Below are 57,671 nucleotides of genomic sequence, written 5' to 3' on the forward strand. Positions count from 1 at the left end.
TATTTAAATCAAGGCCAGTTGATTGATGATGGACTTGCACCTGGTGCGCGTGATTTCTTAAATGTATTTGATCAAAACAATCGTAGTGCAAAAGCGATTGGTGAAAACATTCAAAGCCGAATAGATGAAATTGAATCTATGGGGGATCCGCGACAAGGTTCATTGTTTGGTGATGGTCCAGAAGAATCAGCCGCTTTAGATATCATCATGCAAAATCCTGATCAGGAAATTTCAGTCAGTCGTATGCGTCCAGATGGTGAAATGGAAGAAATAACCATGACCTTGCGTGAACGTCTGGATGAACTGGAAGCCGAAGTAAAACAAGCAGAACAAGACACAATTGCAACTCAAGCAGCAATTAGCTGTGCGCTACAGTTTGGAGAATAACCAATGAAAGACCAATGCAAGCAAGCCGTAGCCAAAGCACTCGGAAAGCAATCATTAAACCAACAAGAAGCCACGGACATTGAAAATCGTATCAAAGATGCCATGAGAAGCCTTGCCAAAAAAGACATTCAGACTTGGCGCAATTTATCCGATGCAGACAAGTTAGTGAAAGCCGGTGAATTTGTTGCAACTGATATTCAAGAACAATTAAAACGAAAGCATAAAATAGCTGCACAGGACATTCTAACTCAATCTAAAAACCTTGCTGCTTTAGATCATCCGACATTATCAGCCAGTGAGGTTGTAGATCGCATGGTTGCACCGCATGGTGATATGTCAGGGGTTCAATCCTTAGACTCTAAATCACGTGCCATTGCTTCAATTTACCGTGGTCAGCTTGTCGATTTCTATACCAAAATTAAAGGCGGCATGGGTGTATTCACTGATGCAGAATTAGTTCAAAAAATTGTACGTGAACGTTTTGGACAAGATACTGGTGATGCTACTGCCAAGAAAATATCTGACAAGATGGGTGATGTATTTGAAGGCATGCGTCAACGCTTCAATAGATCCGGTGGTGATATTGGCAAGCTGGATGATTGGGGCTTACCTCAAACGCACAGTCTCGAGAAAATTGCAGTAGCTGGGAAAGAAGCCTGGGTAAAAAAAGCGGAACAGCTCATTGATACATCAAAGTATGTGCATGAGGATGGTTCATTTTATTCTCAACAACAGATTCGTGAATTGCTTGAATACTCATTCGATACGCTCACCAGTAACGGTGCCAATAAAACAGAGATTGGTCGTCAGTCCTTTGGTGGTAATTCAAAAGTTACTTCACGCCATAGCGAAAGCCGGGTGTTGCATTTTAAAGATGCTGATGCATGGATGGAGTACCAGGCTGATTTCGGCGGCATGCCTTTTGTTGATCTTGTTGAGGCGCACATAAATGGCCTATCTAAAGACATCGCACTGGTTGAAAACTTGGGCAGTAATCCACGTAATGCAATGCGAATTTTGATGGATGCAGCAGAGAAAAAAGACTGGGCAAAAGGACTGGATCAAGACACCGTAGGAAAATCACGTAAACGCGCACAAACCATGTTTGATGAGTTTTCCGGGCAAAATACACCACAATCAGAAGTACTTGCCAATTTAGGTCTGGCATATCGTTCAATGAATGTTGCAGCCATGCTTGGTGGTACAACACTTTCATCCGTAACCGATCAGGCAATGATTGCTAAAACTGCATCTATTCACAATATTGCATTCCGTAAAACCTTTGGTGAATTACTCACACAGCTAAATCCTAAAAATACAGAAGATCGGATACAGGCACACAGCTTAGGTTTAGCCACAGAAGAAATGCTCGGCTCTATTAATCGTTGGGCAGATGATGGCTTAACTTCCGTGCATGGTAAATCTCAAAAATTAGCACGTGTGTCCAGTGGCATAGCATCTCAAGTCATGCGTATTTCTGGTCTAAACGCTTTAACCGCAGCTTCAAAGGTCGGCTTTACTAAAATGCTTATGGAGAAATACGGACGATTAAGCCGTGATAAAGCATGGTCGGATTTGCATGCTTCTGATCGTGAGCTCATGGAAGGAACAGGATTGAGTGAACGTGCATGGGAAGTAATGCGTTTAGCGGAACCAGTGCTGGATCGTAAAGGCAATCAGCTTATGTCTGCACGTTCTATTTATGAGATACCGAACGATAAATTGCTTGCTGCAATGGATGGCGATGTAAAACGTGTAGTGGGTGAAATTGATGCACAGATCAAAGAATTAAATGATCGCAATACATTGGATGATCAGCGCATTGTAAATAAATCACAGAGGATTGATGATATTAAGCAGCAGCTATCTACTCGCTTACAAGATTATGCTAATCGAAAAGATGCTAAAGCTAATGAGGAGAAACAGGCATTACAGGATCGCATTGATCTACTGGATGCTCAAAAAGAAGCAGTTGCAGCACAGTCAGATATGAATGCATATTTACGAACAGTTAAGAATAGTGAAAACCTAAAAGGCTTTATGGATGGGATTACACAAGGTAAGTCGATTGACCGTATTGCTAGTGGTGCTCAAAAACTAGGGCGTGAACTTGAGTCACTTGATAATAAAATTTCTCAAAAGTCTAAAAAGATTGCAGACAACATCCACACCTACGACAAAGAAATTCAGCAAAAATTTAAAGATTTAACTGACTTGTTATCAACTAAAAAAAAGCTAAAACCCGAGAAACTCAAGGAGTATGAAAACACACTAGCTGAGCGTCTAAACAAATATGCAAGTCGTCGTGATGTAAATTCGATGCGTCAAGTTGAAGGCTTAAACAACCTAAAAGATTTGGTTGCACTAAAGCAAGAGCAGTTTAGCAAGCAATTTGAAATCAACAAAGCAGTCGAGCAAACCAGATTAAAGGCTAAAGCTGATAATAAGATTGATACTTCAGTTAGTTCGCATGCTCGTCAAAATTATGCAAGCGGTGAAAATCTAGGGAAACGTATTGGTAATGCTGAGCGTCGAATAACTGAATTACGTGCACGTACCAAGAAAGCAGATAGTGAAGCAAATAGAGCGATTACAAAGAAATATCAGAGTTTAGATAAACGTGTTCAAGAACTTGATAATGAATTTTCTGAATATTCTGATCGAGTGACTGATCGACAAATCAAACGTCAACACGTAATGGATCGACTCAATAAAAGCATCGATGGTGAAAAACAAACACTAGCACAAAAAGTAAAAGATGAGATTGCATCACAGTTTCAGGCCCATTTACTAGATGAGCAAGGCATGGCAGTTGTTGAAGCCGGACTGCGTGAACGTACCTTTATGACACCTGGTCTGAGAAAAGGAACAGCTATGGGCGAGATTGTAAAATCCATGCTGCAATTTAAATCTTTCTCTGCATCATTCTTAATGCGTCACGGTTCACGTGCAATGGCTCAGAAAACCTTGCAGGGTAGAGCTTATTATGCTGCTTCGCTGATTGCTATGACCACAGTTTTAGGTGGTTTGGTTGTTGAGCTTAAAGAGTTAGTAAACGGTAATGATCCTCTCACTGCTTGGGATGGTGAGAATCCATATTTGCTAGGTTTTAATAGTGATTTCCTTAAACGCTCATTTGTTGCCGGTGGTGGTTTACCAGTACTTGGCGATATTTTAGTTGCAGGTATGGATACCAGTGGTCGTGATGCAACTGACTTTTTAGGTGGTCCATTCAGTTCAGACTTTAAAACCCTATTAAATTTAACAGTAGGCAATGCAACTCAAATGTCTAATGGCACTGAAACCAATGCAGGCAATGAGGCATTCAAGTATTTAAAAGGCAAGGTTCCTGCACAGAACTTGTGGTACACCAAGGCTGCAACCAATCGCATGATTTTTGATGAAATGCAGGACATGATTGCACCTGGTTATCGTGAAAAATTAATCCGTAAAGCTGAACGTGAACAGGATCGTACACGTTGGCTAGGTGATGATATTGGCGATATTCAGGCACCAGATTTTGAGCGAGTAGTTCAATAATTACTTACCCAACAAACCCTTATTCAATCCCTCGTATAAGTAATTTATACGGGGGATTTTTATATGTCAGACGAAAAGAAAACTGGAAAGTTAAAGCCTGAAACCAAAGAGAAATTGGAGCTTTGTTTAGAGATGGCTTCAACCGATGCAATTGATTTACTCACAGAGGCATATGGTAAAGACATTTTTGATAAAGAAGGTCGAGGTGACAAAGTTTGGCTGTACAAAGGCGCAAAAGAAGCCCTGACATGCTTGGAAAAGTTAAAGCGCGTATTGATTGATGATGAGCAAACCACTGGTAGTACAGATGGTCGTAACGTTTCAGCAGAGGCACAGGCAGCTAAATTGCTTGAAAGCGTGGCTAAAAAGTTAGAAGAACGCAAACAGCGTCCGAGCTAATTCATGATTAAGGTCAGCTTTGCTGCGTTCTTTCTGATTTATGCGGAAGCCATGAATTGGGAAGTGCCGGATTTCCATTTAGATGTCTGTGATTTCTTGGAGGATTACGGGCCGCTTGGCTTATTGATGATGCCGCGTGGTCACGGTAAATCAACGATTCTGGATATCTATAACGCATGGAAGCTGTACTGCAATAATGAGCATTTAATTCTACACCAGGCTGCTACAGACAAAGATGCAGCAAAAGCCAGTCGAGGTACTGAACAGGTCGTTGAGAAGCATCCGTTATGCCAATTGTTCGGTGTGCATAAAGCACGTGGTGAATTGCAAAAGTGGTGGATCAGCGGCTCAAGTGATGTACGTCACGGTTCAATCCATGCACGCGGTGTTCTGTCAAACGTCACTGGTGCACGTGCCAATGAGATCCAAAACGATGACGTGGAAATGCCTTCCAACATCGGCACACCCGAAGCACGTGAAAAACTGCGCTATCGCCTATCTGAACAAACTCACATTCTTATACCTGGTGGGCAAAAGCTATTTGTCGGCACACCGCATACGCACGATTCCCTATACACACAGATTCAAAAGCTCGGAGCAAAATGTATGATTTTGCGTATGTTTGAAAAAGAAAAACGATTCGAAAATATCACTGAATGCTTAAGTGATTTTGATCCGGTTTATATTTTTAGCGGTATCAGTAACACTGCAAAACTACTCAAAAGGGATCAAGACTACTTTGTTCATAAACTTGGTGTTGCTTTCAAGATCATGTTCAAGGAAACCCATTATCTGATTGACCTATACAGTGAATCGCTATGGCCTGAACGTTTTACTGATACTGAAATGGATAAGCGTCGCAAGGAATGCCGAACGCTGAATGAATGGGATTCACAGTATCAGATGCATGCAAAACCTATCGGTGATGTGCGTCTTGATCCTGACAAGATGATTCCTTATGACTGTGAGCCAGTTTTAAGACGTGCCAATGGCAAATACATCATGATGCTGGGTGATCGTCAGATTGTTGGCCTTACCATGCGATGGGACCCATCATCCGGCAAGCTTAAATCGGATATTTCATCCGTGGCTTTGGTTTTACATGACGATTTTGGCGCGAAGTACTGGCACAGATCTATTGCACTGACTGGTGAAGTCGTCACACATGATGCACACGGAAATATCACTGGCGGTCAGGTATGGCAGCTTTGTGACCTGATTGAGAAATTCAATGTTCCAAGTCTAACGATTGAAACCAATGGGATTGGTAATTTTGCACCGGCAGCCTTGAAAGGCGCATTAAAAGCACGTCGTATCCGTTGTGGTGTGAAAGAACAACATAACACTGGCAATAAAAATAAACGCATTTTAGAAGCACTGGAAGGGCCTTTAATGTCAGGTCTTTTATGGGTTCATACATCAGTGATTGATACACCAGAAGAAGGCGAGAACAGCTCAAGACAATATAAAAATATGCGCATGTTTAATCCTGCAATTATTGAACAGCCAGATGATGATCTCGATTCTTTAGCGGGTGCGGTCACTGATTCACCTGAACGCATCGGTAAAATACACAGACAAAATGAATCTAATGAATCGCCTAATTGGAGAACAAACGGTGGCGAAGTTGAAGCTGCCTTAGATTTCGATTAGGGGAAAAATCATGGCAGTACAACCGCAAACGCCATACAAAGAGTACACAGCAAACGGTAGCACTAAGAGCTTCGCCTTAGAGTTTGATTGTGATAATCAGGACCATTTAATTGTACTTGTAGATGATATAGAACCGGTCATTGGAACATGGTCATTAAGTGGTGGTGCTGTAGTTTTCGGTATTGCACCAAGTGCCGGAAGTGTAATAAAAATTACACGTAAAACGCCACTCGCAAGAGCAATAAATTATCAAAGTTACGATAATTCATTCAGTTATGCGGCATTAAATAAGGATCTTGATCGGGCTTGGTATGCACTTCAAGACCTTGGGTATAAATTAGGGCAGTACGATTTTGATTATACATATGCGGTAGATACAGCAAATCAAGCAAATACAAAATCAAATCAAGCTCTACAAACAGCAAATTCCGCTTTAGTAAATTCTGAGAACGCTTTAGCTGAAACTCAACCCATCCTTCGTGGTGGTACTGGTGCAACAACAGCAGAAGGAGCACGCAGCAATCTTGATGTTTATGGTAAATCAGAGGTTGTTGCCTTAATTCAAACAGGCGGTCAAGGCAACATTGTACCCATTGAGGGTGGCGGTACTGGTGCGGATAATGCAGGAGATGCTAGAGGTAACTTAAGTGTTTACTCTATACAGGAGGTTGATTCTGAAATATCGGATGCTATTAATGCAATCCCCAACGCCACCGAAACAGTAGCAGGGAAGGCTAAAATAGCCACTACTGCAATTGCTAAATCGGGTATTAATGATACTGATATCATTACAGCTAAAAAACTTCGCGATGCTTTAAATGCGAAAGGTGATGCTCCCGTGTACGGTTTTAGGGGATTTGTCAGAGTTTTGGGAAATGGCACTGTATTCTCATCAAAAGGGGCAATTGCTTCTGTCTCCAAAGTATCTGTGGGTGTTTACTTAATCACGGTAGATAACCCGAACGGTTCAACGCTTTTCCCTTTGTTGACAACAGGGTCTACATCTTTCGAATTTGGAATTATAGCAGTAGCAGAAAGCACAACAACTATCAGAGTTTATTGTAAGAATACATATGATGGTAGTAGTGCAGATCAGAACTTTACATTGGGGGTGCATTTCTAGTGATTATAGTTTACGAACATGATGGAGTGGTTGTAGTTTCAACAATATTACTTGGTGAAGTAAACATAGATAACTACATCACTCTTGCCGAGATCCCTAGAGAGCCTATCGAATCTTGGTATATTGAAGATGGTGAAATTAAAATTGATCAACAAAAATTGATTGAATTTAATCGTCAAAACATGCCCACACTTAGCCCGATTCAATTTGACCAAAAACTTGATCAAAGTGGTTTATATGATGCGGTGCAAGATTTAATTAAAACCGATAGGCAATTAAGTATTGCATACAATCGAGCAATCTTCTTTTCACGAACAGACCCTTTTATCGAACAAGCTCGAATTGCACTAAGCCTAACTGACGAGCAAGTTGATGAGATGTGGACAAGCTAGACTCACTTAATACTCAAATAATCCACAGCAACCCTGACCTTTAATTAGATCAGGGTTTTTTATTACCAAAAATTAGGGGGTATCGTGCAAGAGCATGAAAAAAATTTACTTTTACTTATCGTAATCGGGGCGTGTATTGGTTTTGCCAAACTGCTTGTTTCAGATGAAAAACTGACTTGGCGCTTGACGATTGGCAGAACGATTTTGGGCGCAGCAACATCAACGATTGCAGGCGCCATCATTCTGCAAATTCCTGATATTAGCCCACTAGCCTTGATTGCGATTGCATCAGCTCTGGGGATTTTGGGAAGTACATTTATTGAAAACTGGCTTAAATCACAATCATCAAAATGGAGTATTAAATGAAACTAATCGATAACTGGAAACAGGCTTGGAAACTCAAGTCGGTACAAGTGGGCGCAATTAGCACCTTTTTTTACGCCCTGATTTTATTCTCTGAGCAGTTTGTTCAGGTCTGGAATATCATCCCTCAAGACTTAAAAAACAAGATTCCTGAAAATATCGCTGAATGGGTAGGTTGTTTTGTTGGTGTGGCTATGATTCTTGCTCGACTTAAAAAGCAACCTGAATTACATAACGTAAATCAATTTGTCACAGTCACAGCAGGGCATTCAAATACCGATCCGGGTGCCGTAAACGGTAAATTTAAAGAGGCTGAACTGGTTTCTCAATTCCGTAATGCAGTCTCTTATTATCTACGTGAAGCAGGTATCCAATACAAAACGGATGGGGTCGGTACACTCAATCAGGATTTAAATGCTGCCATTAAGCTCATTAAAGGCTCATCTGTAGCAGTTGAATTCCATATGAATGCTGCAGGATCCAAACAAGCGAATGGCATTGAAACCATCGCATTACCGAAAGACAAGAAACTGGCACAGGATTTATCAAAAGCTGTAGCAGATGTTTTTGGTAGTCGCTTACGTGGTGATAATGGCTGGATTGATCAAAGCCAGTCAGCACGTGGAAAGCTTGGCTTTATCAGCAATGGTGGATTGATTGTAGAACTTGGCTTTATTTCAAACGAAGCTGAATTAGCACAATTTAATGCAAAATACTGGACTGCTGCAAAAGCCGTGGCGATGGTTTTGATTAAGCATTCAAAGTGATTTGAGAGGCCCTCAAGTGAGCTGATAGGAAGGTATTTCAATTAATATGAGATACCTTCCTTTTTATTATTTAGATTTGTTTTCAACATCAGTTTTTTTGAATTCATCATTACTGTCTTTGGAATTTTCAGCCTTTATATTTGTTGATTCCGCTGGAAACTCCAGAGTTGGGATAATCGGCATTGCTAATGCTGAAACAGATGCAAGTGGAGATAGTGTGATTAAGATTGCGAGAAAACTGCGTTTTGAACCGAACATAATATTTCCTTAAAAGTAAAATAAAGAATATTTAATCAAACCAATTAAATAATTATTTGATTTAACAGAGAATATTATGATTTGAGTATCACCAAAACTTGGTATTTTATATCATGTAGAGCAGTTCTTATGTCTAATAGAAAATGTATTGACATTAATTCTGAAGCTAGATCGGTTAGGATTAAAGATCTGTATTGATGTTATTAAAGCCCTCTAAGTGAGGGCTATTCCTTCCACCCATCAACCATATCAGCCCAGTCCTGCATCATTTTTCTACGGTCATTCAGCCATTTTGCATGATCATAAGTAGCTTTAACTTTATCACCTTTCACATGTGCAAGCTGAAGCTCAATCCAGTTTGAATTATAGTTTGCTTCGTTTAGATCCGTTGAGGCAGTAGCCCTAAAGTCATGCATAGTGATATGACCCAAACCCATATTGCGAAACGCCTGATTCAGTGTGGTAGGCCCAATCATCGTATTATTATTAACACCTGGGAAAATATAAGGGCTATCAGGGTAAGCAGCAAACTGTGCCTTCAGGATACCCATAACCTGATCTGATAACGGCACGATATGAATCCGGTTTTTCTTCATGTTGCGTTTGCCTGCGAGAATATCAGACTTGGAAGCAATTGGAATCGTCCAGGTGCGAGCGTCAAAATTAATATATTCCTTCAATCCTCTACGAATCTCAACTGTACGCAACATTGTATAGATAAGGGCTTTAAGTGCATTCTTGGTGCTAATGGAGCCTGTATATCTATCTATGCTCAGCATAATCAGTTTTCGATCCTTGGAATTAACTGGTTGAGCATTCTCAGTTTCTGGACTATGAATGTATCCGCGTAATGCATAGGTTGGGTCATTGATCAATCTGTCAGAGATGATGGCATATTGCATAACTTCAGCAATGATCTGCCTGATTGAAATTGCCTTGTTTTCCCCGGTACCTTTTCCTGATTTCAAAACACGTTTAATCGCATTGTCCATAATGTTTTTAACATCTACTGAACTCACATCCTTGATCGGCTTATCCCCAATCATAGGAAAGATATCGACTTCATATGCAAGGTTTCGGACATAAAGCCAATTTTCTGATTTTGCCTTCTTTTTATGGTCGCAATATTCTTTAGCAATCGCTCGGAATGTTTCTTCTTGAGCCTGCATCGCCTCCAAACGTTCAGCTTTCTTGAGTGCAATTGGATCAATATTTTTGGCAAGCTGTTCCCGAAACTCATTTGTCTTAGTCCGGGCATAAGACAAGCTTATTTCTGGATACTGTCCAATGGTTAGCATTTGAGGTTTATTTAGAAAGCGATAGCGATACCGCCAGAACTTTTTACCTGTAGGTCGAACTTCAATGCACAATCCTGAGTGATCAGCAACACGGTATACTTTTTCTTTAGCTTTTAATTGCTTGATTTTTAAGTCATTTAACATGATGTGAGTAACAACCATTATGGTTTAAAAAGATTTACTCACGATATTACTCACAAATAAAAGTAATGTCATGTCATGCTAGGTTATATGTAGTAAGAATAGGAATATAATAAAATCATATAGATAGGATTTAAGGAAAGAGAAGGTAAGTCATAGTAAGATTAATGTTTGATATGGATGCAATAGATCATCCCATGATGAAAGAATTTCATGAGCCTGGAAATGTTAAACGCTCAGTGATTGTTATTCCTCACGAGCGTTTAAATGAATGGCTAAGTTGGAAATCTCCAGATATCCGATCTTTTGTAGAGGGGTTTCCTGAGGATGAATTTGAGTGTTCACATGTACCTAAAGCAAAAATCAAAAAAATAACGCCTCAACTGAATTTTTTCGATTAAGCCTTAACGTGCTAAATTTTTGAAAATATGCTTCAGGCTTTCCATCATTTTGTCTATTTGTAATGGGGTCAAGCCATCAAAAGATTGTTCCAAAACCACATTGGTGAGGTCATTAATCTTTTGGGTCATTTGTTGCCCTTTCTCTGTTAATAAAACACGGGTGATTCGGGCATCATCTTCACATGAGTAAGTATCAACTAATCCTTCATCTTTTAGGCGGTAGACAATTTTAGTGGTTGTCGACATTTTAGAAATAATCATTTCAGATAAGTCTGAGACGCTTGCGTGCGATTTCGCTTTCAATGCAAGTAAAATACGGCGACGAGAATTATCTAAACCATATTTTTTCAACGCATGATCTACGTTTTGTACATGTTGAGCGTGTACTTGGGTAACCCAATAAAATGGAAAATTATCTAAACTAAAATCTTCGACACAAGGTAAAAATTTACTATATTTTTTTGTCATGGATTTTTCTCCTGTTTTTTAATTGTTGTAATTGTATTTTATTATTGTAACGATTTTGTGAAAAATTGAATAAAACTTATTGAATAACATGTTTATAGCTAAAGCAAAAAAGTAACTCCTGATTAAATTTTTTAAATTAAACTTAAATTAGTGCGCTAGATTTTTGAAAATATGTTTAAGGCTTTCCATCATCTTTTCAATTTGTAAGGGGGTTAAACCTTCAAAAGATTGTTCCAGGACCACATTGGTGAGGTCATTAATCTTCTGGGTCATTTGTTGTCCTTTTTCCGTTAAGACTACACGGGTAATTCGGGCATCATCTTCACATGAGTAAGTATCAACTAATCCTTCATCTTTTAAACGATAAACAATTTTAGTGGTCGTTGACATCTTGGATACCACCATTTCGGAAAGATCAGACACACTTGCATTCGGTTTTGATTTTAAAGCGAGTAAAATCCGGCGACGAGAATTATCTAAACCATATTTTTTTAATACGTGATCGACATTCTGAACGTATTGAGCATGGACTTGGGTAACCCAATAATATGGAAAATTTTCTAAGCTAAAATTTTCCATAGAAGGTAAAAATTTACTATATTTTTTAGTCATGGTAGACAACCACCTAATTCATTGTTGTAATTGTAATTTTTCATCGAAAGCATTCTAATCTAAAGCTATTTTGCTTCGCAATACATATTAAATTATTTTTATTGCTTATTAATATATATTAAGTTTTTTATAATGCAATAAGTAAACTTATCTTTATAAGTCCCCTTATACGAATCAAAATTAAGCATGATCGTTTAGAAGAGACAGGGTGTAACTGTCTTTATCTTGATGAAATCCCACAATACTCTGGGCAAACTTCAACACTTCTTCTTGGACTTCAGAATATTGATAAGGCTCTGAAGCTAACATTGCCGTAGGAGTACCATGTTGTAAAATGACAGGCATAAGCATTTCAAACTTTTGGTTATTATGCGTGACCATAACCTTAACTTGATGCTGATCAAATGATGAATCTAGATTTAGATATGTACCTTCATAACTAGTATTAGCAATCGTTTTCGACGTTTTATTGAAGGTTAATGCTTTTTCATTTGTCATAGTAAATAATCCCTGTAAATTTTTTTGATTGGATTAGAGACTTGCGCATCTAAGTTTAGTTATCGATTATTGAGTTAAAAAATCTTGGCTGTATTTTATTCTAGTGAAAAAAACAGCTTTGGGAACTGATCTTTTTAACAAAAAATTTCTGATATTTGGATCATATGCCTAATAAATTGCTGTATTTGTCAAGTAAGTATTGTAATAAAATTCATAAAAACAATAACTTATATTGTTATCTTTTGGGTTTTTTAAAATTTTTAGTGGTTGTAACTGTTAGATCCATTCTATTCCCAAAGAAAAAAATCAGACGAATAGATGAAATAAGTCACAAAAATGAGTATGTATTTTATACAGGTTGGCATTTTTATGATTGAAAATGAAAAAATCTAATTACAAATTTTATAGTTTGTGCATAATTAATTTATCTATTGTTGAACAGGTCACCTCTATGGATCCGTCGCCGTGCAGGTCTACATTTAATTTTAACCAAATTCATAAGATCGGAGATTTAAACTAATGGAGTTTTTATTAGATCCGGGAATTTGGATTGGTTTACTTACCCTTATTGTTTTAGAAATTGTCTTAGGTATTGATAACCTGGTTTTTATTGCCATTTTGGCAGAAAAACTCCCTCCAGAACAGCGTGATAAAGCGCGTGTAGTGGGTCTTTCCCTGGCTTTATTTATGCGCTTGGGCTTATTGTTTGCCATCTCTTGGTTAGTCACTTTGACCAAACCGCTTATTATGGTCTTTGATTGGACCTTCTCAGGTCGAGATCTGATTCTTTTATTTGGTGGTTTATTCTTGGTCTATAAAGCTGTGACCGAACTGCATGAAAAGATTGAAGGCAAACCTGAAGTTAATGTGACTACCAATATTGTGTATGCGAGTTTTGCTGCAGTTGTTGCGCAAATTGTGGTGTTGGATGCCGTATTCTCTTTAGATTCGGTGATTACCGCAGTTGGTATGGTCGACAACATTTATGTGATGATGGCAGCAATGATAGTTGCCATGGCGGTAATGTTACTGGCCTCCAAATCATTAACTGCTTTTGTAAACCGACATCCGACCGTTGTGATTTTGTGCTTAAGCTTCTTATTGTTAATTGGGATTAGCTTGATTGCAGAAGGTTTTGGTTTCCATATTCCGAAAGGTTATATCTATTCAGGTATTGGTGTTGCGATTGCAATTGAAGCATTTAACCAATTTGGTCAGCGCAATATAGCCAAACATGAATCTAAAATTCCACTGCGTCATCGTACAGCGGATTCCATCTTGAAATTGATGGGTGGCAAAATGGAGACGGTGGCGAATAGCGCGCAACACTTCGAAGCTCAAGAAGCATTTGCTGATGAAGAACGTTATATGATTGGCGGGGTATTAACCCTGGCAGAAAGATCTGTTGCCTCGATCATGACACCGCGTAGCCAGATTTCTTGGGTGGATATTGAAGATAGTCCTGAACAGATTCGTGAACAGGTGTTATCTGTGCCGCATAGCTTGTTTCCAGTGTGTCGTGGAAGTCTGGATAAGGTGATCAGTGTTGTTCGTGCTAAAGAATTGCTTGATGTCATTGATGATGACGAACAACTTAAAGCTTTAATCAAACGCCATCGTCCAATCTATATTTTCGCGAAAATGAAAGTGATTGATGCTATTAATACTTTGCGCACATCGAAAGGTTCATTGGTTCTGGTGAGTGATGAATTTGGTAATGTACAAGGTTTAATTTCTCCACTCGATGTGTTTGAAGCCATTGCCGGAGAATTTCCTGATGCGGATGAGCAGCTTGATTTAGTGAAAATTGATGATAACACCTGGAAAGCATCGGGCATGCTGGATGTGTACCAGCTTGAATTAGAGTTGGGCATGATGGATCTGGTCGAAGAAGATGCCGGCTATATCAGTGTTGCAGGTCTAATTTTAGAAAAAACTCACGGAGAAGTGACCTTAGGTACTCATCTAGAGTATCACGGCGTTCACTTTGAGGTGACGGAACTGGATGATAATCGAATTAAATCTGTTTTAATTACGCATCGCTAAAAGGTAATTACGGACACTAGCAAAAGATAATGAATATCTCTAATTAGTTTCCTTTTCAATCGCTTTAAAAACCCAATAGACAGGTGCTATTGGGTTTTTGTCATTTTGATTTATCTTTAAATGATTAGAAAATAGATGAATTTTGACCTGCTGCTTTAAAATGGAGAGAGTAAACAGGTTAATCAGTCCTAAAATAGCTATTTCTAGGGATGTTGAATGTGAATAAAGTGATGAATAATAAAAATATAAAAACAAGGGTTAAATGGGTCTAATGCGTATTACAGAAAGGATTATAGATTTTACAAAACTTGCATCTGAACAAAAACATCGTTTTTTTGAAATGATATGTGAATTTGATCAGCAAATTTTTCCAAATTCGACTGCAAATGAAATTTATGATTTTGTATATGATCAGGACGCCGTTTCAGTTCTGGTGGTTCATTATTATCATAAAGATACACTGGTTGGACAAAATATTATTCCTGTGCTTAAGCTTTCTCTAGAGGGTCATCCTGTCTTTGTGGTGAGTTCCCGGGCGAGTATTTTACCAGCTTATCGCAAAGGCAACAGGACACTTAAAACTGCAATCCGGGTTGCGATTAATCACCGGATTCGACATCCTACTATTCCCTTATGGTATGTACCTACCGTCATACAGCCTAAAATTTATACCTATTTTGCATCTCGTTCACAAAATTTCTTCCCACGTACAGGTAAAGAAATTCCTCAAGAATATTTAAAGGTTCTGGAGATGATGCAGCAGCGTAAGCAGGATATATGCAAGCGCCGAGAAGACATTTTTGTTTATCCTTATGTGATGCCGCAAACCACACCTGAACACATTCAACGTTTAAGAACTCAGGCAACGCCACATATCAACTTTTTTATGCAGCATGTGCCTGACTATTTTGATGGCATGGGGTTGCTTTGTATCTGTAAATTGGATTTAAAAACGATTTTTGAAACTATATTGAATTTATTTTTAGACCGCAAAGTGTATTAAATTTTATTCTCTAGAGATTGGCTGAATTATCTACTTTAAATTTCTCAGTTTGTATAAAGAAAGCCTAAGCAAAAAATGCTCATCATGCTTAAAAATATCAAAATGCTTTGAGTTTCTATAGCTCAGATGCATATCGCTATAGTTAGTTTTGATAGTTTTTAAATAGTTTCAATATTTTCCTTATAGTTCAATAAAAGTAAATCCAAGCATTTGGATGAGTACATTGAAGTGAATTGAATAAGGAAACGGGATGTCAAATCAGCCTTTCGATACGGATGTTGTAGTGATTGGAACCGGTCCAGCGGGAGCAACCACTGCTTTAGCCTTGGCCACTTATGGTATTTCAGTTCGTTTTTATACCCAGTTTAATGGTTTGGCAAATTCTCCACGTGCGCACATTACAAATCAGCGTGCAGTAGAAGTATTGCGTGAATTTGGGTTGGAAGAAGAAGCTAAAAGTAGGGCAACCCCATGGCAACACATGGGGGAAAGCATGATTACCACCAGCTTGATTGGTGAGGAGATTGCACGTATCCAGGCTTGGGGAACGAGTGATTTACGCCATGGTGATTATGTAAAGGGAAGTCCTTCACCTTTATTCGATTTAGTGCAACCAGAAATGGAAGCACTACTGGTTAAACATGCGGTTGCGCGTGGTGCAAATCTATTTTACAACACCGAATATCTAGATCATGAACAAGATGATGATGGCGTTACAGTCTGGTTTTTAGACCGATTGGAAAATCGAAAATATTCGGTTCGTGCCAAGTATCTGGTGGGTATGGATGGGGCGCGCTCTAAAATCGTTGAAAAAATTGGTCTTCCGATTGAAGGTCATATGGCGCGTGCGGGTACGACCTATGTCCGTTTCAAAGCCGACTTGACTAAGTATGTGCAACATCGTCCAAGCATTTTGCATTGGATTGTTAATCCTGCCGCAGGTTTTGGGGAAATTGGTATGGGCCTGCTGCGTGCCATTTCTCCATGGAATGACTGGATTGCAGGTTGGGGCTTCGATATTGCACAAGGTGAGCCGCAATATACCCAAGAACAGATCATCCAACGTATTCATACCTTTATTGGTACCGATGATGTCGATATTGAAGTTCAAAATGTATCGGCATGGTATGTGAATCAGGCTTTTGCCAAGCATTATTCTGTCGGTCGGGTTTTCTGCGGCGGGGATGCCGTACATCGTCATCCGCCATCGAGTGGTTTAGGGTCAAATACCTGTATTCAAGATGCATTTAACTTGGCATGGAAATTGGCTTTTGTCATTAAAGATTGGGCGAAAGCAGATTTATTGAGCTCTTATAGTGATGAGCGTGTGCCGGTTGGACAGCAAATTGTGGCACGTGCCAATCAATCTCGCATGGACTACAAGCACCTGAAAGATGTTTTCGGTTTTGATCAAGGCATTGAAACCACCCAGCAATTGTTGGATCGATTGAATGCACCGACAGCAGATGCGGCTGAATTACGTCTTCAGTTGAATCATGCTTTGGAAATTAAAAACTTTGAGTTCAATGCTCAAGGTGTGGAGCTGAATCAGCGTTATCAATCCGTTGCGGTGGTTTTGGAGGATGAAGATGAGGAACATTGGCAAGCTGATCCGCAATTGTATTTACAGGCAACTTCACGTCCCGGGGCAAAAATTCCACATTGCTGGTTAATTGATGCGAAAAACGGTCAGAAAGTTTCCACCCTGGATATTGTCGGAAATGGCAAACTTACTTTAGTGACTGGTTTATCCGGTACAGCCTGGAAAAAGGCAGCTAAACAATTAGATTTAGCTTATCTGGATGTTGTGACCATTGGGCAAGAAGTCAAAGATGTTTACGGCATCTGGCAAAAAAGCTGTGAAATTACTGAAGCAGGCATGTTGCTGGTTCGTCCGGATGGATATGTCGCATGGCGCCATCAAGAAGCATTGTATGATGATGCAGCAGCCTTGCAGAAACTCACTCATGTATTGCAACAAATGCAGTATCAAATCGCTTAATTCTGGTTTTTAAAAGTTATTTTGAACCCTGCTGTTGTTGAACAGATTGCTGAATGATTTTTGCAGTAAATTGCAAAACTGGATTTTCAGCATCTGTTCGATAACTGGCATACAGCGGTAAAGTAGGCAAGTCTTGTTTCAGTTCAATCGCCTGTACATTCGGGTTCAGCAATTGCTGTGCATATTCAGGTATAAAGCTCCAGCCTAAACCCATATTGATGATATTAATATGCTGTAAGGCATTGGTGACTTGATATTTATATTGCAGTTTTAAATTTTCTTTTTGGGTGAACTGTTGAATTCGTTGATAGAACACCGGTGAAAAGAGCTGGTCGCAGACAATAAAGTCATCATTTTGAATTTGTCTTAAGTCCTGAATTTTACGCTTGGCAATATAGTTTTGATGGGCAACACATAACAGTTTTTCTTCAAACAGCATCGTGCTGCTATAAAGCGGATCATCCATACACACGCGACTAAAAATTAAATCCAGTTCGGAATTTTTCAGTGCTTGATCTTGCTCGCTACAGGATAAACTTCTGATTTTAAGATCGACTTGTGGAAATTGAGCACGAACCTGTTGAATGACTTGAGGGATGACGGTCATTTCCGCAACGTGCAATACGCCAATAAATAGCTGTTGCTGACCTTGATTGGCGATTTGACGTGCATGAGCGACAGCCAGTTCTGCGTATTTAATCGATTCCAAGGCATATTTGAGAAAGCCTTGACCTTCTGCGGTCAAAGCTATTTGCCGAGCGCTTCGGTTAATCAGTTGTACACCGACTTCTTCCTCTAAATCTTTAATTTGCTGACTGAGGGAAGGTTGCACGGTACACAGTTTTTGTGCAGCACGGGTAAAATTGAGTTCTTCAGCCAGCGCCACAAAGTAACGTAAATGTCTAAGTTCCATTGAGTATGTCCTGCTGAAAAACGGTTTTACCCTGCTGTTTAAAAACTAAAATAAAGATCTATGCAGAATCATCAATATGGATAATTTTTTTAGATTTCAAGGATTTTAATATCGGCATATTGCTGAATTAAATCTGGATTCAAACTATGGATGTAATCCATGAATGCAACATTGAACTGACCAATCGTTTGCGCTTTTTCAAAGGCCAATTTTCCTGCAATGGCAAAATGCGTATGTGCCGCAACGGTGGCAATCGTCGCTGTGCTTACCGCACAGTAAGCCGCGATTAAAGCACCGAGTGCACAGCCAGTCGCTGTGACTTTCGGCTGTAAATAAGAGCCACCATTGACCTGAATTACGGCATTAAGTTCTTTGCTTAAAATAAAATCAGATTCACCTGAAATCGCGATGCATTCAGCATGTGCTAACAGTATTTTGGCTTGGTTATACACATCGGCACTATCCAAAGTGCTATCCACGCCTTTGGAGAGCACCTGATTGCCTGCAAGCGTACTGATTTCTGAAGCATTACCCCGAATGACTGTTGGATGGTATTGCAGTAACTCATCCACCATATCCGAGCGCCATTTTAAAATGGGACCGTAACCGACTGGATCGAGTACCCAGGGCGTATCAGTTCGTTGCGCCGTTTGTGCAGAAATTTGCATCGCCTGCATTTGTTCATTGGTCGGTGTACCCAGATTAATGCTCAGTGCAGCGGAAATACTGGTAAAACTTTCGGCTTCGAATGGATTGTCAATCATGGCAGGTGAAGCGCCGGCAGCCAGCAAAACATTGGCTGCATAATTGGTTGCAACACTATTGGTAATACATTGCACCAAAGGCTGCTCCGTTTGCAGCTGTATCCATGCTTCAACAATATGCTCGATCAATGTTGAAGTTTGATCCATGGGATTATTCCTTAAGTTATACATAGGATTGGAGAGATTAGACATATGGCTCACCGTCTATTGGGTGAAATTCTATTGGGTAAAATAGTGGTCTTGATGCTTACAGCTGCGACAACATAAGGTCACATAATTTTCAGCATCATAATCCACAGTAAGCTCATTCGAACCGCAATACATACAGCGTTTTTGTGAATAGAAGCTTAAGCGCGGTTCAATCTTTTTCCAGATCCGCCAAATCGGCTGGAAAAAAATACTTTCATCATAGCCCAGAAAACGGAAAAACAGGATTTCGCTCATCTTGCTAAAAGGTATGTTGTAAGGACGCGGCAGGGTGGATGTTTCCCATTTTTCGGTCACGGCACGGTCACGATATTGCTGCAAGGTTTTCTTTAACAAGTTGGTGTTAATAAAGTTTTCATTGCGTACTTGCAAGGCTTTTTGCTGATGCAAATATTCTAGTGCGGTTTGTACCAGATAATAGATTTGTCCCACCGCCAATGAATCCATCAGGCGATAGCAAAAGGTTTGAAAACTGTTATTTCCCGCAATTTGGATGCCCCAAGTCCGGCAATAAAACTGGGCAAACTGAATAATTTCCTGATACAGCGCTAAATAAAGCACATTTTTAACTTCATCGGCATTTTTAAAGGGCACCCCCATGGTTAAATTTTCATAAAACCAGTTGCGAAGTTGCTGGGTGATGCTAAACAGACTCGGTTCAGAATAACCGTCTAAACGCACATTGACATAGTAATGATGTGCCTCGGTGGCAAAATCTTTGGCAATCAGGATTTGTTCTTTAACCAGTTGCTTGACCAAATAATTCTGGAACAAATAATTCGGGGTAATGGAATGGTATTTGATGCTTTCCCAATCAATATATTCATGATGCGTGGTATGTTCCTGAACTTGATTGTCCAAAATACTGAGTAAAAACAATTTATTCAGAAAGCTGATCTGCTCTAGTTGATATTCGACATTATCTTTATTTTTCGATTTGATTTTGCGCTGCTCTTGAAGACGCGTTTCGGTGAGCATTTTTTTTCGATTGACTAGGCATTTGTCACAATAACAGTTGGTGCGACCATCCTGAAAGACACGATGCTGGCAGTGACTACATTCATGAAAATTAAGTGCTTGATCGTACTGTTCTGCTTCAATCCAGAACATGGATGCCTGACACAAAGGGCATGATGTACTTTCATCTAACTGTTTTTGCAGAATCTGAAGGAGCATGGAAAGAATCAATCACAAGTCTGGTTAATCATTCAAACGATTATACACATCTCTTTTATTGTAACGTAATTGAATAGCGCTGAATGAACAATAAATGCAAGCAGGAAAATATAAGCGAACTTTGCTCTATAAAAATAGCCTAAGTATTTGTTGTTCCTTGATGTGGAGGTGGAAAAGCAAATCTTCCACCTCCACAAAATGAGGGACTGTCTGAGGGGTAATTTCTTTAATTAATACGAAGCAGGGCAAGGTAATGACTCATCCTCCTCGCCTAGTTGCTTTGCATTGATTAACGCCTGAACCTTTTTAGAGGGAATTTTTTTGCTGCCTAATGAATCGTAATTGTTCAAAATTGCGCAAATATCGGGCGATTGCATTGGAATACCTTCACAGCTCATAAACATGGCAATCACTTTATGATCGATTCCGGCAGCGTCGAGAGTTTGCATGGTCTTGATATTTTCCACACGGACAATATGGTCTTTTAAATACATGGGACACCTCTTCTAATTTTGATCTGATTTTATAGTGCGCTTTACACAAATATATACAAGCAAGAAACGTGCTCAAAATGTATTCATCTTGAAAATATCTGTCACTTTGAGTTATGCCAGTTTATAAGCCAGCTAAATCTTGCTCAAATAATATAAAGAGATATCAAAATACAGAGATTTTCTACTTATATTTCTGAAAGACGTTGGAGTTATGGCGCATGATTTTTAACTGCACGTATGATAAGTAAGCGACTGAAATATTAATTGTACCGATGTTCAGACAACGAATTGAAAATTGTGAGCAATGCGCCCATATATAACTCAAATCAATCGCACAGACAGATTGTGAAAGTTGTCGTATGATCGAAGCATTCACACAAAACAAAGTCTTGGCTCAAGAACTACAGGATTAGGACATTATATGAATATCGCGGCAAACCCAGTGGTTGAAGCAGACCAAACTGTTTATTTAAAAGACTATCAAAAACCCTCTTTTTGGGTTGATTCAATCAACTTGGATATTCAGGTTCATACAGATCATACCGATGTAAATGCAACATTGGTGATGAAGCGCCAGACAGCAGGGGATTTAGTTCTGTTGGGTCGTGACCTGGAATTAAAATGCATTACTTTAAACGGTAAGCGATTAACCGAAGCAGACTACACACTGGATGCTGAACAGCTGGTGATTGCCCATGCACCAAATGAAGTCATTCTTCAAACTGCAGTGGTGATTCATCCTGAAAGCAACACCCAGCTTGAAGGTTTGTACCAAGCTGGCGATGATTTATTTGTCACCCAAAACGAACCTGAAGGTTTCCGCAAAATCACCTTCTATCCAGACCGTCCGGATGTCCTGTCTGTCTTTACCACACGCGTAGAAGCCGATAAAAAATTCCCGGTACTTTTAGCCAATGGTAACTTGATGGAAGCGGGTGAAGCAGGTGAAGGTCGTCACTACACCATTTGGGAAGATCCGACCAAGAAACCAAGCTATTTGTTTGCCTGCGTGATTGGTGATTTGGCGGTTCTGAAAGATTCTTATGTGACTTCAGAAGGTCGCAATGTTTCTTTAGAAATTTATGCGGTAGAAAAAGATATTCCAAAATGTCACATTGCCATGGAAGCCTTGAAACATTCTATGCAATGGGATGAAGAACATTATGGTCGTCCGTATGATCTGGACAACTATATGATTGTGGCAACCAGCGCATTCAATATGGGGGCCATGGAAAATAAAGGTTTAAATATCTTTAATACGTCTTGTGTGCTTGCCGATGAAGAATTCACCACTGATGCCGCAATTATGCGGGTGCAGTCTGTAATTGCACATGAATACTTCCATAACTGGACCGGTAACCGGATTACTTGCCGTGACTGGTTCCAGCTTTGTTTAAAAGAAGGTTTGACGGTATTCCGTGATCAGTCTTTCTCGGAAGATTTACAGTCCGCTGCGGTACAACGTATTGATGATGTTGCGGTATTGAAAGCACACCAATTTCCTGAAGATTCAGGTCCGTTATCGCATCCGCCACGTCCAGATCACTTTGTGGAAATTAATAACTTCTATACCGCAACGGTGTATGAAAAAGGTGCGGAAATTAACCGCATGATGGCAACCTTGCTGGGTAAAGAAAAATTCCGTCAAGGCACCGACGAATACTTCCGTCGTCATGACGGTCAGGCAGTGACAGTAGAAGACTGGGTTTCAGCATTGACTGCGGGTTCTGGTGTCGATTTATCTGCCTTCCTGATTTGGTACAACCAACCAGGCACACCAAAACTGGAAGCCAAAGGCGAATACGATGCTGCAACTCAAACTTATTGTTTAAGCTTTAAGCAATCGTTAAAAGATCATCATAAATATCCAAACCTAAAAGCTGTTCCAATTCCAGTGGCTTTAGCACTGTTTAATGCAGAAACAGGTGAGCAATATACGCTGCAATCTGAAGCACTATTTGAAAATGGTGTTAAAGATGGCGTGTATTTATTTGATCAAAATGAGGCAACCATTGAATTTACCGGCGTAACCGCAAAACCTGTGGTGTCATTGCTGCGTAATTTCTCTGCACCGGTCAATCTTGAATTTAACTATTCCGATGAAGAACTGGCTTTCTTGATGCAATATGAAACCAACGGTTTCAACCAATGGCAAGCCACTCAAACTTTGCTGGAACGTATTTTATTAAATGGCCATGATGCTGATATTTATATCCAAGCCATGAAAAATACTCTGCCGGAAGTCATTCAAAAAGATCCACTGCTGGCATCACGCTTGTTTGATGTCCCTACAGAAGGCTATTTGGGTAGCCGGATCGACAGTGAGTATCGTCCTGAAGTGATTCAAGAACAGCGTAATGCTTTGCTAGACACATTGGCACGTGAATTGGGTGCCTTCTGCAAAGAGACTTACCTGGAATTAGATCCAGATATGCAAAGTGAATTCTCTCAAGCGATGGGTGTTCGTGCACTCAGAAACATCATGCTCGGTATGATCGCACGTCAGGGTGATGCCTATGCCTTTGACCTCGCTTATGAGCAGTATCATACAGGTAACATGTCTGAGCGTTTGGGTGCGCTTAAAGTTTTGGTTTGGAATGATGCACCACAAGCCCAAGAAGCTTTGGCAGACTTCTATAGCCGCTTTGAAGATGAAGCTTTGTCTTTAGATCAATGGTTTATGGTTCAGGCAGCACATCCGAAAGCAAATGCAGAAACCATCAAATACTTAACCTCGCACCCTGATTATGATTTGGGTACACCAAACCGTATTCGTTCAGTGAGTGGTGGTTTAAATGCCAACCCAGTCAATACATGGAGCTTTGGTGTTCAACACTTTATTGATTTGGCCAAATATCTGGATGAGAAAAACCCGATTGTCGGTTCGCGTTTACTGCAAGTGCTTTCTCGCTGGTACACCTTGGCAGAGCCACAACGTACAGAAGTCAAAACTGCGCTGGAAGCTCTAAAACCACAAGTGAAATCTAAAAACGTTTCAGAAACTTTAAATAGTATGTTGAGTATCTAACTGAGTATTTATTAAATGACTAAAAAGCCTTTTCTTGATTAAAACCGAGAAAAGGCTTTTTATTTTTAGAATGCAGTTTAATGAAAGAATAAATGATCTGGTGTTTAGAATAACTAAATTAAAAAATAAAATCATAAGACATATTTTCTATTGAATGATCATTTTAAAAGTGTCGATTAAATCACATTTATGGCGTAAAATTATAATATTAAAGCTCATATTAAGATGGGCTTTTGTTTATTTAGCAGACTTTCATTGGATTAAGCCTGTCGTTTTATTAAGTAGACTGGAGGTTGGTTTTGTTAGTTAAAATTGAAGATGGTTTTTATTTAAACTCTCAACATATTATTGCTATTCGAGTTTCAAAAAGTACCAGTGATGGACATTTTATTGTAGTGATTGAATATACGCCGAATAATATTCAGGCTATGGGAACGTACCAAAAAACTTTTGACAACAAAATTGAAGCAGAAACTTATCTACAAACTTTGCATCAGTACATTTCCAAATAAATCCTGTGCATTGTCATTAAGGTTGCAACTTAAACTGATTGAGAAAATTATCCTTTAGTTAGAATAAGTGTAGGTGATACAAATCTAAATAAAAGGCTTACTGATCATTATGGGTGAATTGATTATTTTATAGTTAGACCGGTACTAGAAAATGTATGAGGGAAGACTATGATTAAAACAATATTTAGGTTAACCATCAGCTTAAGCATGTTAATGGGGTTATCAGCATGTCAAAAGAGTGATGGTGATCATGATCCAGATAAAAAAGTTGCTCCCCATGCCTTGGATAAAGACAGTTAGTTTTATGGAATTTAAAAGATAGACGCTTTTATTACTGATCAAATAAAAAGTCCCTAAATTTAGGGACTTTTTTAATGGTTAAACTTTTACAATCAATACCGGTATTGGCGATTGGGTGAGTACGGCTTGCGCCACACTGCCTAACATTAATTTTTTGAATCCTGTACGGCCATGCGAGCCCATAATAATTAAATCAGCACCGACTTCATCAGCCACATGAATGATTCCTTCAGCAGGCGATACACCTCGAATAATTTTAGTATCCACATCAATGCTATCTCGAATGAATGATTGCTTGATCTCAGCCAAGCGCAACTGCGCATTCTTTTCAGCCTGTATAAAGTAATCTGTAATTCCAGGTGCGACTTTATAAAAGTCCACACCCACAAATGGATCTACAGCAATCACACTGGTAATGGTGACTTGACAATGAAGTGCATTGGCTAAGGATAATGCCTGTTCAACAGCTGCATAAGAAATAGGAGATTCATCTACTGGAACTAAAATATGTTTATAAGTCATGAAATTATCCTTATGAATATAGCTGAATTGGAAAGATTTTTAATTGTGACAGTCAGTCATTATGACAAATGAGAGGATCATTAAACGACCCAAATAAACCCCACATCAATTGTAGGGTTTATTGATCAATACTTATTCTTTAACAATTAAAACCGGAAGTTTTGTGCCTTTTAACACATCTTGAGCAAAGCTGCCCAACAAGAACTTTTGAAAACCTTTGCGACCATGCGAACCCATAACAATCAGATCAATTTTCAATTTTTCTGTGGTTTCAATAATGCTCTCTTCAGAAACATTCCCTTTCACGATTTGAGTGTTGGCAGAAATACCATTTTCGCTGGCAATGGCTTGAGCCTGTTTCAATGCTTTTTCAGCATTGGCATATGCCTGAACGAAATATTCTTTCATAATGGGAGACGGATAGTAAAAGTCTGCATCAGAAAACGGGTCTTCAGTGACTAAACTGATTAATGTTAATTGGCCACCAAAAGCTTGGGCAATCTGAGCCGCATTTTTAACTGCAGATAATGAAATGTCAGAACCGTCAACTGGAACTAAAATATTTTGATAAGACATAAGACTTGTTCCTTGGTGTTTATTATGTAGCTATCAATTATAGATAGCACATTGTCTTTAAATGATCAATTTAGTCTGTGAAAAATGATTTAAAATTCATTAAATTATATAAATATCATGGATATAAGTGTGTTCTGTTTTGCATTTAAATCTGAGTGAAAAGCTCAACATTCGCATAAGTATTTCTAAATGTTTAAACAGGGATTAAAATGCCCAAAAATGTGACCGTCTCCAGCAAATTGCAGGCGAAATAAGTTCAATAAGGGAAGCCTGTGTATTCAAAATTTTTAAGTTTAAGTCTGTGTCTAATTGCTGTTCTACACAGTAGTGGTTGTCAGAATACACAAAGTAATACCAAGGTGATTGCGAGTGTTTTTAATGCTTCCACCAATGTGCAAAAAAAAGATGATCGATAAATATGCACCACAAGAGATTTTGGTACAGAAAAATATAATGTATATGCAGGAAGCATCATTAACTTTGGATGTGTATCAGCCCAAAAATGTGATGCAGCTTGAGCCGCGTCCAACCGTAGTCTGGATTCATGGCGGTGGATGGGTTTCAGGTTCTAAAGAGCACGCGCGAGGTTACTTTAAACTTTTGGCTGATCAAGGTTATAACGTGGTTTCAGTGCAATATCAATTTGCACCCAAAGTGATTTATCCAAATCAGCTGCTACAAATTAATCAGGCTTTAAAATTTATAACCGAGCATGCGCAGGAATATCATATTAATGCTAATCAAATTTATTTGGCGGGTGATTCTGCAGGTGCGAATTTAGCCAGTCATTATGCAGCGTTAATCAGTAATCCTGATTTTGCGCGGCAGTCTAATATTACGCCATTGATTCAACGCGACCAGATTAAAGGCTTGATTTTACATTGCGGTATTTATGATATGAATGCTTTTATCAATACTGCACCCAATGAACTGAAATTAATTGAATGGGGCGTATTTAACTTGGTTCAAGCCTATACAGGCAATAAAAAAGACGATGCGGAATTTTTAAAAAGTATTTCTCCGATTCAATATTTAACAGCAAATTATCCGCCGGTATTTATTAGTGGTGGAAATAAAGACTTCTTAACCAAAACCCAATCGGTTCCTTTTGTACAAGCATTAATGAATCAAAAAATACCCGTGACCGACGTATTTTATCCAGACTCCAAAGAGTTTTTGGTACATGAATATCAATTCATGATGAGTAAAAAGGCAAGTCAGCAAACATTTGAACAAACCATTCAATTTATTCAAAAATATAGTCCTGCATTTTTTTAAAAAGTGCTTGGTGTCATTTTACATTTGAAAGATTGAATACATATTTTTGGGGGTAAATCTGAAGGTTTTACTCAAGTTGGTCCAAGCCTTTTAGTTCTCGTATTTTATGTGATTTCTTTTTATATATTATCTCAAGATTCTAAACTTCAAAATGATAGACACCGCAAAACCAAATAATAATCCCCAAAATGCTGAACCAATGCCAAAGAATTGTATTCCTGAAGCGCTGAACAAGAAGGTCATTAAAGCGGCTTCTCGTTCACTGACATCTTGAAAGGCGATGGCGATGTTATGACTGATGGTGCCAAATAAAGCAATTCCTGCAAGGGCCACAATAAAAATAGGTGGAAAAGACATCAGTAAACTGGTTAAGGTTGCCGCGAAAATGCCCATCAAAATATAAAAAAAACCACAGCTCATTCCTGCAATATAACGTTTTTTAGGATCAGGATGCACTTGATCATCTAAACTGACTGCAGCACTAATAGCCGCAATATTAACGCTGTAGCAACCAAAAGGGGCAAGTAGCGTTTGAGTAACCCCGGTCCAGCCAATGAGCTGATTTACATGAGGTTGATAACCATAGCTTTTAATCATGGCAATTCCAGGCAAATATTGCGATGCCATATTAATCACAAATAAAGGTAGGGCTAAACCTAAAATAGCTGACCAGCTAAACTCAGGCGTGATCCATACAGGTTTGGCTAAGCTCCATTGTAAAACTGGAGTATGAAACTCCATAAACACTGGACAAAGGACTAGTCCGGCAATTACCGTAATCACGATGCTATAACGTGGTGACAGTCGTTTAGATAGAATGTAAACGGCTAAAAGTGAAAGAATAAATCCCCAATCATTTTGCATACTGGCAAAAAGCGCGATACCAAATTTGAGTAATACGCCGGCAAGCATGGCACTGGTTAAGCTTTGTGGAATATAGGACAAAACTTTCTGAAAGATACCTGAAAAACCTAAAATCACGGTGAGTAGCCCACTAATGAAAAATGCACCAATGGCTTCGTATAAGCTATAGCCGCTACCCGTTGCTAAAATGAGTGCAAGCCCAGCAGTAGACCAAGAGGTCGCAACAGGATATTTAAACTTCCACGATAAAATTAAACCCGAGAGTCCAATCCCTAAACCTAAGGCCCAAAACCAGGAGGTGATTTGCTCTGGAGTTGCTCCTAATATTTGTGCAGCTTGAATGACTAAAACCGCAGAAACACTAATGCCAATCAGAAAGGTAATGAAACCTGCAAATACAGCAGGAACAGAAAAGTCTTTGAGAAAATTTTGCATAAATCCTTTACGGTGATTATTTTATAATACTTGAAAAGCGTAATAATCATACGCCTTTCATTTTTAAGCGCAAAGGCATAATCGAAATAATATATCGCGTATTTATGGGCTTAAATTATTTAAGCAAGCCTGAAATTTATAGGGTAGAAGTCGCAAGTTTAATCCCGAAACCACAGAATAAAAGACCGACAGCCGCTACACATGATGCCGTCACTTTATAGCGCTGGGTAAAGTAAGTTGCCAGTTTGGCCCCTGAAAAAATCAGGATGGTTAAATAACTCATACTAATGATTTGTAATACCAGCGCAAGCACAGCAAAGGTAATTGCAGGATAGGGATAAGCCGGATCAACAAATTGAACGAAGAAGGATAAATAAAACAGAATTGCTTTAGGATTTAAAATGCTAATGGTTAATGCTGTTTTAAAAGGATGGAGTTGCTCAATATTTTTTTCAGCTGTAGCGATTTCTTTCTGTGAGTGTGCGGAATTCCAGGTGTGATAAGCTGCTATGAGCAATTTTATCCCTAAATAACTCAGATAAAGTGCACCAATAATTTTCAGTAAGGTGAATAACCAGGGGAAAGCATGCAGTAAGGAAGCTGCACCAAGCGCAGTGAGTAAAATTAAAACAATGTCACCGGTATAAACACCGAATGCACTTTTATAACCGGCTTTAATGCCAAAACGTGAAGCGATGGACATCACGTATAAGGAATTGGGTCCGGGCAATAACACAATTAAGGTTGTACCAATAATATAGGTGGTAAGATCGGTAATGCCGAACACAATAAATACACTCTCAAACGATCAAAAAAGCCGACCTGTTCACTATAACAAAATCGGCTTTTTGATGGTGCAATATTGATATTTTAAGCTTGTATTTCAGCATCTAAGCCAAAAGATTGGCGAAGTAATGTACTTAATTGTTCACGGGCCTTAATAAAGCCATCAATCCCACTTTGTAAAAGTTGCGAAGACATTAAGTCATGTTCAATTTGCTCTTTAAATGTTTCCTTGGTTAAAGGTGTAACGATACGCTGGCAATGGGCTTGTGCATGATTGTTTGAAAGCTGAGGAACGACTTCACGTTGATCTTGTTCAAGCTCTGCCAAAAGGTTTGGCGATACTGTCAATAAGTCACAGCCCGCTAATCCTAGGACTTGGTCAATACTGCGGAAACTTGCACCCATAATTTCCGTTTTAATACAGTGCTGTTTATAGAAATGGTAAATTTGCTTCACTGAAAGTACACCCGGATCTTTATCAATCGGGTAGTGATCTACATTTTCAGCTTTCTTGTACCAATCTAAAATACGACCGACAAACGGTGAGATCAGGGTCACATTGGCATCAGCACAGGCTTGAGCTTGATGCAAACCAAACAACAGTGTCAGATTACAGTGGATGCCTTCTGCCTCTAATGCTTTGGCTGCCTGAATACCTTCCCAGGTTGAAGCGATTTTAATCAGTATACGATTTTGATCGATACCATAATTTTTATACAAAGCCAGTAATTCTTTGGCTTTGGCAATCGTGGCATCGGTATCGTAAGAAAGGGCAGCATCGACTTCAGTCGAAACACGACCTTCGATCAGCTTAAGAATTTCAACGCCGAATTTAACCGTCAGAATATCAATGGTACGTTCAACTAAAAGATCGCCGCTATAACCTTCAGATTTTGCCTGCTCAAATGCATCTTCAATCAGTTGCTTATTTTCAGGCAGATTTGCGGCAGCGGTAATGAGTGAAGGATTAGTTGTTGCATCCAAGGGACGGAATTTTTGAATAGCGGAAAGGTCGCTACTGTCGGCAACAATCGTTGTGAGGCTTTTTAATTGGTTTAAGGCTGATTGAGTCATTGGTCTAGTTCTTAAAGTTATTTCCCTATATTTGTTATATCACAATCTGCTTTTAACCCAAGTAAAAAGCATGTATAAGGCCTGTCTATTTTGTGTTTTTTCGCGAATTTCTGATGTGATTAATCAAAAAACGAGCAGCTGCCCCCAGTTGACTTTCCCGACTCCAGACCAAATCAACAAAATATTCGAATTTAGGACTGAAATCTAAAAAGTTAAGAATTTTAAGTTGCTGCTTAATATGTGGATTTTGATTTAACATTTCCAAAGGTAAAACGCCCCAGCCCAAACCCTGCATAATCATGGAACAGGCAGACAGATTATTGTCTGTACGCCAATATTTTTTTGAAAATAACAATTCAGGTTTAATGGTGCGGTCACGACTGGCCACCACAATTTGCCGGCTTTGCAACATTTGCTCATAGCTGACTTGTTCAAATGCAGCTAAAGGCGAATCAATTGCAGCGACCGGTACCAAGGCTTCACGTTTCAGTTCGACAAACTGCTCACGACTTTCCAATTGTTCACGTTCAAACATCAGTGCCAATTGCGCCGTCTGATTGAGCAGCATTTTTAAAGCATCCTCTTGCGGTGCTGAAAAAATATTGATTTGCAATTCGGGGAACTGTTTTTCGATCAGTGAAATATAGTCAGTCCAATGTGTGTGTAACAATTCGGATACCACCACAATATTCAAACTTGATTCCAAGCCTTCGCTTAAGGCAAAAGCATGTTGTTTCCACTGATTGATTTCGATTAACAGTTGTTCGGTTTTTTCATACAAGGTCAGCGCTTGTGGGGTTGGAACAGGCTCACGTCCAACACGATGGAACAGCGATAAATTTAGATCAATTTCTAGATTGGCAATTGACATACTCACCGCAGAAGGGACTTTTCCCAGCTTTCTCGCGGCAGCAGAAAATGAACCGCTTTCAATCACGGTCTTAAAAATAATTAGTTGTTCTTGGTTAATATTCATCTATCAAAACTTTTGAAAGAATCTAATTCGATTAATCAATAATATCAAAATAAAATGCCTTCACCCCAATGAATGAGTATTAAAATGTTTTTTTCCAAAAGAAGGATTTTCCATGCGCTGAGTTATGAGATCATCCTGTTGGTCATCATTGCGATTGCTTTAAGCTTTATTTTCGATATGCCGATGGAGGTGACTGGAACACTCGGTGTTGTGATGGCGGTAACTTCAGTATTTTGGAATATGACCTTTAATCATTTCTTTGAAAAGTTTGAAGCCAAACGTCAACGGAAAAGAACGGTTGGTGTGCGTATTCTGCATGCGATCGGTTTTGAAGGTGGCCTGATGTTAGCCACCATTCCCATGGTGGCTTATGCGATGGAGATGAACATTGGGCAGGCCATTATGCTCGATTTGAGTATGACCCTGTGTATTTTGGTTTATACCTTTATTTTCCAGTGGTGTTATGACGCTATTGAAAATCATTTAAGACTCAATCCGACTCATCAGCAATTAAAGGGAAATTAATTATTGCTATATAAGTGAATCATTTTGTTATTAACATAAATGGCGAATTAAAAATCCCTCGAAAATTAAACTTCCGAGGGATTTTTGCTTACAACGTGAAATTAGCCAGATTATTTTTCAATAATCGCTGTTATACCTTGACCACCCGCAGCACAGATCGAAACAAGCACACGACCTGAACCTTTCTGGTTAATCAGTTTTGCTGCAGTCGCGATAAGACGACCGCCAGTTGCAGCAAATGGGTGACCAGCTGCTAAAGATGAACCTTTAACGTTCAATTTGCTACGGTCAATAGAACCCAGTGGAGCATCCAAACCTAAACGCTCTTTACAGAATTTTGGATCTTCCCAAGCTTTCAATGTAGAAAGGACTTGCGATGCAAATGCTTCATGGATTTCATAGTAGTCGAAGTCTTGAAGTGTAATACCTGCACGTTCAAGCATACGTGGAACCGCATACGCAGGTGCCATCAATAAGCCTTCTTTTTTCTCAACGAAATCTACTGCAGCCGTTTCCTGGAATGTCAGGTAAGCAAGAATTTCGTGACCATTTTCTTTCGCCCATTCTTCAGAAGCTAACAGTACACATGATGCACCATCAGTAAGCGGAGTAGAGTTACCGGCAGTCATGGTACGCGCATCGCCTTTACCAAATGCCGGTTTAAGTTTTGCCAGTTTTTCTGCAGTTGAATCAGGACGCAAGTTGTTGTCACGTTCTAGACCTAAGAATGGGGTGATCAAGTCATCGAAGAAACCTTCTTCATATGCAGCCGCCATTTTTTGGTGTGAAGATGCAGCAAGTTCGTCTTGCGCTTCACGAGAAATACCCCATTCAAGTGCAGTGATCGCTTGATGGTCACCCATAGAAAGACCTGTACGTGGCTCACCATTTTTAGGTGCATCCATTAAATCTTTCAGGTTGATTTTAGTTAAAGCTTTTAAACGGTCTTTAGCTGTTTTTGCAATGTTCAATTCAAGTAAAGCTTTACGTAAACCATCACCGAACGCGATTGGTGCATCAGAAGTAGTATCTACACCACCAGCAACACCGACTTCAATTTGACCCAAGGCAATTTTATTGGCAACCAAGAATGCAGCTTGTAAGCCAGTACCACAGGCTTGCTGAATATCGTAAGCAGGTGTTTCTGGAGCAAGTTCAGTGTTTAACACACATTCACGAGTCATGTTAAAGTCACGGCTGTGTTTTAAAACAGCGCCTGCAACTACTTCGCCTAGGCGTTGACCTTGCAGGTTGAAACGTTCAACCAGACCATTCAAAACTGCGGTAAACATGTCTGAGTTAGAAGCAGTGAAATAAGCGCCGTTTGAACGAGCGAAAGGAATACGGTTACCACCGATAATAGCAACGCGGCGAACAGTGTTTTGACTCATGGATTTATCCTGTTGAACAGCGGTTTGAATTGTAGATTCAGATTTTTTTGTAGTGGAAGCAGTACTTTTACTACGCGGCGACGTTGAACGAGGTCGGGTCGTCTTGCTTGCTGATTTTGTGGCAGTGCCAGAACTTTTAGTTGTACGCGTGGTACTTTTTGATGTATTTGACATAGTTTCCGTAGCAGAATTTTCAACTGTTGGATTTTCTTGAGTTGTATTGCTCATAAGGCTTTTCCAAGCATTTTACGGTATTCTTGGCGTGTACATTAACACAATTTAAAAACAGCTGAATTGACTGCAATGACATTACACAAAGCATTCAGGTCAAGACATCCATTGTTTAACTCAAGTATGATTCCATGGAAACTGATGGATGTATTGAAATATAAGACTCTAGACATCATATTGAAGTTAAAAGGATATCTTTAAATCCATCAAAAATTAATTTGTATGAGAGATAATAAACATGACTGACCAATACCAAACATTCGCAAAATCTCCTATTGGTAAATTTGTCATCAAAAATTTAGGTTTGCCATCACCGATTTCTTTAGATCGTTTTGAATCGGCAACTCCGGTGGTTAAGGGGGCAGTTTTATTTGGTGCTGCGCCATCTTCAACTTTATCGGGTTCAATTGCGCAAGTTCTTGCAAATATTCATGCCAACAGCTATGCAGGTAACAATACTGAATTACAACAAGCTGCTGCAAAAACAGGTTTAAGCCTGAGTGCATTTAATGAAGGTGACAAAGAATCTAAGTTTAAAGCAGTGATTTTTGATGCATCGGGTATTCAAAATTCTGAACAACTCAAAGAACTCTATAACTTTTTTAATCCGATTGCACGTCAAATCCAAACGTCTGGTCGTGTTGTAGTGGTCGGTATCACCCCTGAAACTGCAAAAACAGTAAAACAAGCCATTGCACAACGTGCACTTGAAGGTTTTGTGAAATCTGTCGGTAAGGAATTCAAGAAAGGTATTGCGGCTCAACTGGTTTATGTCGATGAAGGTGCTGAAGCAAACCTGGAATCTACAGTTCGTTTTGTATTGTCTCCACGTTCTGCTTATGTGTCAGGTCAGGTGATCCGTGTTTCTAAAGCAGATGTTGTAGATATCGACTGGGCAAAACCACTTGCGGGTAAAACAGCTGTTGTCACAGGTGCGAGCCGTGGGATCGGTGAAGCGATTGCCCATGTATTGTCACGTGATGGCGCGCATGTGATTTGCTTGGACGTTCCACAACAACAGGCTGACCTTGATCGTGTTGCCGGTGAAATTGGTGGTTCGACTTTAGCCATTGATATTACAGCAAGCGACGCTGGTGAAAAAATCAAAGCTGCAGCAGCTGCTCAAGGCGGTCTGGATATTATCGTGCATAACGCAGGGATTACCCGTGACAAAACTTTGGCAAACATGAAGCCTGAGTTATGGGATCTGGTGATTAACATTAACTTATCTGCAATTGAGCGTGTCAATGATTACCTTCTTGAAAATGATGGCTTCAATACAAATGGTCGTATTGTGTGTGTATCTTCTATCTCAGGTATCGCAGGTAATTTAGGTCAAACCAACTATGCAGCATCTAAAGCGGGTGTCATTGGGGTGGTTAAATTCACTGCGCCATTATTGAAAAATGGTGTAACCATTAACGCCGTTGCACCTGGTTTTATTGAAACTCAAATGACAGCTGCAATTCCATTTGCGATTCGTGAAGCAGGCCGCCGTATGAACTCGATGAGCCAAGGTGGTTTACCTGTCGATGTTGCTGAAACGATTGCATTATTTGCATCTTCTGCTTCTACAGGTTTAAATGGCAACGTGGTTCGTGTGTGTGGTCAAAGCTTGTTGGGTGCTTAATACTCCCCCTAAATCCCCCTTTTTTAAAGAGGGGACTTCTCCTCCCTTTTTAAAGGGAGGTCGGGAGGGATTAATTGATCTGGAGATATTATTTATTTTAAAAACCCTCTCTCTAACTCTCTCCCTAAAAGGGAGAGAGGACTTCTTAAAAGAATTTAATAAAGGTTCAGTATGAATACTCGCCATTTTAGTCAACTTCCAAAACCTTATTTAGCCTATCCGAAAGTGATTCAAGGCTTGATTTTTAAAAAGCCGAAGGGTGAAAAAGTGCTACCGCAAGTTGAATATGTGGTGGATTCATTCAAGGTCGATCAAAAACATCTCAAAGCTTACAACGAAGTCTGTGGCTTTAAAAATAACGGTTATATTCCTGCAATTTATTTAGCGGTGCTGTCGCAAAGCCTGCAAATGCACATGATGACCACTGAGGCTTTTCCATTTGCGATTTTAGGCTTGGTACATATTCGTAACCAGATTAAGCAGACTCGTAAAGTTGGGGTAAATGAACAGCTGACGTTGTCTTGCAAGTTTGGTGAATTGCAGCCACATGACAAAGGTATTCAGTTTGACTTTATCACCACTGCAAAAGTAGGCAATGATGTGGTAATGGAAGGTACAACCACTTATCTAGCGCGTCAAAAAACCAATGGCAAAGTTGCAGCAAAAGTGGCTGAATCAAAAGCACCTGCGTATGAAATGCAAGCAGAATGGAATGTATCGGAAAATACCGGTCGCCGTTATGCCTTGACTTCGGGTGATTTTAACCTGATTCACATTCATGCCATTACCGCAAAAGCCTTTGGTTTTAAACAGGCCATTGCCCACGGCATGTGGAGCAAAGCCAAAGCACTTGCGAGCTTGACGCTTCCAGACAGCTATGAAGCGGATGTTTGGTTTAAATTGCCGATGTATTTACCTTCAAAAGTTGAGTTTTTAACTGCCAATAAAGGTAAGGATATTGAATTCCTGATTCGAAATAGCAAGAATCAAAAACCGCATGTCTCGGGTCGTATTAAAGCCTTATAAGACCAAAGCCTAAGTCACTGCTGATTTAGGCTTTTTTGTTTTAAGCTCTGGGTAAATAATGACTGGTTTAGGGAAAGCACAGTTTAATGAACACAATAAAACAATATATCTTCGCCAATACAGAAAATTATCAAGGCATAGTGGATAAGCGTTTTAAAAACCTCGCCAAACAATTTAGCCGGATGCAGGATGCACGGACTGAACAAGGTGGGGCAGCTCTAGTGGTGTATTTTCAGGGACAAAAAGTCGTTGATATTTACACAGGTAAAAAATCAAAAACTGAAAACTGGCAATCCGATACTCTGTCAGTGTGCTATTCCACTGGCAAAGGTGTACTTTCGACACTGGCTCATATTTTAGTGAGTGAAGGTTTCCTGGATTACGACACGCCAGTTGCACAGTATTGGCCTGAATTTGCACAGAATGGTAAAGAAAAAATCACTTTAAGACATATCCTCAGCCATCAAAGTGGCTTATATGACATTCGTAATCATATTACTGATGCATCGGAAATGGCGGATTGGAACCATATGCTGGATGTCATTGCCAAAGCCAAACCACGCTTTGAAATAGGTATAGATGCCGCTTATCAACCCTTAACGTTTGGCTGGCAAGTAGGGGGAGTATTAGAAAAAGCCACTGGAAAATCTTTATCGGATTTAATGCAACAGTATTTGGTTGAACCTTTAGCTTTAGATGGCGCGTACTTTGGCGTTGCAGAATCTGAGTTGGCTCGGGTTGCAAGACCATTGGCAAAATTAAGAACAGAACCAAAACCTGCATTACAAGCAAAACCGAAACCAAAGAGAGCTTCAGTCTTCGATAAGGCAATTGAATGGTCAGGACAGAACCCTCAAGATTTTCAAGATGCCATGATTCCCAAAGGGATGAAGAAATTTAGTTTTTTTAGTGATGAAGGTTTAAAAGCGGTGATTCCCGCTGCAAATGGAGTTTTCACCGCGAATAGTCTGGCAAAAATTTATGCCATGCTGGCGAATTCTGGTGAATGGAACGGTCAGCAATTGATTCGTCCTGAGATCTTTAAAGCTTTAAGCACAGTTCAATATACCCAGCGTGACCGTATTATGCCCTTACCGATGCATTGGCGTTTGGGCTATCACCGGGTTTTAACTTTAGGGAAATCATCAACAGGTTTCGGGCATATGGGTTTTAATGGTTCTGGTGCATGGTGTGACCCTGAACGTAATCTAAGTTTCGCCTATACCCATAATTTTGCTACAGGTTCGATCACGGGTGATTATCGTCTGTGGGGTTTAACCCAAGAAACCTTACGTTGTGCAGATGCGGCATTAAAAGGGCGTAAGGGCTGGTTTTAAGCAGCATATTATTTGGAAATGTAAATGCATATTCTGAAGGCATAAATTCGGTAAAAGTGTGATATTTTCCTCATACCAAAATTTTTAGCTTAAGTTGTGCTGATGAAAAAGCCGATTCTTATTCCCTTAATTGCTTCTTCTGTGTTGTTGGGCTGTCAGGATTCTAAGCAAACGAGTAGTGAAAGTAACAAGCAGGAAAATACTGTCGCAGAGCAGAAAGTCATAGTTGCGAAATGGGTCGGGAAATATCAAGGCACGACGCCGTGTATGAGTTGTATTTCACGTTGTGAGGAATGTCCCGGCATGGCTGTAGATTTAGTGCTCAATCAGGACAAAACCTATATTTTAAAACGTGAAAGTTTAAGTGGTCATAATGAGATCGAAACTATTAAAGGTAATTTCCGATTTAGCAATAGCGAACAGACCCAACTGGAATTAATGCAGGTCAAAACCCGCAATTTAATCTATGTCGATTTAGATCAGCAACTGCTTGAAATTCTGGAAGATCAGACCGGTAATATTTATAACGCGGAAGATGATTTTATTTTAGAAAAGAAGGTTTAGTCCATTTGTTTAAGTTATTGCAAAATCGAAAAAATAGTTCTACTTATCTCGCATTTGATTGAAGGCTTTTGCAGATTGTTCATTCACTCTTCGTCAAAAAAACAGTATGCTTAGACCTGTAAAAAGGAGCATACATGTATCAAGTACTTGCGCGTAAATATCGTCCACGTAATTTTAATGAACTGGTTGGACAAAACCATGTGTCACGAGCACTGACCAGTGCCTTGGAACGTGGTCGTTTACACCATGCGTATTTATTTACCGGCACACGTGGCGTAGGTAAAACGACGATTGCACGTATTTTGGCAAAGTGCTTGAACTGTGAAACTGGGGTGACCTCTACACCGTGTGAAGTATGTCCAACCTGTAAAGCAGTCAATGAAGGTCGTTTTATTGATTTAATTGAAATTGATGCTGCCTCTCGGACCAAAGTTGAAGATACACGTGAACTACTGGATAATGTTCCGTATGCGCCAACACAGGGTCGTTTTAAGGTTTACCTGATCGATGAAGTGCATATGCTCTCTACGCATTCATTCAATGCGTTACTGAAAACACTGGAAGAACCACCTGAACACGTCAAATTCCTTTTTGCAACGACCGATCCACAAAAGCTTCCAATTACCGTCATTTCCCGTTGTTTGCAATTTACCTTGCGTCCGCTTGCTGTAGATGAAATTACTGAACATCTGACGCATATTTTAAATCAGGAACAGATTCAGGCAGAACAAGACGCAATCTGGCAAATTGCTGAATCTGCACAAGGTTCACTCCGTGATGCATTGTCTTTAACCGATCAGGCGATTGCTTATGGTCAAGGTGAAATCCAGCATCAAGATGTCAAAGAAATGTTGGGCTTGATTGACCGCACCATTATTTATGATCTGGTTTTGGCGATTCATCAAAATCAAAAGCAGCGTGTAAGTGAATTGTTGATGCAATTCAGACAACAGGCTTTAGATGTTTCGCTGGTTTTAGACCAGTTGATTTCTACTCTGCATGAATTGGCTTTACTGCAATATTTGCCAGATTTAAGCCTGAAATATAGTGCTGAAATTAATAAAAAAATCATGCAATTGTCGCAGCTGATTTCAGCACAAGATTTACAATTGTATTATCAGGTGGCTTGTAAAGGTCGCTCAGACTTGCAACTTGCTGTGACCCAAGAACAAGGCTTTGAAATGTGCGTGTTACGCTTACTTGCGTTCCGTCCATTGCAACCGAATGAAGTTTTGGTCTCGGCACCACAGCAGGTTCAGCAACAAGCGCCACAGGTCGCCGTTCAAGCGCCGGTGCAAAATGCACAACCATACGTTGAAGAATATCAAGCACCCATTGCAGAAATTCAATTATCAGTAAGTTCGCAAATTCAAGAACCATCTTCAGATGATTTCTTGGATGAACCGATGCCTGAGCTTACTGAGTCAAATTCAACTGCAAGCTCAGATCAAATTGTCTTTGATCCGGCTTCGGAAGATGCATTATTTGATTTAGATGAATCGAATGATGACATCAATGCTGTAATAAATAGCGCTGATCAAGAAGAAGCAAGCAGTGATGATTTCCTATTTGATGAAATCGCACCGTTAAATGATGGGTTAGAAGCGGAAATGGTAAAACCACAAGATGACCTTGCTATAGCTGCTCAAGAGGATGATTTATTCTTAAGCCAAGAACAAATGCCGATTGAATCGGTATCTGAAGTTGCAGCAGTCAAGATCGTCGATGAGCCGATTCTTGAATTAGAACAACCGAGTCTTGAGGAAAAGCGAGTTGCGGTTGAAACTGTATCGGCTCAAAATTCAAACTTGATGCCCCAAGATATTTTAAGACTTGCCCCTCAACAGCTTGAAGGTGATTGGACCGTAGATAAGTGGGAATACTGGTTTAGAAATAGCACTTTAACGCCTGCTGTGCAGGAATTGGCACAACAAGGGGTAATGACCGGTCAGATTGATGGTGAATCATTATTTCAGATTCCGCCGCAATATGAACAATTGTTGAATCAGTTACAACATGCCTTAGAGCAAGCCTTGAAAACTGAATGGCCCAATACGCATTTTCAGGTCAAATATGCCGAAGTTGAAACAACCACGCCGTATAGCATGCAAAATCAACGTAAAGAAAAGGCCTATGCACGTGCTTCAGAGCTACTTCATGCAGAAGTAGCGGTGAAGGATCTTCTGCAAAACTTTGATGCTGAAATACAGAATATTCAACTCAAATAAGTTTATTCATTTACACAATATTGAGATAAAGCATCCCGCATTTCGATTGGAATCGGGGTGCTTTTTCGTGTCTGGCGATCCACAAAGACATGTACGAAATGACCTTGTGCAGAGGCGACATCATGGAACGGTTTAAAGATCGCTAAATCATATTGCACGGATGAATTGCCAAGTTTGGAAATCACCACACCGACCTCAATAATTTCAGGATAAGAAAGTTCCTGAAAAAAACTGCAGGCTGAATCGACCACCAATCCAATCACTGGGGAATATCGAATATCAAAGTCTGCTTTTTCAATCAGTAAGGCATTGGCTGCAGTATCAAAATAACTGTAATAGGTAACATTATTCACGTGACCATAGATATCATTATCTGACCAGCGCGTTTGAATGGGCAAGAAGTATGAAAAATCCGTGCGTTGTTTTGGTATTTGCTTCATTGTGATTTTATTTTCTAGAGGTCATTTATGTTCATTTGTACTGTTAAAAATCAATGAATGCAAGCGGGTAAAAGCAAGGCCATCTACAGGCGAGTAAAGGACCTTGCGATATTGTTTTTTATTTATAAGATTTTTTGATTACAATAAAAAAATCATTTAAAAATGATTTGAAGATAAATAAAAAACAAATTATGCATAAATAGCTTCATAAATTTGTCGGGCATCCTGCAACTGGAGTTCCCGAGGATTATTTTGTAAAAGTCTGGTTTGCAACATGGCATCATTGGCCAATTGCTCAAGCTTATTTTCCGGAACATTTAAATCTTTCAATTTTAAAATCAAACCGCTTTTATCGAGATGATTTTGCATATGATCAATAAATAAATCGCATAAACCATCGGTACTGCCGGTACTTTTGGGATCCAACCAGCACATCAATTCAGCATAGAGTTGCTTTGCATTGGGTGCGTTAAATTTTAAAACTTCGGTTAAGACCAAGGCATTGCTATGACCATGCGAAATATGAAAATGCCCACCTAAGGGATAAGCCAGTGCATGTACCGCAGCGACTGGAGCATTAGCAAAAGCTTGTCCGGCAAGCATTGAGCCGACCAGCATATTTTGACGTGCTGCCAAATTCTGCCCATCTGCCAAGACCAGGCTTAAGTTGTGATTCAGCAGTTTTAAAGCTTGTTTGGCCAACATATCTGCATAAGGATTCTTTTTTATTTTTGAGGTATAGGCTTCAATGGCATGCACCATCGCATCTATGCCTGTTGCCGCAGTAATGTGAGCTGGCAAATTTTGGGTAAATGTGGCATCTAAAATGGCCACGTCAGCAAATAAAACTGGCGAGACGATTCCGGTTTTTGTGGTTTCACCGGTAGTGACAATAGAAATAGGCGTTACTTCAGAACCGGTACCTGCCGTAGTGGGAACTAAAAATAAGGGCAATCGCGGTTGTTTTGTATTATTGACGCCATATAAATCTTGCAACGTTTGCTGCTGCTCTGGATGTGCCAAAACCGAAATGACTTTGGCTACATCTAGAGAACTTCCGCCGCCAAAACCTAAGACAATATCGACATTTTCATTCTTTGCGAATTGAACAGCGTCTAGAACAATATGTTCTGGTGGGTCTGCTTGAACGCTAGAATAAATCACATAATCAAGATGAATAGTTTCCAATATTTCAATAATAGGTAAATGCAATTGCTGTTGAATCATTCCAGCATCGGTGACCAATAATAGTTTTTTATAGGGCTGCTGTTGCAACAATTGCTTTAACTCATAGATCGAGCCGAGCCCTGAAATAATATTCGAGACGGTCTGGAATTGAAAATGGCTCATCTATTGCATCCTTTTTGATATCAAATTCAAGATTATTGTTTTAGCGTTCTATAGGATTCATCCCATAAATAACTTAACATAAGACACCTGAAAATAAAGCAGTTATCGAGGTTGTTATGTCATCCAAAACGCCATATAAGGTGTTATGTGTGTGTTTAGGAAATATTTGTCGCTCTCCCACGGCAGAAGTTGTGCTTAGACATTTTTGTGATGAACATCAGCTCAATATTGTGATTGATTCAGCGGGAACCAGTAATTATCATCCCGGAAAAGCGCCCGATGAACGTAGCCAGAAACATGCGTTAAAGCGTGGTTATGATTTATCAGCCTTGCGTGCGCGCCAATTAAAGCCTCAAGATTTCATTGAATTTGATTTGATTTTGGCAATGGATCATGAAAATTTATCTAATATTCAAGCTCTTTCAGATCAAGCACATATAGAATATGGTGCAAGTCAAATTCGGTCAAAAATTGCATTGATGAGTGAATACGATCAAACTTATCTCAAACAAGCTTTACCAGACCCGTATTATGGCGGGGTGGAGGGTTTTGAGCGTGTACTTGATCAGTGTGAATCGAGCAGTTTGGCGTGGGTCAGTATTTTCAAAAACAGTTTTCAAACAACAGATCGATGTGAAATAAAGGTTTAAGCACATGAATATTCAAACACAAATTCAACTTAAGCCTTTTAACACCTTAAGTCTTGATGCCACTGCATCACATTATCTTAAAGTGCAGTCCCCAGAAGAATTGGTAAATGCCTTAAATTATGCCAAGCAGCATCAGTTAAATGTTTTGATTTTGTCGGGTGGTAGCAATATGTTATTGCCTGAACATATTCATGCGCTTGTGCTGCATATGGATATTCAGGGTATTGAATATCTTGCTGAAGATGAGCACAGTAAGACCATTCGTGTCGGTGCAGGGCAAATCTGGCATGACTTTGTATTGTGGAGCACAGCACAACATTTGTATGGCTTACAAAATCTGGCTCTTATTCCGGGTTTAGTCGGTGCATCTCCAGTACAAAATATCGGGGCGTATGGCGTTGAAGCAGGCGAGTTCATTGAATCAGTTCAGGTTTATGATCGCCAATTAGAAAAATTCAGTACTATTTTGGCTGCAGACTGTGATTTTTCATATCGACATAGTATTTTTAAAGATGATCCCAATCATTTTGTGATTACTCATGTGACTTTTAAATTGCTTAAGCACGCGAATCTAATGTTGAATTATGGTGATCTTAAGCAAGCAGTGGGTGCTGAGCAAACAGCTGAAAACCTGCAAAAGCAAGTAATTCAAATCCGTCAAAGCAAATTGCCCGATCCAAAAGAATATCCCAATGTAGGAAGTTTCTTTAAAAATCCGATTGTTTCAGAACAGCTTTATGCTCATTTAGCACTATCATTTCCGAATTTGCCCCATTACCCTCAGGCGAAAGGTGGCGTTAAAATTGCAGCAGGTTGGTTGATTGATCAATCGGGTTGGAAAGGTAAACAGCTGGGTATGGTAGGGATGTTCCATAAACAAGCCCTGGTTTTGGTGAATTATGATCAGGCGACTTTGGCTGATGTGAAAGCCACTTATCATGCCGTACAACACGATGTGCAGCAAAAATTTAATATTTTATTAGAACCTGAACCGGTACTGTTTGATGAAACCGGTTTAATTCGTTCACATTTGGAATAAGAAAATTATGGTGAAATCGCATTGGATGGTTCGATTGGTACAAATAGCATCCGTGTTATTTGTTCTTTTCGGCTGTTTCATGGTTTTGATTTATTCGCCCTTTTATTCAGGCTGGGTGGTGAAAGCCCTGAATAGTTTTGTTCCTGTTGAAGTCAATCAAGTGGCTGCGAAAAGTCAACAAATGGCTGCATTGAGCGAACATGAAAATCTGGAGCCGGGTTCCAAATTGTGGATTGCTCGACAAGCCTATTTAAAGTTGATGGAAGAAGCAATCCAAAACCATGATTCGCAGAATTTGACGGTGATTCAGGCACGTTATAAAGCCTTGCAACAAATGATTGAAGAAGCGCAACAGGACGAAAATGATGATCAGGAAAAACCACGTATTCCGTTGCTTGCAAAACCCGTAGATGAAGAAGTAACACAAGAAGATCCCGCTCAAACAGTTAAAGATTTATTGGACTTGAACAGTACTGAAAATAAAGCGTTGATGGAAAAATATGTGGAATTTCTTCGAACGCATAAAATTGAACAGGAGCAAGTCGCTCAAGAACCTGTCGATGAAACCATTTACCAAGATATTGCATTAATTCACGAACAGAATGAACAACCACCGCTGCAAAGTTCAAAACCTTATGCCATTGTGGTATTAGGTGGTGGACTCACTCTGGATAAAAACGGCAAAGATATTGTGGTGAATGATTACACCCGTTTGCGCCTAGAAAAAACCTTAGCCATCGAAAAAGAATATCAACTTCCGATTGTACTCAGTGGTGTGGAAGCACCGTATATGCAGCGCTGGTTGAAAGAACATGATGTAAATGCGAAATTGCTGGAAGATCGAAGCATGAATACCTGCGAAAACTCGCGTTTTAGCTCGTTGTTATTGCAAAAAAAAGGTGGAGCACCGAGGGTGATTTTAATTACCGATCGTTATCATATGCCGCGTACGCGTCGTTTATTTGCCTTAAATGGTATTGAAACGGTGCCTGTTGAAGCGCCTATGCCGACACATCTGACACGCTGGCGTCCAAGTGAACAAAATTATGATCATAGCCGCCGTGCCAATTATGAAATGTTAGCCACGATTCGTGATCTCTGGTTTGGTTCCAGTGATTGCCGGGAGGTGCCTTGATGCCAGATATCCCATTTTTAAATCCCAGCATTTTAAAACAGTTGGATTTACCGGTTCCGAGTCGAGAAACCACGCCCCAATTGCTTGAGGCCTTAAACCTGAATAAGCCTTATCAACCTTCAGTGGAGATTCAGGCTTATCGTAAGTTATACGGTATGCATTTACTGGATTGTGAGCATTGGCAAGGCTATGTACAAATGCCTTTGTTTAAATTACATGTACAGGTATTCCAACCGAATTTAGCCAATATTGCTTTTAATAAAATACGTGGAACGGTACTTTTATTGCATGGCTATCTGGAACATAGTGGTATTTATCAGCCTATTATTCGTGAGTTGCTGGAACAGGGTTTTAGTGTCATCACCTATGATTTGCCCGGTCATGGGTTAAGTGATGGTTCACCTGCAAATATTAAGAACTTTGATCATTATCAGCAGGTTTTGCACGCTGTTTACCACTACGTTAAAAATGCCAGTCAACTCCCTAAACCGTGGTTGGGAATTGGTCAAAGTACCGGCGGTGCCATTTTACTGCATCATTTATTGGAATTTGCGGAGCGTCGTGAAAATCCATACGTAGAGCGCGTGTTATTACTTTCTCCACTGATTCGACCGGCGAAATCGGCCTGGTGGCATAATTCTGTGGGTTTGGGCATTATTCGCCGCATCAAGCGTCAAGTGCCACGTCATTTCAGACGCAATAACCACAATCCAGAGTTTCTACGTTTTGTGCGTTTAAAAGATCCTTTGCAGCCCCGTATGATGGGCATGGACTGGATTTTGGCCATGTCTAAATGGATGCAAGAGATGGAAGCGCGTCCGGCATGTCGTATTCCTGTGTGGTTGGCGCAAGGTGCGCAAGATCAGACCGTGGACTGGCGTTATAACATTGAGTTTATTCGTCGTAAGTTTCGGCTCCAGACCTTGTTGATGCTGGAAGAAGGTTCGCATCAGTTAATTAATGAACGTGCTGATATTCGTGCAGCATTAACGGGTTTAATTCCGGCATTTTTACATGCCCAAAGTTCAGATGGTTATTATTGATTTTCTATTTAATCAATGCATAAGAGAGGTCATATTGACCTCTTTTTTATTGAACATATGAGCTTATTTTTAGATCATGCAAAGTTTAAAATTGTTCGGCATGGGCTAAATTCCACATTCGAAAGTAAAAGTTTTCGGTATCTTTCGCTTCGCTGCTGAGTAATTCGCCTTCTTTTAACCAGAAATGTAATTGCTCATAGTTTTTAATTTCCCGGTCGTTAATGCGCTGCGCTAAATGATGGGCTTTAATATCAGCCGGATGTTTCAAGCCCGCAGCTGCAATCATCTCTGATAATGCACGCAGGGTATTTTTTTGAAAATTCAACACACGAACTGCCTTGGTGGGAACATGTAGGGCCATTTGACGCTCTTGATCCTGGGTGGCTACGCCGACAGGGCATTGGTTGGTATGACAGCTTTGCGCCTGAATACAACCGACAGCGAACATAAAGCCGCGTGCCGAATTTACCCAGTCAGCTCCAATCGCCATGGTGCTGGAAATATCAAATGCACTAATAATTTTACCACTGGCACCGACTTTAATTTGATTGCGTAAGCCTGCACCAACCAAAGTATTATGCACAAACAGTAAACCTTCTCGTAAAGGCGTACCCACGTGGTCAATCAGTTCAATCGGGGCAGCACCACTACCACCTTCAGAACCATCCACCACAATAAAGTCCGGCACAATTTGAGTTTCCAGTATGGCTTTGACAATACTCATAAATTGCCAGGGCTGACCAATACAGAGCTTGAATCCAATCGGTTTGCCGTCAGAGAGTTCACGCAGTCGCTGAATGAAATGCATCATTTCAATCGGGGTGCTAAATGTCGAATGTTGTGAAGGAGATACACAGTCATGTTCACGACTCACGCCACGAATTTCGGCAATTTCTGCTGAGATCTTACTTTTAGGTAAAATACCGCCATGTCCGGGTTTTGCTCCTTGCGATAACTTGATTTCAATCATTTTGATTTGCGGTAACCGGGCTTGTCGGGTAAATTTTTCCGGATCAAACTGGCCATCCAGCGTACGACAGCCAAAGTAGCCACTGCCCAGTTCCCAAACAATATCTCCTCCATTTTCCAAATGATAAGGACTAATGCTGCCTTCACCGGTGTCATGGTAAAAATTGCCCATTTTCGCGCCCAAATTTAAAGCACGAATGGCATTGGCACTAAGGCTGCCGAAACTCAGGGCAGAGATATTCATAATGGAAGCACTATAGGGCTGCTGACATTGATGATTGCCGATTTGAATACGAAAACTTTCAGGGTCAGCAGGTTTGCATGGGGTAATAGAATGGGTGATAAAACGATAGTCTTGCTGATAGACATTAATCAGGGAACCGAAAGGTTTATCGGCATTTTTATTCTTTGCCCTTTGGTAAACCAGGTTGCGTTGCATGCGTGAAAATGGCAGGGCATCTTGATCGTCTTCAATAAAATATTGACGAATTTCAGGACGAAAATCTTCAAAAATAAAGCGGAAATGTCCCATGAGGGGATAATTTTTTAGAATTGAATGTTGATTTTGCAAGATATCATATACGCCAACCAGGGTAAGGATTCCTGAAATCAGCCATAAAGAATTCAGAAAGGGATCTGAAAGAAAATAATGAATAGATTGAGGTTCATAGATAATACGAAACCAGCTAATCGTTAAGGTAATAAAAATACAGCTAAACCAGACTGAGTATCGTGAGAAAAAAGTATTTAAAAGTCTATGTCTGACGGCTTGGGCTGGAACTGGCATTTTCATGTTTTCCATCGAATTCTGCATAACATGAATCTGCCTATTTTATATACACTTCACAAGTTCTGATTTGTAAAATCCAGATGTATAAGTGATGGATTGGCGGCTTTAAAGATAAGTATGAGCTGTACAAGTTTCACCTAAATTAAATTAAGGATTGGATATATACAGTATATGAACAAGGGGAAATAGAGATTCAGAATAAATGCTTAATCAATATTCAGCTTAAAGTTTCTGATCTTATGATTTCTCAATCGTTGGATTATGGACTACATTGGTTTCATGTTAGCAACAGAGGTAATGTGTATGACGATGAAATCAATTCGATATAATACTGGAGATTTGGCGTGCTAAAGCACAATATTTGCTACTCCACAAATGAAATCAGCCGCCATCAAGCTTTGTATCGGGGTGAGAAAATAAAGCTTGATGTTCTTGAAGCCCATAGTACGACAATAAAAATAGATTCAAACAGAAATATCCTATAGTCCCAATCATTGGGACTTTTTTTATTTCAGTTATTTTCTTTAATCCGTGATTTGACGAACCGCATTCGAGACTTCAATCGGCTCAATATGCTGAATTTTATGACCAAAACTTCTTAACCACCATGCCAGTTGTGAGGTAAAAGGCACGGTTGCGGTCACTTGGGCCAAACCATTGTCCAGTTTTTGGATGGTCTGGTCTTTACTGAGTTGGCTCTCATCAAAATAATGGGCATCTTCTTCAGACATAATTAGTTTTAATGCCACATTTTCGGTCGGCTTGGTATAGTCGACTCTAAAGCCTAATGCACCAGAGTCGATATAAGCATCAATATCAAAGTTAACCGGGTGCATCGCGCGCGAATTTAGTACGATTGCTGATCTAAAACGGTGCAGAGCAAAGGTCTGAATGTCGGTTTTATCATGGCGGGTACAGATTAAATAAATAATTGCGCCTTTTTGTACCAAAGCTAAGGGGTTCAAAATATAAGTTTTTTCTTCACCTAAGTGACTACGTCCCTGATAAACACATTCCAGTTGTTTGTCTTGCAGTAAGCCTTCATAAATGGCTTGTTGCGCCAGTTTATCTACTATAGGCGGAATGAGAGGTTGGGTAGCTGGAACAATACGAACCCGGTTAATCCATTGTCGTACATTGTTTTGGGTAGAGAGACTGCGACGTGCCAAATCAAACCACGGGTTCATTTCCTCAATCAGGCTAGGCGGCAGCAAATGCTTTAAATGTTCTTCCACCATCATAAAGGTGACCGCTTGAGAACTGGTCATATGCGGCAAGCTTTGAATAGGAGCATCTGAGCGCCAACGCCAGCCTTGAGGCACGGTTTTACTGCTTTCTATGGGAAAGCGCAGCGAGATCTGATTTAAGTCACGTTGAATGGTACGTAAGCTGATATCAATACCTTCACGTTGCAAAATTTCTTGTAACTCTCGGGTACCCATCCACTTCCCGGTGGAAAGACGAGATAAAATTTGCCATTGTCGGTACAGGCTGTTCGAGGTTTCTTTTTCTTGTGAGGACATAACTTAAATTAAAAATCGAGTAGCTTGTTTATATCTCCATTGAATGCTGAACACAATAAAAAACCTGAATATTTTTCGCAATTTTGCCATTGAGTTCATCTACATTTCAAAACATATTTGATCGAAACGACCATTGAATAACATATAAATTGATGAATAAATAGACAAAACCGATAAAAGGATTTTTATTGGCATATTTGTTGCTTAATTGCATTCAAAATAAATAACAATTAAGAGGGTTGTATGCTTAAAGAAAAGGATCGAACAGATTTAACGTCTACGGTTGAAAGTTTTTCTCATCCTGCGGGAACGAATATAAATCCATCCATAGGAGGGTATAAGAATCATTCAAAAATAAGCGGTTTATTTCAGCAGCTTAAATCTCATTTTTTTAATGAACTGGTGGATGATCAAAGCATGTCAGGGGAAACCTGCAGTAAAATAGAACATTGGTTATCACAACACAGCATTGATGAATTAAAGTTGTTAAACCAGGCAGCGAAAGATCACTTTTTGTATGAAGGCATTACTTTTACCGTCTATGGTGAATCGGAAGGGATTGAGAGAACCATTCCTTATGATTTAATTCCGCGGGTGATTGAGAAAAAGCAATGGAATAAAGTTGCATTGGGTTGTTCGCAACGGGTACGTGCACTGAATCTGTTTTTACACGATATTTACCATCAGCAAGATATTTTAAAAGCCAATATTGTGCCTGAACTGCAAGTGCTGACGCATGAAGCCTATCAACCGCATATGTATGCACACGACTTAAAAGGTAAAATTTACAGTCAGATTAGCGGGATTGATATTATTCGTGACCGTCATGGCGAATTTTATGTGCTGGAAGATAATTTAAGAACGCCATCAGGTGTGTCTTATATGCTGGAAAGCCGCAAGATCAGTCAAAAATTAATGCCCGATTTATGCCAGCAAAACAACATTTTGGGCATTGAACAATATCCGCAATTACTCAAAGAAGTTTTGGCTGAAAATGCCTATGTCGATAAGCCTTTTATTGTTGTGTTAACGCCGGGACGTTATAACAGCGCCTATTATGAGCATTCTTTCCTGGCAAGGGAAATGGATGTGCCTTTAGTGACATCACGTGATCTTTTTGTAGAAAACGATAAGGTTTATGTCAAAACCATCCGTGGAAGACAGCAGGTTGATGTAATTTATCGTCGCGTGGACGATGCATATCTAGATCCATTGTGTTTTATGCCCGATAGTACTTTAGGGGTGGCGGGCTTGATGTCAGCTTATTTACGTCACAATGTTGTGATTGCCAATGCACCCGGTACTGGTGTGGCGGATGATAAATCGATCTATCCTTATGTCGATAAAATGATTCATTTCTATTTAGGTGAGCAAGCAATCTTAAAAAATGTGCCAACTTACCAATGCCGCGAAGCTCAAGACCTGGATTATGTCCTATCCAACTTAGAGCAATTGGTGGTGAAAGAAGCCCAAGGTTCGGGTGGTTATGGCATGTTGATTGGTCCACAAGCCTCGAAAAGTCAAATTGAATCATTTAGAGACAAAATTATTGCTACACCGAATCTGTATATTGCGCAGCCGACTCTGGATTTATCGGTGTGTCCAACCATGACCGATTTTGGGGTTGCAGAGCGTCATATCGATTTACGTCCCTTTGTGCTCAGTTCACCTTATCGGACGGAAATCGTACCCGGTGGTTTAACACGAGTGGCAATGCAAGCCGGATCTTTAGTAGTGAATTCTTCACAAGGTGGTGGAGTTAAAGACACATGGGTTGTCGATAATCTTCATTCTTAAACATCTAACCATGGGAAAGAAATCATGATTTTATTAAATAGTAATGCTCAACATATTTTTTGGTTAGGTCGATACTTAACGCGTATTCAATATTTGTGTAGCCAATTTCCATTTCATAATAACCAGGATGCATTGGAATATGCACATGCATTTTGCTTGCCCGCTTTTGATGCAAGCTCGTTAAATACATTATTGCTTGATACCGAGCAACCCTCATCTTTTGGTCAGCAATTTCAACACGCCAAAGATAATGTTCAGGATTTACGTGGAATATTTTCTGCAAAAGCGTATGCAGAGCTCAATCAACTGATTAAAAATGCGACTGAAAATGTAACTTATATCTGCGATGTGGCTGGAGAATGTCAGGATATATTAGAAGCAGAATCGGAAGATATCTTTCTGTTTTTTACATTGGGAAAGAATATTGAGCAGTTAGACCGACAGCTTCGACTTAAGCAAGATCGCACCATCACACTTGAAAGTATTGATAAAACTGTGGATTTATTAAGCCAGATTGGCTGGAATGGAGTGGACAGCGCTTGGCAGCAACTGAAATTAAATCCGGATAGTATGAATTTTTATCATTTCAGTGACTATGTTCAACACTTATTTGAGGTGGATGCATGAAGCTGATGATTAATCACCAAACCCATTACCAATATACTGATCAAGCGCGTAACAGCATTCAATATATTAAGATGACTCCGACCACGAATGTGCATCAGCAAGTACATTCGTGGAATGTGAGTGTACCGGGTGAGAAACAAGTTAAATCTGATGCTTTTAATAATGTCTGGATCACCAGTTCACAGCGCCAGCCTTATAGCCAGATGACCATTATGGCGCAAGGTATTGTGGAGATGAATCCGAATACCCAGTTTGGGATTGAAACTGCCGTCAATCCCAAATTATTTTTACAGCCTACACCAAGCACAATGTGTAATGCAGAAATGAAAAGTTTTGCAGAGCATTATGTTCCCTGGCTGAATCGAGCCAACTTAATGGTTTTGTCGGAGGCAATATTAAATTATATTCCTTATGTGCCTGATCGAACCTCTGTACAAACCTCTGCTATAGAAGCTTTCCAATATCGACAGGGTGTGTGTCAAGATCATAGCCATGTGTTTATTGCGATGTGTAAGTATTTAGGCTTACCTGCACGTTATGTATCGGGTTATTTATTTGTACCGAATACATCTCACCTTGCAAGTCATGCTTGGGCGGAAGTATTTTTTGAAAATTCGTGGTATTGTTTTGATACCAGCAATCAGTTGTTTGTGCCTAATTCGCATATATATGTGGCAATCGGTCGAGATTATTGGGATGTTGCACCAGTAAGAGGCATAAGAGAGCGTGGTGGTATTGAGTCTATGAATTCTATTGTTCAAGTACTCGCTTGCTGAAAATTTAAAAGTCATAAGGAGTTCTCATGACTTACTGTTGCGCGCTACGTTTAAAAGATGGTTTGGTCTTTGTTAGTGATACGCGCACTAATGCAGGTGTAGACCATATTTCGGTATTTCGTAAACTCTATACCTTTGGGGTAGAGGCTGAACGATTTATCACGATACAGACATCTGGAAATTTAGCGACAACACAAGCAGTTATTGGTCATTTGAACAATCACCTGGAACTTGGCCAAGAACCCAACTTATATAGTGTCAATACCATGTTCGAAATGGCAGAGTTGGTGGGGCAGACATTAAGAAAAGTCATTGCTGATGTTACCCAAGATGCTAATACGCACGAACAGAATAATTATTATTGTAGTCTTTTACTGGGTGGACAAATTAAAGGTTCAGAAATGGAACTTTATAATATTTATCCGCAAGGTAATTTTATTTGCGCAACGGAAGATACGCCTTATTTTCAAATTGGGGAAAGCAAATACGGCAAACCCATACTCGATCGGGCATTAATTTATGAAATGCCCTTAGATCAGGCAGTCCGTTGTTGTTTGATTTCTTTTGATTCTACTTTACGTTCCAATGTTTCAGTTGGGATGCCATTAGATACCATTGTTTATCATAAAGATTCCTTACATATTCCAAATGGCAAGCGAATCTATGAAGAAGATCCGTATTTTAGACAATTGAGTAAACAATGGTCAGATACTTTACGCCGTGGCTTACAGAAATTGCCTATTCCAACAGATGATTATCTAGATTAATTACCTGCTATTCACAGCTAAAAATACATCTGCTATATTTTATCCAATGGGTAAATTCCATTGGATATTTTTATCTTTTATTAATATTTATTTTTTATTTAAAAACAATAAGAAGGTATTGGGTCATGATATTTCAGCTATGTTATGCCAGTAAAAAAACCTCAAATGATGAAATTATTTTAAAAGATCTTCGGGATATTTTAACTGAGGCGAGAGATTTTAATACAAAGCATCAAATCCATGGGGTTTTGTATTATGCCGATGGGTATTTTTTTCAATGTCTGGAAGGCGAGGAAAAACATATCCTGACGCTTTTAAACAGATTGAGAAAAGATCCGAGACATCACCAAATTGTTTTGCTTAAAACATGTGTCTTGAAAGAAACTAACTTCTTTAATTGGTCAATGAAATACGTGGGGCGAAATAGTAAAATACAAAACTATTTTAAATCTTTGGGTTATAACAGTTTTGCCCCAAATCAGTTGAATGAAGAAAGTCAGGATGCTTTTTTGAGCTTTTTATATGATGTTGCAGCCTAGTGTGGCTTAATGCTTAGGTTAAAAAAACCCAAATTAAACTTGGGTTTTTTTACAATTTAAATATCTATTTTCTTCTTGGACGAGCACTGAGGCGGCACAAGAGCTCATAACCAATCGTACCATTGGCTTCTGCAACATCATCGACTAAGCGGTTTTTACCCCAAAGTTCCACTTCGGTGCCAATTTGTGCATCTATGCCCGTGACATCAATGGCAATCATATCCATGGCAACACGACCAATTACGCGCGTTGCTTGACCATTAATGGCGACATAGTTTTGTTTAGGGAATGCACGCGGGTAACCATCACCATAACCAATCGAAACAATGGCTAAATCCATTTCTTTTTCAGCAGTAAATGTTGAACCATAACCCACAGATTCACCGGCTTGAATATGGTTTAAAGCAATGATTTCAGCAGTAAATGTCATCACTGGTTTAAGGTCTAAATCATGTACCGATTGATCCGCAAAGGGCGATGCACCATAAAGCATGATCCCTGGACGAACAAAATCAAAATTCAATTCTGGCCATTTATAGATCGCTGCTGAATTACAGCAAGAAGCCATCACGGGTGCACAAGCTTCTTTAACCTGAAGGAATTGATTTTTTTGTTGTTCATTTAAAGGATGATTTTCTGCATCGGCATTAGCAAAGTGCATCGCTAAAACACAAGTAAAACCTTCGGCTTTAAGGGAGTTAATCACCTCAATAATTTCTGGGACTTTAAAACCCAGGCGGTTCATACCGCTATTGAGTTTGACCCAAACTTTTAAGTTTTTGCCAATATAGGCATTTTTGTATGTTCGCAACCAATCGAGTTGTTGTTGGTGATGTACGACGCATTCAATATTATTTTCAACCACAATCTGCATTTCATCTTCAGAAAAAATCCCTTCGATGAGAGTAATGGGTTGTTGATAGCCGAGTTCACGAATTTCAAGTGCTTCTTCAAGGCAAGCGACACCAAAGGCATCCGTTCCACTTAAGGCTGCTAAACAGTCTTTGACTCCATGTCCGTAAGCATTGGCTTTAACCATACTTACAATTTGAGCAGTTGGTACAAGTTGTTTAACACGGTTTAAATTATATTGCAGTGCTTCTCTGTCAATATAAACTGTTGCTTGGCGCACCCTAGTTACTCCTTGGGATTACATGAAACATTACAGCAATTTGTATAAAATCACTTATAAGCTATGATCAGAATATTATAGATATGCTTGTCATTTCACTCAAAAAGGAGTGTGGAACTTAAGCAGAATAGAGTGCTATATTGTATTCCTATGACTGAAAATAAACACTAACTTAAAGTATATTTCAATCAAATTTTAGATAACATTGTTTGATTCTATTATTAAAATATCAGGGCTAGCGACCTATTACTTTTTTATCTTTTCTAATATTTAAGTCGAATAAGTCTTATAAAGAGAGGCTGACCTGTAAGTCATATTTCAATCAAAATGATTTACAGGTCAGCCTTAGAAAAAATAACCGGTTAAAAAAACGAGGTGATGACCTCGTTTTTTATTGCTTATTCTTCATCATTATATTGAGCATAAAACTCCGGTGAAAGGTTACTAAATCGTGTGTATTGACCTTCAAAAGCCAGACGAACTGTACCGATCGGACCGTTACGCTGTTTACCGATAATAATTTCGGCGGTACCTGCTTCTTTCGATTCTTTGTTATAAACCTCATCACGGTAAATAAACATAATCAAATCGGCATCCTGCTCGATCGCACCGGATTCACGAAGGTCAGACATCACAGGGCGTTTGTTTGGTCGATTTTCCAGTGAGCGGTTAAGCTGGGAAAGTGCAATCACCGGACACATCATTTCTTTGGCCAAGGCTTTTAAGCTTCGTGAAATTTCCGAGATCTCGCCGACACGGTTGTCACCCATGCCAGGTACTTTCATTAACTGTAGGTAATCGACCATGATACAGCCAATTTTACCCCCATGCATTTTGGCAATACGACGTGCGCGGGCACGTAATTCTGTTGGTGGAAGGGCGGATGAATCATCAATGTACAGGTTCTTTTCTTGAAGCTGTAAAATCGTTCCGGTCACTTTAGACCATTCATCACCATCCAGTTTTCCTGAACGTAAATGACCTTGGTGAACTTTACCGTAAGCCGAGATTAAACGCATCGCGATTGAATCTGCTGGCATCTCCATAGAGAAGACCAGGGCAGGTAGATCACAGTTAAACAGCACACTTTCCACCAGGTTCATGGCAAAGGTGGTTTTACCCATAGATGGACGTGCAGCGACAATAATCAAGTCACCCGATTGCATACCCGAGGTTTTATTGTCCAGTTCTAAGAAGCCGGAAGTTAAACCGGTAATATTACCTTCCATTTGAGAAAGTTCATTTAACTTGTCAAATACGTCTGCAACCACGGCATTAATCGGTTTTGGACCTTGGGCTTTGGCATTGTTGTTATGTTGTTCAGCAATGGAAAAAATATTGGTTTCAGCCAAGTCTAAAATTTCACTGACACTACGACCTTTGGTGTCATAAGCATTCTGTAAAATTTCAGAGCTGACTTTAATCATGCTGCGTAAGGTTGAAAATTCTTTAATTTTATTGGCATAGGTTTCTAGGTTATAAAAACTAGAAGGCGAGTCTGCCATCAATTGCATTAAATATTCTTCACCACCAACAGCATCAAGCAAATTCTGTTTGATTAGCCAGTCATTGACCAGAACGGCATCGTAAGGTGAGTTTTCTTGGGTTAATTTTTCAATGGCGCGAAAAATATACTTATGACGTGTTGCATAAAAATCATTTTCACTGAGTACATCACCGACTTGTTCAAAAGATTCGGCAACAGTCATCAGCGCTGCAAGTACAGCTTGCTCAATTGCCAAGTTATGCGGTGGGGTACGAAACTCTTTTAATTGGCTTGACTCATTTCCTTTATTATCTACTTTAGATGAGTTAAGCGTAGCAGTGGCATTCGCCTGTGACATATAAAACCCTGATTTTAAATGCGATAAATGAGTAATTTGGAAATTGGGACGAACAATGAAATTTCAATGATCTTCGTCTAAACAGATCATACGCGTTCTTAAAAAAAATGCGAATCGAAAATTTCATTTAGCTAAAAACAGTAAAAATAAGTTGTGTTCACTACTTTTGAGTAAATCTAGATAAGCTATTTTGACTATTTTCAGAGATAAAAAAAGAGCATGCAAAAGCATGCTCTTTTTCTTGCAAAAAATTACTCAGATACGATAGTAACGAGAACTTCAGCAACAACATCATGATGCAATTGGATTGCGATGTTGAATTCGCCAGTGTGACGAAGTGCGCCATTTGGAAGACGAACTTCCGCACGGTCAACTTCTAGACCAGCATTTGTCAACGCGTCAGCGATGTCACGAGTACCGATTGAACCGAATAGTTTACCTTCGTCACCAGCTTTAGCAGTGATTACGATGTTAACTTCGTTTAATTGGTCAGCACGTGCTTGAGCAGCAGCTAAAACATCAGCTTCAGCTTTCTCAAGTTCTGCACGACGAGCTTCAAAAGCAGCAGTATTCGACTCAGTCGCTGCTACTGCTTGACCTTGAGGGATAAGGTAGTTGCGGCCGTAACCAGCTTTAACTGAAACTTTATCGCCTAATTTACCAAGGTTTTTAATGCGTTGTAATAAGATAATATCCACAGCTCAACCTCACTTATGATTGTCAGTGTAAGGGATCAAAGCCAAGTAGCGAGCTTGTTTGATAGCAAGCGCTAATTGACGTTGGTAACGAGCTTTAGTACCTGTAATACGGCTAGGAACAATCTTGCCGTTTTCAGTGATGTACTGTTTTAAAGTATCGATATCTTTGTAGTCGATGTACGCAACTTTCTCAGCTGTAAAGCGGCAGAACTTGCGACGACGGTAAAAACGTGCCATTAATGTTCTCCTTATGCTTCAGCAGAGTCTTGAGATTGTTGTGCTTCTTCACGTTGTGCTTTACGCGCACGCTTTTCTTCAGCACTTTTAGCAAGCAATGATTCTTCAGTGATTGCATTTTCACGAC

At 39.6% G+C, this 57,671-nt stretch carries 53 protein-coding genes and 2 pseudogenes (2 of these 55 cut by a window edge); 30 read left to right on the forward strand and 25 right to left on the reverse strand.

The features are described 5' to 3' along the window. The 8 genes from HLH16_RS08725 to HLH16_RS08760 all read left to right on the forward strand — a co-directional run. Nucleotides 1-387, forward strand: the 3' portion of a protein-coding gene (locus tag HLH16_RS08725; RefSeq protein WP_171529025.1) for a lytic transglycosylase domain-containing protein. Its footprint begins 2,481 nt before the window's first position; the window shows 387 of its 2,868 coding nt (coding positions 2,482-2,868); its start codon lies off the left edge, out of view; it ends in the stop codon at nucleotides 385-387. A gap of 3 nt (nucleotides 388-390) precedes the next feature. After that, nucleotides 391-3,927, forward strand: a complete 3,537-nt coding sequence (locus tag HLH16_RS08730) for a hypothetical protein (protein ID WP_171529026.1) — start codon at nucleotides 391-393, stop codon at nucleotides 3,925-3,927. Between the two features lie 63 nt (nucleotides 3,928-3,990). Further along, nucleotides 3,991-4,326: a hypothetical protein gene (locus tag HLH16_RS08735; protein ID WP_171529027.1), complete on the forward strand. Its 336-nt coding sequence runs from the start codon at nucleotides 3,991-3,993 to the stop codon at nucleotides 4,324-4,326. A 3-nt stretch (nucleotides 4,327-4,329) separates the two neighbouring features. Next, nucleotides 4,330-5,979, forward strand: coding sequence for a phage terminase large subunit (terL, locus tag HLH16_RS08740; RefSeq protein ID WP_171529028.1), 1,650 nt, complete (start codon nucleotides 4,330-4,332; stop codon nucleotides 5,977-5,979). A 10-nt stretch (nucleotides 5,980-5,989) separates the two neighbouring features. Further along, nucleotides 5,990-7,102, forward strand: coding sequence for a hypothetical protein (locus tag HLH16_RS08745; protein ID WP_171529029.1), 1,113 nt, complete (start codon nucleotides 5,990-5,992; stop codon nucleotides 7,100-7,102). Beyond that, the gene (locus HLH16_RS08750) at nucleotides 7,102-7,494 is read left to right on the forward strand and encodes a hypothetical protein (protein ID WP_171529030.1); all 393 of its coding nucleotides are present in this window, start codon (nucleotides 7,102-7,104) and stop codon (nucleotides 7,492-7,494) included. Before HLH16_RS08745 ends, HLH16_RS08750 begins: the two co-directional genes overlap by 1 nt. Before the next feature lie 84 nt (nucleotides 7,495-7,578). Continuing rightward, nucleotides 7,579-7,860, forward strand: coding sequence for a phage holin family protein (locus HLH16_RS08755; protein ID WP_171529031.1), 282 nt, complete (start codon nucleotides 7,579-7,581; stop codon nucleotides 7,858-7,860). Beyond that, nucleotides 7,857-8,624, forward strand: coding sequence for an N-acetylmuramoyl-L-alanine amidase (locus HLH16_RS08760; protein ID WP_171529032.1), 768 nt, complete (start codon nucleotides 7,857-7,859; stop codon nucleotides 8,622-8,624). Before HLH16_RS08755 ends, HLH16_RS08760 begins: the two co-directional genes overlap by 4 nt. A gap of 66 nt (nucleotides 8,625-8,690) precedes the next feature. Here the strand turns inward: HLH16_RS08760 and HLH16_RS08765 are convergent, their stop codons facing one another. Both HLH16_RS08765 and HLH16_RS08770 read right to left on the reverse strand, forming a co-directional pair. After that, nucleotides 8,691-8,882: a hypothetical protein gene (locus HLH16_RS08765; RefSeq protein ID WP_171529033.1), complete on the reverse strand. Its 192-nt coding sequence runs from the start codon at nucleotides 8,880-8,882 to the stop codon at nucleotides 8,691-8,693. A 224-nt stretch (nucleotides 8,883-9,106) separates the two neighbouring features. After that, complete coding sequence (locus HLH16_RS08770) at nucleotides 9,107-10,324, reverse strand: tyrosine-type recombinase/integrase (RefSeq protein ID WP_171529034.1); 1,218 nt, start codon at nucleotides 10,322-10,324, stop codon at nucleotides 9,107-9,109. Between the two features lie 164 nt (nucleotides 10,325-10,488). Here HLH16_RS08770 and HLH16_RS08775 point away from each other — a divergent pair. Next, nucleotides 10,489-10,722, forward strand: a pseudogene (locus tag HLH16_RS08775) (DUF159 family protein); the annotation flags it as partial. A 3-nt stretch (nucleotides 10,723-10,725) separates the two neighbouring features. Here the strand turns inward: HLH16_RS08775 and HLH16_RS08780 are convergent. From HLH16_RS08780 to HLH16_RS08790, 3 genes are all read right to left on the reverse strand, one after another. Next, a complete protein-coding gene (locus HLH16_RS08780) occupies nucleotides 10,726-11,190 on the reverse strand; it encodes a MarR family winged helix-turn-helix transcriptional regulator (RefSeq protein ID WP_171529035.1) in 465 nt (154 codons plus the stop codon). Between the two features lie 147 nt (nucleotides 11,191-11,337). Then, entirely contained in the window at nucleotides 11,338-11,802 is a 465-nt protein-coding gene (locus HLH16_RS08785) for a MarR family winged helix-turn-helix transcriptional regulator (RefSeq protein ID WP_171529036.1), read from the reverse strand. A gap of 180 nt (nucleotides 11,803-11,982) precedes the next feature. After that, nucleotides 11,983-12,300, reverse strand: a complete 318-nt coding sequence (locus HLH16_RS08790) for a hypothetical protein (protein WP_171529037.1) — start codon at nucleotides 12,298-12,300, stop codon at nucleotides 11,983-11,985. A gap of 519 nt (nucleotides 12,301-12,819) precedes the next feature. Between HLH16_RS08790 and HLH16_RS08795 the strand changes: the two genes are divergently transcribed. The 3 genes from HLH16_RS08795 (at nucleotide 12,820) to HLH16_RS08805 (ending at nucleotide 17,351) form a co-directional block, all read left to right on the forward strand. After that, nucleotides 12,820-14,346, forward strand: coding sequence for a TerC family protein (locus tag HLH16_RS08795; protein ID WP_171529038.1), 1,527 nt, complete (start codon nucleotides 12,820-12,822; stop codon nucleotides 14,344-14,346). Nucleotides 14,347-14,617: 271 nt separating this feature from the next. After that, entirely contained in the window at nucleotides 14,618-15,349 is a 732-nt protein-coding gene (locus tag HLH16_RS08800) for a hypothetical protein (protein ID WP_171529039.1), read from the forward strand. A 250-nt stretch (nucleotides 15,350-15,599) separates the two neighbouring features. Continuing rightward, entirely contained in the window at nucleotides 15,600-17,351 is a 1,752-nt protein-coding gene (locus HLH16_RS08805) for an FAD-dependent monooxygenase (RefSeq protein ID WP_171529040.1), read from the forward strand. Between the two features lie 16 nt (nucleotides 17,352-17,367). Here the strand turns inward: HLH16_RS08805 and HLH16_RS08810 are convergent, their stop codons facing one another. The 4 genes from HLH16_RS08810 to HLH16_RS08825 all read right to left on the reverse strand — a co-directional run bounded on the left by HLH16_RS08810 (nucleotide 17,368) and on the right by HLH16_RS08825 (nucleotide 20,905). Then, nucleotides 17,368-18,264, reverse strand: coding sequence for a LysR substrate-binding domain-containing protein (locus HLH16_RS08810; RefSeq protein WP_171529041.1), 897 nt, complete (start codon nucleotides 18,262-18,264; stop codon nucleotides 17,368-17,370). Nucleotides 18,265-18,353: 89 nt separating this feature from the next. Further along, on the reverse strand, nucleotides 18,354-19,175 hold the full coding sequence (gene thiM / locus HLH16_RS08815) for a hydroxyethylthiazole kinase (RefSeq protein WP_171529042.1): 822 nt from the start codon (nucleotides 19,173-19,175) through the stop codon (nucleotides 18,354-18,356). 72 nt (nucleotides 19,176-19,247) lie between these two features. Then, the gene (locus tag HLH16_RS08820; protein WP_171529043.1) at nucleotides 19,248-20,411 is read right to left on the reverse strand and encodes a hypothetical protein; all 1,164 of its coding nucleotides are present in this window, start codon (nucleotides 20,409-20,411) and stop codon (nucleotides 19,248-19,250) included. Nucleotides 20,412-20,641: 230 nt separating this feature from the next. Further along, complete coding sequence (locus HLH16_RS08825; RefSeq protein WP_067726101.1) at nucleotides 20,642-20,905, reverse strand: hypothetical protein; 264 nt, start codon at nucleotides 20,903-20,905, stop codon at nucleotides 20,642-20,644. A 421-nt stretch (nucleotides 20,906-21,326) separates the two neighbouring features. Between HLH16_RS08825 and pepN the strand changes: the two genes are divergently transcribed. Next, the gene (pepN, locus tag HLH16_RS08830) at nucleotides 21,327-23,933 is read left to right on the forward strand and encodes an aminopeptidase N (RefSeq protein ID WP_171529044.1); all 2,607 of its coding nucleotides are present in this window, start codon (nucleotides 21,327-21,329) and stop codon (nucleotides 23,931-23,933) included. Nucleotides 23,934-24,232: 299 nt separating this feature from the next. Further along, nucleotides 24,233-24,445: a hypothetical protein gene (locus HLH16_RS08835; protein WP_131287930.1), complete on the forward strand. Its 213-nt coding sequence runs from the start codon at nucleotides 24,233-24,235 to the stop codon at nucleotides 24,443-24,445. Between the two features lie 378 nt (nucleotides 24,446-24,823). Here the strand turns inward: HLH16_RS08835 and HLH16_RS08840 are convergent, their stop codons facing one another. After that, entirely contained in the window at nucleotides 24,824-25,267 is a 444-nt protein-coding gene (locus HLH16_RS08840) for a universal stress protein (protein ID WP_171529045.1), read from the reverse strand. A gap of 132 nt (nucleotides 25,268-25,399) precedes the next feature. Further along, entirely contained in the window at nucleotides 25,400-25,843 is a 444-nt protein-coding gene (locus HLH16_RS08845; protein WP_171529046.1) for a universal stress protein, read from the reverse strand. 272 nt (nucleotides 25,844-26,115) lie between these two features. Here HLH16_RS08845 and HLH16_RS08850 point away from each other — a divergent pair. Next, nucleotides 26,116-27,121 (forward strand): annotated as a pseudogene (locus HLH16_RS08850) (alpha/beta hydrolase). 126 nt (nucleotides 27,122-27,247) lie between these two features. On the opposite strand, the gene HLH16_RS08855 reads toward HLH16_RS08850, so the two are convergent. The 4 genes from HLH16_RS08855 to aceR form a co-directional block, all read right to left on the reverse strand. Next, nucleotides 27,248-28,420 (reverse strand): benzoate/H(+) symporter BenE family transporter, encoded by a 1,173-nt coding sequence (locus tag HLH16_RS08855; RefSeq protein ID WP_171529047.1) that lies wholly within the window; start codon nucleotides 28,418-28,420, stop codon nucleotides 27,248-27,250. Nucleotides 28,421-28,556: 136 nt separating this feature from the next. Beyond that, entirely contained in the window at nucleotides 28,557-29,207 is a 651-nt protein-coding gene (leuE, locus tag HLH16_RS08860; protein WP_171529048.1) for a leucine efflux protein LeuE, read from the reverse strand. Between the two features lie 83 nt (nucleotides 29,208-29,290). Beyond that, nucleotides 29,291-30,280, reverse strand: coding sequence for a transaldolase (gene tal / locus HLH16_RS08865; protein ID WP_171529049.1), 990 nt, complete (start codon nucleotides 30,278-30,280; stop codon nucleotides 29,291-29,293). An 85-nt stretch (nucleotides 30,281-30,365) separates the two neighbouring features. Beyond that, entirely contained in the window at nucleotides 30,366-31,256 is an 891-nt protein-coding gene (aceR, locus tag HLH16_RS08870; RefSeq protein WP_171529050.1) for an HTH-type transcriptional regulator AceR, read from the reverse strand. Between the two features lie 84 nt (nucleotides 31,257-31,340). On the opposite strand from aceR, the gene aceI reads away from it, so the two are divergent. Next, the gene (gene aceI / locus HLH16_RS08875; protein ID WP_171529051.1) at nucleotides 31,341-31,781 is read left to right on the forward strand and encodes a chlorhexidine efflux PACE transporter AceI; all 441 of its coding nucleotides are present in this window, start codon (nucleotides 31,341-31,343) and stop codon (nucleotides 31,779-31,781) included. A 110-nt stretch (nucleotides 31,782-31,891) separates the two neighbouring features. On the opposite strand, the gene HLH16_RS08880 is transcribed toward aceI, so the two are convergent. Then, entirely contained in the window at nucleotides 31,892-33,400 is a 1,509-nt protein-coding gene (locus HLH16_RS08880) for an acetyl-CoA C-acetyltransferase (RefSeq protein WP_171529052.1), read from the reverse strand. A gap of 241 nt (nucleotides 33,401-33,641) precedes the next feature. On the opposite strand from HLH16_RS08880, the gene HLH16_RS08885 reads away from it, so the two are divergent. From HLH16_RS08885 to dnaX, 5 genes are all read left to right on the forward strand, one after another. Beyond that, complete coding sequence (locus tag HLH16_RS08885; protein WP_171529053.1) at nucleotides 33,642-35,033, forward strand: 3-oxoacyl-ACP reductase; 1,392 nt, start codon at nucleotides 33,642-33,644, stop codon at nucleotides 35,031-35,033. A 171-nt stretch (nucleotides 35,034-35,204) separates the two neighbouring features. Then, on the forward strand, nucleotides 35,205-36,059 hold the full coding sequence (locus HLH16_RS08890) for a MaoC family dehydratase (RefSeq protein WP_171529054.1): 855 nt from the start codon (nucleotides 35,205-35,207) through the stop codon (nucleotides 36,057-36,059). An 86-nt stretch (nucleotides 36,060-36,145) separates the two neighbouring features. After that, nucleotides 36,146-37,396 carry a serine hydrolase domain-containing protein gene (locus HLH16_RS08895; protein WP_171529055.1) on the forward strand — a complete coding sequence of 417 codons (1,251 nt, stop codon included), beginning with the start codon at nucleotides 36,146-36,148 and terminating at the stop codon, nucleotides 37,394-37,396. A 102-nt stretch (nucleotides 37,397-37,498) separates the two neighbouring features. Next, entirely contained in the window at nucleotides 37,499-37,960 is a 462-nt protein-coding gene (locus HLH16_RS08900; RefSeq protein ID WP_171529056.1) for a copper resistance protein NlpE N-terminal domain-containing protein, read from the forward strand. 134 nt (nucleotides 37,961-38,094) lie between these two features. After that, the gene (dnaX, locus tag HLH16_RS08905) at nucleotides 38,095-40,188 is read left to right on the forward strand and encodes a DNA polymerase III subunit gamma/tau (RefSeq protein ID WP_171529057.1); all 2,094 of its coding nucleotides are present in this window, start codon (nucleotides 38,095-38,097) and stop codon (nucleotides 40,186-40,188) included. Nucleotides 40,189-40,190: 2 nt separating this feature from the next. Here the strand turns inward: dnaX and HLH16_RS08910 are convergent, their stop codons facing one another. After that, the gene (locus HLH16_RS08910; RefSeq protein WP_171529058.1) at nucleotides 40,191-40,628 is read right to left on the reverse strand and encodes an acyl-CoA thioesterase; all 438 of its coding nucleotides are present in this window, start codon (nucleotides 40,626-40,628) and stop codon (nucleotides 40,191-40,193) included. 189 nt (nucleotides 40,629-40,817) lie between these two features. After that, nucleotides 40,818-41,978 carry an iron-containing alcohol dehydrogenase gene (locus HLH16_RS08915; RefSeq protein ID WP_171529059.1) on the reverse strand — a complete coding sequence of 387 codons (1,161 nt, stop codon included), beginning with the start codon at nucleotides 41,976-41,978 and terminating at the stop codon, nucleotides 40,818-40,820. Between the two features lie 116 nt (nucleotides 41,979-42,094). Between HLH16_RS08915 and HLH16_RS08920 the strand changes: the two genes are divergently transcribed. From HLH16_RS08920 to HLH16_RS08935, 4 genes are read left to right on the forward strand one after another with little or no spacing between them, the layout of a single operon-like run. Further along, nucleotides 42,095-42,628: a low molecular weight protein-tyrosine-phosphatase gene (locus tag HLH16_RS08920; protein ID WP_171529060.1), complete on the forward strand. Its 534-nt coding sequence runs from the start codon at nucleotides 42,095-42,097 to the stop codon at nucleotides 42,626-42,628. A 4-nt stretch (nucleotides 42,629-42,632) separates the two neighbouring features. Next, complete coding sequence (gene murB, locus HLH16_RS08925; RefSeq protein WP_171529061.1) at nucleotides 42,633-43,667, forward strand: UDP-N-acetylmuramate dehydrogenase; 1,035 nt, start codon at nucleotides 42,633-42,635, stop codon at nucleotides 43,665-43,667. A gap of 7 nt (nucleotides 43,668-43,674) precedes the next feature. Next, complete coding sequence (locus HLH16_RS08930) at nucleotides 43,675-44,802, forward strand: YdcF family protein (protein WP_171529062.1); 1,128 nt, start codon at nucleotides 43,675-43,677, stop codon at nucleotides 44,800-44,802. Further along, nucleotides 44,802-45,845 (forward strand): alpha/beta hydrolase, encoded by a 1,044-nt coding sequence (locus HLH16_RS08935; RefSeq protein ID WP_171529063.1) that lies wholly within the window; start codon nucleotides 44,802-44,804, stop codon nucleotides 45,843-45,845. The genes HLH16_RS08930 and HLH16_RS08935 overlap by 1 nt, the downstream gene beginning before the upstream one ends. Nucleotides 45,846-45,930: 85 nt before the next feature. Here the strand turns inward: HLH16_RS08935 and HLH16_RS08940 are convergent, their stop codons facing one another. Together HLH16_RS08940 and HLH16_RS08945 are read right to left on the reverse strand one after the other, a co-directional pair. Then, nucleotides 45,931-47,601, reverse strand: coding sequence for an FMN-binding glutamate synthase family protein (locus tag HLH16_RS08940; protein ID WP_214646658.1), 1,671 nt, complete (start codon nucleotides 47,599-47,601; stop codon nucleotides 45,931-45,933). 527 nt (nucleotides 47,602-48,128) lie between these two features. After that, on the reverse strand, nucleotides 48,129-49,127 hold the full coding sequence (locus HLH16_RS08945) for a helix-turn-helix transcriptional regulator (RefSeq protein ID WP_171529064.1): 999 nt from the start codon (nucleotides 49,125-49,127) through the stop codon (nucleotides 48,129-48,131). A 243-nt stretch (nucleotides 49,128-49,370) separates the two neighbouring features. Between HLH16_RS08945 and HLH16_RS08950 the strand changes: the two genes are divergently transcribed. The 5 genes from HLH16_RS08950 (at nucleotide 49,371) to HLH16_RS08970 (ending at nucleotide 53,633) form a co-directional block, all read left to right on the forward strand. Continuing rightward, nucleotides 49,371-50,924, forward strand: a complete 1,554-nt coding sequence (locus tag HLH16_RS08950) for a circularly permuted type 2 ATP-grasp protein (RefSeq protein ID WP_131291999.1) — start codon at nucleotides 49,371-49,373, stop codon at nucleotides 50,922-50,924. Nucleotides 50,925-50,948: 24 nt separating this feature from the next. Further along, nucleotides 50,949-51,551 (forward strand): alpha-E domain-containing protein, encoded by a 603-nt coding sequence (locus HLH16_RS08955; protein WP_171529065.1) that lies wholly within the window; start codon nucleotides 50,949-50,951, stop codon nucleotides 51,549-51,551. Further along, nucleotides 51,548-52,327 carry a transglutaminase family protein gene (locus HLH16_RS08960; protein ID WP_171529066.1) on the forward strand — a complete coding sequence of 260 codons (780 nt, stop codon included), beginning with the start codon at nucleotides 51,548-51,550 and terminating at the stop codon, nucleotides 52,325-52,327. The genes HLH16_RS08955 and HLH16_RS08960 overlap by 4 nt, the downstream gene beginning before the upstream one ends. 26 nt (nucleotides 52,328-52,353) lie before the next feature. Continuing rightward, nucleotides 52,354-53,094, forward strand: coding sequence for a proteasome-type protease (locus HLH16_RS08965; protein ID WP_131292004.1), 741 nt, complete (start codon nucleotides 52,354-52,356; stop codon nucleotides 53,092-53,094). A gap of 125 nt (nucleotides 53,095-53,219) precedes the next feature. Then, the gene (locus HLH16_RS08970) at nucleotides 53,220-53,633 is read left to right on the forward strand and encodes a BLUF domain-containing protein (RefSeq protein WP_171529067.1); all 414 of its coding nucleotides are present in this window, start codon (nucleotides 53,220-53,222) and stop codon (nucleotides 53,631-53,633) included. A gap of 64 nt (nucleotides 53,634-53,697) precedes the next feature. Here HLH16_RS08970 and alr read toward each other — a convergent pair whose 3' ends face one another. The 5 genes from alr to rpsF all read right to left on the reverse strand — a co-directional run. Then, on the reverse strand, nucleotides 53,698-54,765 hold the full coding sequence (gene alr / locus HLH16_RS08975; RefSeq protein ID WP_171529068.1) for an alanine racemase: 1,068 nt from the start codon (nucleotides 54,763-54,765) through the stop codon (nucleotides 53,698-53,700). Between the two features lie 398 nt (nucleotides 54,766-55,163). Then, on the reverse strand, nucleotides 55,164-56,609 hold the full coding sequence (dnaB, locus tag HLH16_RS08980; protein ID WP_131291955.1) for a replicative DNA helicase: 1,446 nt from the start codon (nucleotides 56,607-56,609) through the stop codon (nucleotides 55,164-55,166). Nucleotides 56,610-56,860: 251 nt separating this feature from the next. Then, complete coding sequence (rplI, locus tag HLH16_RS08985; protein ID WP_131291953.1) at nucleotides 56,861-57,307, reverse strand: 50S ribosomal protein L9; 447 nt, start codon at nucleotides 57,305-57,307, stop codon at nucleotides 56,861-56,863. A 9-nt stretch (nucleotides 57,308-57,316) separates the two neighbouring features. Next, entirely contained in the window at nucleotides 57,317-57,544 is a 228-nt protein-coding gene (gene rpsR / locus HLH16_RS08990; RefSeq protein WP_004676982.1) for a 30S ribosomal protein S18, read from the reverse strand. Nucleotides 57,545-57,555: 11 nt separating this feature from the next. Next, nucleotides 57,556-57,671, reverse strand: the end of a protein-coding gene (gene rpsF / locus HLH16_RS08995; protein ID WP_053578020.1) for a 30S ribosomal protein S6. The gene runs 271 nt beyond the window's last position; the window shows 116 of its 387 coding nt (coding positions 272-387); the start codon falls outside the window, past its right edge; it ends in the stop codon at nucleotides 57,556-57,558.

Source organism: Acinetobacter sp. ANC 5378 (assembly GCF_013004315.1).
Classification (GTDB): domain Bacteria; phylum Pseudomonadota; class Gammaproteobacteria; order Pseudomonadales; family Moraxellaceae; genus Acinetobacter.

What these genes read in the sequence shown, in the direction of transcription:
- HLH16_RS08810 (WP_171529041.1), bottom strand. Translation starts at nt 18,264, where the DNA reads ATGGAACTTAGACATTTACGTTACTTTGTGGCGCTGGCTGAAGAACTC.
- murB (WP_171529061.1), top strand. Translation starts at nt 42,633, where the DNA reads ATGAATATTCAAACACAAATTCAACTTAAGCCTTTTAACACCTTAAGT.
- thiM (WP_171529042.1), bottom strand. Translation starts at nt 19,175, where the DNA reads ATGGATCAAACTTCAACATTGATCGAGCATATTGTTGAAGCATGGATA.
- HLH16_RS08935 (WP_171529063.1), top strand. Translation starts at nt 44,802, where the DNA reads ATGCCAGATATCCCATTTTTAAATCCCAGCATTTTAAAACAGTTGGAT.
- HLH16_RS08970 (WP_171529067.1), top strand. Translation starts at nt 53,220, where the DNA reads ATGATATTTCAGCTATGTTATGCCAGTAAAAAAACCTCAAATGATGAA.
- HLH16_RS08845 (WP_171529046.1), bottom strand. Translation starts at nt 25,843, where the DNA reads ATGTCTTATCAAAATATTTTAGTTCCAGTTGACGGTTCTGACATTTCA.
- HLH16_RS08760 (WP_171529032.1), top strand. Translation starts at nt 7,857, where the DNA reads ATGAAACTAATCGATAACTGGAAACAGGCTTGGAAACTCAAGTCGGTA.
- pepN (WP_171529044.1), top strand. Translation starts at nt 21,327, where the DNA reads ATGAATATCGCGGCAAACCCAGTGGTTGAAGCAGACCAAACTGTTTAT.
- HLH16_RS08900 (WP_171529056.1), top strand. Translation starts at nt 37,499, where the DNA reads ATGAAAAAGCCGATTCTTATTCCCTTAATTGCTTCTTCTGTGTTGTTG.
- HLH16_RS08820 (WP_171529043.1), bottom strand. Translation starts at nt 20,411, where the DNA reads ATGCTCCTTCAGATTCTGCAAAAACAGTTAGATGAAAGTACATCATGC.
- dnaB (WP_131291955.1), bottom strand. Translation starts at nt 56,609, where the DNA reads ATGTCACAGGCGAATGCCACTGCTACGCTTAACTCATCTAAAGTAGAT.
- dnaX (WP_171529057.1), top strand. Translation starts at nt 38,095, where the DNA reads ATGTATCAAGTACTTGCGCGTAAATATCGTCCACGTAATTTTAATGAA.
- HLH16_RS08880 (WP_171529052.1), bottom strand. Translation starts at nt 33,400, where the DNA reads ATGAGCAATACAACTCAAGAAAATCCAACAGTTGAAAATTCTGCTACG.
- HLH16_RS08840 (WP_171529045.1), bottom strand. Translation starts at nt 25,267, where the DNA reads ATGACTTATAAACATATTTTAGTTCCAGTAGATGAATCTCCTATTTCT.
- HLH16_RS08920 (WP_171529060.1), top strand. Translation starts at nt 42,095, where the DNA reads ATGTCATCCAAAACGCCATATAAGGTGTTATGTGTGTGTTTAGGAAAT.
- HLH16_RS08825 (WP_067726101.1), bottom strand. Translation starts at nt 20,905, where the DNA reads ATGTATTTAAAAGACCATATTGTCCGTGTGGAAAATATCAAGACCATG.
- HLH16_RS08950 (WP_131291999.1), top strand. Translation starts at nt 49,371, where the DNA reads ATGCTTAAAGAAAAGGATCGAACAGATTTAACGTCTACGGTTGAAAGT.
- HLH16_RS08955 (WP_171529065.1), top strand. Translation starts at nt 50,949, where the DNA reads ATGATTTTATTAAATAGTAATGCTCAACATATTTTTTGGTTAGGTCGA.
- HLH16_RS08780 (WP_171529035.1), bottom strand. Translation starts at nt 11,190, where the DNA reads ATGACAAAAAAATATAGTAAATTTTTACCTTGTGTCGAAGATTTTAGT.
- HLH16_RS08885 (WP_171529053.1), top strand. Translation starts at nt 33,642, where the DNA reads ATGACTGACCAATACCAAACATTCGCAAAATCTCCTATTGGTAAATTT.
- HLH16_RS08965 (WP_131292004.1), top strand. Translation starts at nt 52,354, where the DNA reads ATGACTTACTGTTGCGCGCTACGTTTAAAAGATGGTTTGGTCTTTGTT.
- HLH16_RS08785 (WP_171529036.1), bottom strand. Translation starts at nt 11,802, where the DNA reads ATGACTAAAAAATATAGTAAATTTTTACCTTCTATGGAAAATTTTAGC.
- HLH16_RS08730 (WP_171529026.1), top strand. Translation starts at nt 391, where the DNA reads ATGAAAGACCAATGCAAGCAAGCCGTAGCCAAAGCACTCGGAAAGCAA.
- HLH16_RS08800 (WP_171529039.1), top strand. Translation starts at nt 14,618, where the DNA reads ATGCGTATTACAGAAAGGATTATAGATTTTACAAAACTTGCATCTGAA.
- HLH16_RS08805 (WP_171529040.1), top strand. Translation starts at nt 15,600, where the DNA reads ATGTCAAATCAGCCTTTCGATACGGATGTTGTAGTGATTGGAACCGGT.
- HLH16_RS08770 (WP_171529034.1), bottom strand. Translation starts at nt 10,324, where the DNA reads ATGTTAAATGACTTAAAAATCAAGCAATTAAAAGCTAAAGAAAAAGTA.
- HLH16_RS08745 (WP_171529029.1), top strand. Translation starts at nt 5,990, where the DNA reads ATGGCAGTACAACCGCAAACGCCATACAAAGAGTACACAGCAAACGGT.
- HLH16_RS08945 (WP_171529064.1), bottom strand. Translation starts at nt 49,127, where the DNA reads ATGTCCTCACAAGAAAAAGAAACCTCGAACAGCCTGTACCGACAATGG.
- HLH16_RS08930 (WP_171529062.1), top strand. Translation starts at nt 43,675, where the DNA reads ATGGTGAAATCGCATTGGATGGTTCGATTGGTACAAATAGCATCCGTG.
- HLH16_RS08765 (WP_171529033.1), bottom strand. Translation starts at nt 8,882, where the DNA reads ATGTTCGGTTCAAAACGCAGTTTTCTCGCAATCTTAATCACACTATCT.
- HLH16_RS08895 (WP_171529055.1), top strand. Translation starts at nt 36,146, where the DNA reads ATGAACACAATAAAACAATATATCTTCGCCAATACAGAAAATTATCAA.
- HLH16_RS08960 (WP_171529066.1), top strand. Translation starts at nt 51,548, where the DNA reads ATGAAGCTGATGATTAATCACCAAACCCATTACCAATATACTGATCAA.
- tal (WP_171529049.1), bottom strand. Translation starts at nt 30,280, where the DNA reads ATGACTCAATCAGCCTTAAACCAATTAAAAAGCCTCACAACGATTGTT.
- terL (WP_171529028.1), top strand. Translation starts at nt 4,330, where the DNA reads ATGATTAAGGTCAGCTTTGCTGCGTTCTTTCTGATTTATGCGGAAGCC.
- HLH16_RS08790 (WP_171529037.1), bottom strand. Translation starts at nt 12,300, where the DNA reads ATGACAAATGAAAAAGCATTAACCTTCAATAAAACGTCGAAAACGATT.
- HLH16_RS08915 (WP_171529059.1), bottom strand. Translation starts at nt 41,978, where the DNA reads ATGAGCCATTTTCAATTCCAGACCGTCTCGAATATTATTTCAGGGCTC.
- HLH16_RS08910 (WP_171529058.1), bottom strand. Translation starts at nt 40,628, where the DNA reads ATGAAGCAAATACCAAAACAACGCACGGATTTTTCATACTTCTTGCCC.
- HLH16_RS08795 (WP_171529038.1), top strand. Translation starts at nt 12,820, where the DNA reads ATGGAGTTTTTATTAGATCCGGGAATTTGGATTGGTTTACTTACCCTT.
- HLH16_RS08855 (WP_171529047.1), bottom strand. Translation starts at nt 28,420, where the DNA reads ATGCAAAATTTTCTCAAAGACTTTTCTGTTCCTGCTGTATTTGCAGGT.
- HLH16_RS08735 (WP_171529027.1), top strand. Translation starts at nt 3,991, where the DNA reads ATGTCAGACGAAAAGAAAACTGGAAAGTTAAAGCCTGAAACCAAAGAG.
- aceI (WP_171529051.1), top strand. Translation starts at nt 31,341, where the DNA reads ATGTTTTTTTCCAAAAGAAGGATTTTCCATGCGCTGAGTTATGAGATC.
- aceR (WP_171529050.1), bottom strand. Translation starts at nt 31,256, where the DNA reads ATGAATATTAACCAAGAACAACTAATTATTTTTAAGACCGTGATTGAA.
- HLH16_RS08890 (WP_171529054.1), top strand. Translation starts at nt 35,205, where the DNA reads ATGAATACTCGCCATTTTAGTCAACTTCCAAAACCTTATTTAGCCTAT.
- HLH16_RS08940 (WP_214646658.1), bottom strand. Translation starts at nt 47,601, where the DNA reads ATGCCAGTTCCAGCCCAAGCCGTCAGACATAGACTTTTAAATACTTTT.
- rpsR (WP_004676982.1), bottom strand. Translation starts at nt 57,544, where the DNA reads ATGGCACGTTTTTACCGTCGTCGCAAGTTCTGCCGCTTTACAGCTGAG.